This window comes from Vogesella mureinivorans, from assembly GCF_007644035.1.
GTDB classification, from domain to species: domain Bacteria; phylum Pseudomonadota; class Gammaproteobacteria; order Burkholderiales; family Chromobacteriaceae; genus Vogesella; species Vogesella mureinivorans.
Genome location: NZ_VMTV02000471.1, coordinates 1 through 57671, shown reverse-complemented (window position 1 = coordinate 57671; position 57671 = coordinate 1). Strand labels below are relative to the sequence as shown.

The following is a 57671-nucleotide window of genomic DNA, read 5'->3' as shown; positions in this document are numbered from 1 at the left end:
GACTTAGTGCTCGTGACCCATGGCCATATTGTCGTAGTCGAGCTGAAAAACTGGCACGGCGACCTTCTTGAGTCAGATGGACAGCAGTGGTACTTAGATGGTGAGTGCCGCGGGACATCTCCAGTAGCCAAGGCCAACCTGAATGCTAAAAAGCTGGCCAGCTTGATGCAGCAAAAGCTGGGTAGGGATAAAACCCCGTTCATCAGCTCGTACGTAGTCATGCACGGTGACGTCAAGAATATGAAATTGACGCCCGAGGAAGAGCGTTCTGTGCTCACCATGACCGAATTTCTGACGCTCAGGTTTCAGAGCGGCTACAAGAATTACCTTTGGGGGCGGGTCGCGTTCAATCCGCTGAGCTATCTCGCCAAGTACGATGAGTTCTTTCTGGGGCCCTCATTCAAGCCCAGAGACTATGTGGTCGATGGCTTCCGGCCAGAGGCAAATCCAATCTTTGAGCACCCCAGGGAGCTTTACAGCGAGTACCGTGCGGCAGCCAAGGACGACCCATCTACCCTTGCGTTGCTTCGTCAGTGGGATTTCACGGCACTAGGGCTGGATCTTATCGGGGAGAAAGACCGTTCATTTATTGGTCTGCGTGAGCAGCGGGTCTATGAATATGTCGCCGAGCGGAACGAGGAGTTGTCGCTCAATCTCCTCCGCCCAGTTGCCCGCAAGAGTCCAAATGACGTAACCCTGAACTTTTCGGAATTGTTCTTCCTGCCGAGCAAGGTGACTCGTCTTGCCGAGTTTACCCATAGCGTTCTTCCTAAGCTGACCCCAGAGGAGCGCCTGACTCTTTGCAAAGCACTACTTTCAAAATTCGCAGATCTTCACGATCTGCGTGTGGCGCATCGTGATGTTAGCGACCATAGCATTTGGTTCGATAGGCCCGCTAAGGTTGTGTTGTCCGGGTTCCCGGCCGCCTATTACCCGGAAATGAAGACGGTTGGCACCTTCCGTGAGAAGGTAAAGGTCGAACAGTCTACTCTGCCAGAGGATTTTGATAAGGAACCTACCGCAACCCCGTATCGTCGGGATGTATTCATGTTGGGCACGCTAGTACACCTCATCTTGTTTGGCGAAAAACCGCCAAAGGTAGGTGGAGTCTATGAGTGGTCTTCCCGAGCGGATGACCCATTCGATGGAGCGCTGACCGAGTTCATCACACGAGCACTCAGCAAGGGGCCTGGCGAGCGCTTCCAAAATGCCGGGGAGATGCTTGAGGCTTTCAATGCGGCAACCGCCCGAAAGCAGGAAAGCATCATCGACCTTGCCGCCTTCGATGCATACAAGGCAGCTACCCGTGACCGGGATTACGACGAAACAGAGACTTTGTCCGACACCGACGACGCATGGTTCTTCAAGTCTGAGGAGAATGGTGCAGCAAAGCTGGTAAAGGTTTGGTTCAGAGTCGCACCTGACGCCAAGAAGCCTGACCAATCCGTACGGTTACTGTCATTTCTTGAGCGTGCCCGGACCATTAAAGGGTGTGGCCTTCTTGGGCTTCCAAAGGTTTTCGACTTCGGTTTGTCTCGTGGTAGCCTCTTGCTTGTGCTGGAGTGGGTAGAAGGACAGACCTTGTCCGAATGGCAGGCTCGGGCCCCATCATATGAAGAACGACTAGCGGTTTGCAGGTCGATGTTGGATGCTCTTGAGCGAATCCACGCGCTGGAGTTTGCTCATGGTGACCTGCATCCACAGAACATCATCGTAAAGGAAGACGGGACCGTCACCCTCATTGATGTCCTGGACTTCCACCTAGATGCAGACGACCACTACACAACGGCGTACTTGCCGGACAACTACAAGGCTCTTACCCCTTTCGAGCGTGATAGATACAGTATTGCGGCAGTCCTGGCTGAGGTTCTGGGGACTACGAGGGAAAATCCTGGCACCGGTGAGTACCCCACTCCTCGCATTTACGAGGAGATTACGAACCTCCTCGAGCAGAAGACCCTGTCTACACTCGAGCCGCTATCAAGGGCTGTCACAAGCACATGTGATGCCAGCCATGAAGACGCTCCCGAAGTAACCGTAGTCGTCCAAAGGCTCGGCAATTCAGGTGTCGCGGCAGGCGCAATGCGCTCGGACAACGGGGTTTTTCACGTCGAAGCAAAGCAAGATAACAAGTACAAGGGATGTCTGCGTTTCTGGGTTACAGGCATTGGTAAACAGCTGTCATTTTCTTGGAGCCTTGTCAATGAGTCGGCGGAGTTTGTTCGCGCTAGCTCGATTCCCCAGAGCCACTTGCTCCGGTCCCAGACCTTGGGGGATGGACAGATTTCCGTTCGAATCAACTTGGTCGAAGGACCGGTTTCAGACGTCCGCGACCTTGTTCAACTCCTACTGCAAAACGAGAAAATCAAACGTAAGGTTCCGCAGCCAGCGCCAGCTACTGTATTGGCCCCTGAATTGGAGATCATGGCACAGTCAGTGCCTGCATCGCAGGAAGATGCAGGCGCCGTCGAGGAGGTCGCCTCTACCCAGATTAGCGTTCCGGTGCCTGAGCTCTGGAAGGCACTACTGGACGCTGAAGAGGACGCTTTCACGACAGTTACCGTTGCCGATGACAAGCGAGACAACCCTTCTCTATATGGCCAAATCCTGGTTCCATACCATGCAGATAAAGGAGTGATTGACTATGAGAAGTCAGACACAGTCATTATCGAAAGTCAGGGTACCGATGGTGTTTGGCGGCCATGCGGTCAGCTCAACCTCAAGGAGACGACCTTCGGGGAACTGGCTGAGTTGGCGATTGATAAGCCTCACCTGAAGGCCAATTTCAAGATTGGAAGCAAGCTCCGACTTATCAGCAACCTGGAGAAAGGGTCATTTACCCGTAGAAGGTTTGCCGTAGACCGGATTCTCGGGGACAAGGCCGTAGTTCCGGGCCTCATCAACTATTTCGAGCGGCAGGAAGTAGAACTTCTGGTGCCGAATGAGTATGCCCAGCCAAGCGATGACGACCTCGAGGTCTATTCGGAGGGAAATAAGAAGCTTAATCCGAGCCAGAAGGAGGCGTTCCGCAAGGTCCTGGGAAATGGGCCCATCAGCTTGCTCCAAGGGCCTCCGGGGACCGGCAAAACATGGTTCATCGCATCCCTACTCCATTACTTGATGACCAAGGAGAGCGCGCGTCGAATTCTCTTGGTCAGCCAGGCACATGAGGCTGTCAACAATGCACTGGAAAAGGGGCTAGAGCTATGTCGAAGCAAAGGCATCGAGTTCAATGCGGTCCGTCTGGGTAGTGAATCGGCCGTATCCGATTCCATCCGGCACCTGCATGCCACCTCAATTGAACAGGCCTATCGTGAACGGTTCAAGGCTGAACAAAAGGAGCGAATTGTTGGCCTCGCATCGGCGCTGGGCCTACCGCGCGACTTTGCAGTTGAATTTGTCGGCCTGTACCTACGGCTTGGGATGCTCAGTGAGCGTATTGCTAAGCTCGAAGAGCGAAAGCTTGCAGAAGGGGAAAATGCCGGGCGGGGGCTGGATGCACGGATTAGGGCGTTGGAAGAGACGTTCTACGACATAGCCACGGATTTGTACGACGTGGGTAACGACCACAAACCTGCACAGACGGTAGCCCTCATCCAACAGACGCTCGTCGAAAAGTATGAAGTTCGCTCGAAGGATGCCATTGAGCGCCTAACACGACTGATACATCTCTCAGATGAGTGGGTCAGTGCGCTGGGGTCGCCAGATGCGAACTTTGCAGAATTCCTGGCCAAGTCTCGAACCGTGGTAGCCGGGACCTTGGTTGGCATCGGCTATCGAGGCGCAGGCGTTGTCCAAAATATCTTCGATTGGGTCATCATCGACGAAGCGGGCCGGGCGGCACCCAGTGAACTTGCGGTTGCTATGCAGGCAGGACATCGGGTACTGCTCGTTGGTGACCATCATCAGTTGCCGCCGACCTTCTCCGAAGAGGTTAAGGATGCCATCTGCCAGCGCTTCTCTGTTGAAGATGACTCACCACTATTCAGTAGCGACTTCGAGCGTATTTTCGACTCCGAGTATGGCAGGAAAGTAGGTACTACTCTTTTGAGCCAGTACCGAATGGCACCGGACATTGGTGAAGTTGTTTCCAGCTGTTTCTACCATGGAAAGCTAGATACCGGCCGAGATAAGCCACCGGAGTATTACGAGCTTCTGCCTAAGCACCTTTCCAAGCAGGTCACGTGGATTGATACCGCACCTCTTGGTGAGCGAGGCCATCATCAAACTTCGGAGAACAGGGAGGATACATGGAATACCGCTGAGGCCCGTATTGTCATGAACCTCTTGCGTCAGATTGTAGAGTCCGATGAGTTCATGGCTGCTCTCAAGGATGACCTGCAACCCCAGGAGCCACCTATTGGCATCATTTGTATGTACAGCAAGCAGCGTCAGATTATCGACCAGATGAAAGCGGAGGCAACTTGGCTTGGGGATGCTCGCCGTCTGGTTAAGGTAGATACCGTTGATAGCTATCAAGGTAAGGAAAACCGAATCATTATCTTGTCGACAGTACGCAACAACTACAAGCAGGCGCCAGGATTCTTAACCAGCCCCAACCGAGTGAACGTAGCCATGTCTCGTGCCATGGAGCGGCTGTTTATCGTCGGTTCTACCAAGATGTGGTCTGGCAAGAACACCCAGCTACCGCTGGGGGAGGCATTGACCAAGATTAAGTCGCTCACAGATGCTGGGCGAGCGAGCATCCTGTCAGGCAAGCAGTTTCAGGGGAACTAGATGACCATTCCGTCAGAATTTAATCGCGTAACATTTGGTCTCCCCATCGAGACTTTCCGTGTCGAAGCATACATCGCATTAGATGAGCGCTTACCTGTTGTCACAGAGTTCGTTCTTCGCTTACTTCGAGTCTGCGACAGGGTTTCGATTCCGGCGCTCCGGGACTACTTCGGCTTTACCGACAGTGAAGCGTTATCCGTTGTGGAATCGTTGTCACGGCAAGGTCTCATCGACCTAGTCGACGAAGATGTACAACTCAGCCTGTTTGCCATCGAGCGGTTCGAGGAAGCTGGTGGCGATCACCCTCGATTTAACAAGGTCGAGCTTAAGAAGGATACAGTTACCTTTGACCTAATTTCCTTTACCCCACTTCGCTCTGTGATTGGTGAGCCAATCACCGACAACATCATTAAGTTGAATGCGGAGGACGAGGTTCTGGGTGAGAGCAAGGAGAGGGCAAGGCAAGCCTACAGGACTCGCTACCCTGAAATTGCTTCAATGCGAGATGACTTGCGAGACAAGTCCTTCGGTGTCCATTCCGTGGAGGATATTGAAAGCAAGAAGCGAAGTTATCTGCCTATCCCGGTTTCATTTGCGATTGACCAAGATGGACAGGTTGAAAGAAGAATAGATGAGACCTTTGAACGAATTGCACCGCCTGAATTGGTTCAATTCGTTAACGAACAGGTGACCGCTGCCATTCCCACGACCATTACGCTTGGAGCACCTGGGTTGGAGGAGTTCATCGAGACATTTGACTTGAAACTGATGGGCCAGTATTTGACGGGTAAGAGGTTTGACTTGGTTGGGTACCTAGCAGACGTACACATCACACGAAATGCGAAGTACCCCAAGGGGGTAGACCCTTTCTTCGGGAACGTCTATCTTCACGAAAATGTAGAGCGGATTGTTAACCGTGTACGAGATCGGCGTGAAGGCAAGCGCCGTCATGGGCGACTACTGACATCTTTGGCTTGGTTGGCACCTGATTATGAACTGTGGGGACGTGGTGAGTCATTTGCCAAAGCAGTGGCCCAGTTTACAAACGTCCTCAAGCTTTCCGGAAATACCGACTCGCTTTTTCTCTTTGCGAGGGCCGAACAAGGCCAAGAGAACGAGGTCATTTCCCAGTTTCGAGTTCCCTTGCTAAACGAACTTCATTTCTCCCGACCAGCAATGAAGGATGAACCTTTAATGGATGGCAGGGTGGAGTTGCTGTTGTATCCAACCGCATTTATGGTTGCGGTGTATCACCTATCTCTCCCAGGTAGTAATGGCTTATGGGTGCCTATAGGTGTTATTTCAACTCAGCCGAAGCATTTGGATATAGCGCATAAGCTCATTCAAAGCTCTATGGCCAGAAGACGTTACGGGGGGCGTGGGAAATTCTCACAGAGAGACGACCGAGCCAAACCGGCCACCTTCGAGGAAGGTTGCCCATTCTTACAGTACAGCGGGCTGAACAATCATAGCGACGTCGATAATGAATCCTGAATGATTAAGCACGCATTGTTTATGGGGTTTTTGAGGCTTTGTTGCACAAATCAGGGCTTGCGTTCGTCCGGTAGAATGACCGTATGAGCAAGCCCCTTCCTCCCAAGTACCAACCCTCGCTGGGCGGCGGCTGGTCGAGTCGCCCACGCGCGCAAATGTATGCAGTATTCATGGGCTTGGCATGAGCTACCGCCATTGGTTCCATGGCCTATTCCATCTCCACACTGGGCGTACCTGTTTCCATCATTACTCCGCTCACCAACGCCAACGCACTTGTCGCCTTGGCGGTCTCGGCACTGGTGTTTCGGGAATGGAGCGCTCTGGATGACCCACGTGTACTGGCAGGAGCTTTATTCATCGTGTTGGGCGCGGTAGTGGTGGCTACCGCGAAGAACTGGCTGAATCGCCCCCACTTTTCTAGATACCTCATCAGTCTCACTGGACTGAACCATCACCTTTGCAAGGTGATGGTCCGTCTCGTTTAGCGCAAGGTAATGATGCCGCGTAGCACCTTCTTGAAGGTGTCGATTTCCTGTTGTGTATAGCCTTCGAACACCTGCTGCTGCTGGCGGGCGGCAATGTCCCACAGCATGGCAGCCTGTTGGCTGCCATCGTCAGTGAGGTGATAGCCGTGTTCGCCGTTGCTCACCAGGCCCTTGCGCCGCAGGATTTCTTCGGCTTGCTCGATTTCCCGCACTGGCATAGCGACTTCGCGCAGCAGGTCCCCCATGGCCAGTTGCGCATCGCCTTCCAGTACCATCAGCATGCGGGCTTCGCTGGTGCGCAAGCCGGTTGCCAGTTGTTTGGGCTGGTAGTGCGCCTGGTAGCTGCGTACGGCTTGGGTCAGCAGGTAGTACAGGTTGTCGCTGAGCCGGCCCTGGAAGGTGCTGGATGGGGTGCTGCCTTCTTCGCGTTTCTGCATGCGGGCGTGCGGCAATACCATGGAGTACGTGCCTTGGTGGTACACCAGTGGCGAACGGCCCAGGTCATCGAAGGCCACGACTTTACCGATGAAAATCCAGTGGTCGCCGCCGTCGATTTGCTGGTATTTCTCGCACTGGAAGCGTGCCGCGCAGTCGGCAAATAGCGGGGCACCGCCGGCGCCGCAGTCGTGGGCAATGCCGGCAAACTTGTCTTCCTTGGGGCGGGCGAAATGGTTGGACAGTTCGATCTGGTCGGCGGCCAGGATGTTAACGGCAAAGTGGGTGGCTTCATCGAATACCGCGTAGCTGCCGGAACGTTTGTCGATGCTCCACAGCACCAGCGGCGGGTCCAGCGAGACGGAGTTGAAACTGTTGGCCGTGACACCGGCTTTGCTGCCAGACGAGGTGGCGGCGGTCATGATGGTGACGCCGGTGGCAAAGTTGCCTAGCGCACGCCGGAAAACGCGCGGGTCAAGTTCTGTGGTGGGGGTGGTCATGGGGTGGCTCCTGTGGATGGGGCGGGCCCGGTCAGCCGGGCCACTTTGTGCGGGATAGGCGGATCAGACCATGGTCGGGTCCGGTTCCAGCCCCATCAGCTCACGCCCCAGGATCTGGGAGCAGACGTCGTAGTCGGTATAGGCGTGGGCGCCGGTCATGTGCGAGTCGCGGAACAGACGCTGCAATTCGTTCCCTTCCATCCAGCTAGCGGCGCCTGATGCACCGAACAGGCGGTCAACAGCGGCAATGCACATCTTCACGGCGTAGGCCTGATTGGTACGCCAGTAGGTCAGGGTTTCACGCGTGGGGTATTGATGACGGCGGCCGTGCTCGGCGTGGTCTTGCCAGGTTTTTTCCAGGAATGCACGTGCCGCCGCTACTTGGTGGGTGGACTCTGCCAGGCGCATCAGGGCTGGGGTGGCGGTGCCGACGCTGGCACCGGTGTAGGCCCGTACACGGTTCTGGGTTTTTTCCTTGAACGCTTGCAGCATGCGTTCTGCGACGCCCAAGCTAATGGCGGCAAAGCCACTGGCAAAGTAGGGGCGGTACGGGGTGTAGAAAATGGCGCTGTCCGGGTAGAGGTCAAAGCCGCTGGAGCGACCTTCCATCATGTCTTTGGCCGCCTCGATACGGTGATTCGGGATAAAGGCGTTGCGGATCACCAGTGTCTTGGAACCACTCCCTTTCATGCCCATCGAGAACCAGTTGTCGCGAATCTCGTAGTCGCTGCGCGGCAGGACGCCAAAGCTGTAGACCAGCTCGCCTTCGCTGTTCTTGCGGCGCATGCCCACGATGGCCCACTCGGCGTGGTCACAGCCACTGCTCCAGCCCATCTCGCCACTCAGATACACGCCGCCGTCGGCCTCTTCGATCTGGCTGAACGGGGCAATGCTGCTGCTGGCGGTGGCATCCGGGTTATTACCCCAGACTTCTTGCTGCAGCTGCGGCGAGAACATGGCTAGTTGGTGGCTGTGGGTACACAGCAAGCTGAACGCCCACGCGGTGCCACCGCAGGCGCCGGCCAGGGCGGCCACGCAGTCGGCAAACTCGGGCAGGGAGATTTCCAGACCACCGTATTGCTTGGGCTGGAAGGCGCGATGCATACCAATGCTTTTCAGCAATCTGATGTTTTCGTCTGGTACTTTGCGCTCTTCTTCCGCGCGCTGGGCGTTGGCCGCAATCGCCGGCAGGATGGTACGCAGTTTTTCCAGCAAAGGATTGTGCTTGTTCATGATCATCTCTCTCCATGATGTGTCGTGGTCTCGCCAGCCTTGGCCCGTATCGGGCGTTGCCGGGTTGGGCCGGCTATCTGTGGCGTTGGCTGTGACTGCATTATGCGGAGCGTCAATCGCGGTTGAAATGTAACTTTCGGGTGTAAATTTGTACTTTTCATCGTTTTTTGATCGGGTGGTGCACCCAGGAGGCATCGTTCGATACACGGTGAAAAGCGGGCAAAAAAATACCGGCACGAGGCCGGTAAAAAGAGGAAGCACCTGCGAACAACGGCCTGCCGTTGTCAGTGACGCTGCCACGGGGAGGCAGCAGGCTAACCGGTGCAGGCACCGGCCTGCCGGGTTTAATACACGCTGCTGGCCTGGGGGGCCGGTGCGAGCGTGTCGCGGTAGCGGGCGGCCAGCGCTTCGGCACTGCGTGCCAGCAAGGTGGTGTCCACGCCGACCGCCACGAATTGCGCCCCCTGCGCAATGTAATGACGGGCCAGCTTCTCATCTGCCATCAGGATGCCGGGAGCCTTGCCATGGGCGCGGATGCGACGGATGGCATCTTCAATGGCGGCTTGGACTGCCGGGTGCGTCGGCTGACCCAGGTAACCCATGTCGGCAGAAAGGTCGGCCGGGCCGATGAACACGCCATCCACGCCTTCGGTGGCGGCGATGGCATCCAGCGCGGCTAGGCCGGCTCGGGTCTCGATCTGCACCAGTACGCAGATCTCCTGCTCGCAGGCGTGCAGGTAGTCGGGGATACGGTTCCAGCGCGAGGCCCGAGCCAATGCGCTACCCACACCGCGGATACCGTGCGGCGGGTAACGCGTGGCCGCCACGGCTTGCTCGGCTTCGGCGGCGCTTTGCACCATGGGCAGCAGCAGGGTTTGTGCGCCGATATCCAGGATCTGCTTGATGCGCACCGGGTCGTTCCAGACCGGGCGCACGATCGGGTGGCTAGGGTAGGGGGCAATGGCCTGCAGCTGTGCCAGCATGCCCTGTAGTTCGTTGGGGGCGTGCTCGCCGTCGATCAGTAGCCAGTCGAAGCCGGTGCCGGCCAGCAGTTCGGCACAGTAGGCATCGGCCAGGCCCAGCCACAGACCAATCTGGACCTCGCCGGCCTTTAGCGCGGCCTTGAAGTGGTTGCGCGGGTTTTGCATCGTGGTCTCCTGTTAGACAAAGCGGCAGCTGATGGCACCCAGCGGGCCGTAATCCACATGAAAGGTATCCCCTGGTCGTGCGGCCACCGGGCGGGTAAACGAGCCGCCCAGAATCACCTGTCCCGGTTTCAGGCTAACGTCGAACGGGGCCAGTTTGTTGGCCAGCCAGGCCACCCCGTTGGCGGGGTGGTTCAGTACGGCGGCGGCTACGCCGGATTCTTCAATCACGCCGTTGCGGTACATCAGGGCCGGGACCCAGCGCAGATCCAGCTCGGATGGCCGGATGGGGCGGCCGCCCATGACCACGCCGGCGTTGGCCGCATTGTCGGAAATGGTGTCGAACACCTTGCGCGGGCGGCCGCTGGCCGGGTCGATGGACTGGCTGCGGGCATCGATGATTTCCAGCGCCGGAATCACGTACTCGGTGGCGTTGTAGACGTCGAACAGGGTGATGTTCGGGCCTTTCAGTTCCTTGCCCAGAATGAAAGCCAGCTCCACCTCGACGCGCGGTACGATGAAGCGGCTGGTGGGGATATCGGCTCCGTCGTTGAAGAACATGTCGTCCAGTAAGGTGCCGTAATCCGGCTCGTCAATTTGCGACGACATCTGCATGGCGCGGGAAGTCAGCCCGATTTTGTGGCCTTTCACCACGCGGCCTTCGGCCAGTTTCATGTCCACCCAGCAGCGCTGGATGGCGTAGGCGTCCTCGATGGTGATGTCCGGGTACTCGAGCGAGATCTGGCGAATCTGCTGGCGCTCCTGCTCGGCCTGGTGCAAGCGGCGGGCAGTCTGTTCGATGATGTCTTGGCTAAGCATGTTGTCTCTCTGTCAGTTAGGTCTATAGCGTTGACGGCTTAGCGGTCCAGGCCGCCGAAGCACAGGTATTTGATTTCCATGAAGTCTTCCAGGCCATATTTGGAGCCTTCCCGGCCCAGCCCGGACTGCTTGATGCCACCGAATGGGGCCACCTCGGTAGAAATCAGCCCTTCGTTGATGCCCACCATGCCTGCTTCGATGGCCTCTGCCACACGCCAGATGCGGCCAACATCACGGCTATAAAAATAGGCCGCCAGACCGAACTCGGTGGCATTGGCCAGACGGATGGCATCCGCTTCGTCCTTGAAACGGAACAGTGGGGCCAACGGGCCGAAAGTCTCTTCGTGCGCTACCAGCATGTGCTCGGTGACCTCGGTCAGCACCGTCGGCTGATAGAAGTTGCCCCCCAGCGCGTGTGGTGCGCCGCCAGTCAGTACGCAGGCACCCTGGCTGACCGCATCGTTGACGTGCTCGGCTACCTTGGCTACCGCCTTGGCATTGATCAGCGGGCCTTGCTGCACATTGCCGCTGTGGGCAGGGCCTACCGCCATCTGGCTGACCGCCGCGGCCAACTTGGCGGCAAAGGCGTCGTAAACGCCATCTTGTACAAGGATGCGGTTGGCGCACACGCAGGTCTGGCCGGTATTGCGGAATTTGCTGGCCATGGCACCCTGCACGGCGGCGTCCAGATCAGCGTCGTCGAACACGATGAACGGGGCGTTGCCGCCCAGTTCCAGCCCCAGTTTTTTAACTGTGCCAGCGCACTGTTCCATCAGCAATTTGCCGATGCGGGTGGAACCGGTAAACGACAGCTTGCGTACCGCCGGGTGGCGAGTCAGCTCGGCACCGATCTCGCTGGCGCGGTCGCCGGTAACGATATTGAGCACGCCGCGCGGCACGCCGGCACGCTCTGCCAGCACGGCCATGGCCAGTGCCGACAAGGGGGTTTCGGCCGCCGGCTTCACCACCACGGTGCAACCGGCCGCCAGCGCCGGGCCCACCTTGCGGGTGATCATGGCATTAGGGAAGTTCCACGGGGTGATCGCGGCCACCACGCCGATGGGCTGTTTCAGCGTGACCAGCCGACGGTCTGCCGCCGGGCTGGGAATCACATCGCCGTAAGCGCGTTTGGCCTCTTCGGCAAACCATTCGATGAAGCTGGCCCCGTAGGCAATCTCGCCACGGCTTTCCGGTAGCGGTTTGCCTTGCTCCAGGCTGAGCAACTGCGCCAGGTCTTCCTGGTGCTGCATCATCAGCTCGAACCAGCGACGCAAGATCTGCGAGCGTTGCTTGGCTGGCAGGTTGCGCCAGGCGGGCAGGGCCGCTTCGGCCGCTTCGATGGCACGATGGGTCTCGGCACTGCCCAGCGAGGCTACCTCGGCCAGCACGTCGCCGGTGGCCGGGTTGTGCACGGCAAAACGGGTGCCGTGGTCACCGGCTACCCATTCGCCGTTGATGAAGGCCTGGTTACGCAGCAGGCCGGGGTCTTGCAACAAGTTGCTCTGTGTCATGGTGGGTGCTCACATGGGGGGAGACGTGGCTGACGACGCGGGCGTCGCCAGGCGTTGAAGTTGCAGGCTCAGCCAGGCACCGGCACCGCACAGGGCAATTACCAGACACATGGCGGCCGGGGTACCGTCGTGCAGCCGGGCTACGGCAGCGCTGGCCAGCATGCCCGCGGCAAACTGGCCGCTGGCGGCCAGCGCCATGGCGGCGCCTGCCCGGCTGGCGTGCTGTTGCAGCAGCCTGGCCATGCAATTGGCGCCCACCGAGCCGGTGAGGCCAACGCTAATCAGCAGCGGCAGGACTACTGCCATCAGCGAACCGGCACCCGCCAGCCACAAGGCCGCGCCTGCGATGGCGATGGCGCCGGTCTGCCATTGCAGCAAGGTGTCGGCGTTGCCGTGTACGGCCAGGCGCTTGTTCAGCCAGGTAAAGGCGATGACGGCGACGATGTTGAGCCCGAACAGCCAGCCGTAGTGTTGTGCCGGCACGCCGAAGTAATGGATGTACACAAACGGCGAGCCGGTGATGTACGCAAACATCGCGCCGAATGTCAGGCCCAGCGCCAGCAGATAGCCTTGCGAGTGGCGGCAAGCCAGTACCGAGCGGTAAGACAGAAACACGCTAGCCAGGCCGGTGCTATGGCGCTGTGCTGGCGGGTGGGTTTCCGGCAGGCGCAGGGCGACCCGCCACAGGATCAGTGCGGCAAAGATCGTCAGGGCCAGAAACAGGCTGCGCCAGCCAGCCCATTGCAATAGCAGGCCGCCGAGAAGCGGGGCCAGCAGGGGTGCGATCATGGTGACCAGATGCAAGGTAGACAGCACCTGGGCTGCGCGTGCCAGTGGAAACAGGTCGCGTACCATGGCGCGGCCCAGCACACTGCCGGCGCCGCCACCGATGCCCTGTATCACGCGTAGCGCAACCAGTTGCTCGCCGCTTGCGGCTAACATGCAAGCCAGGCTGGCCAGCAGGTAGAGCGAGATGCCAAGCAGCAGCACCGGCCGTCTGCCGTAGCGGTCGGACAGCGGGCCGTACAGCAGCATGCCCAGACAGAACCCGCCCAGAAAGCCGCCGATGGTCAGCTGGATCAGCCCGACCGGGGCGTGCAGGTTGGCCGCAATGGCCGGCAGAGCAGGCAGGTAGAGGTCGATCGATAGCGGGCCGAATGCGACCAGAGCGGCAAGTAGCCAGATCAGGCGCTCGGGTGCGGATGTGTGCGTGTTCATGCTGGTGGGGCTCAGACCTGGCGGAAGCGCTGATGGACGTTGTTGTGCTTGTAGCTCAATTGCTGTGGCAGCTCGCTCAGCTCGAAAGTCAGGGCCAGGTAGCGGGTGTCGAACAGCGGCTGGAAGTGCGCCTTGATCAGTTCGAACAGCCCCTGGGCCGTGTATTCACGCTCCTCTGCACTACGGCCGTAACCAATTTTCAGCGACATGTGCACAAAGGCGTAGTCGGCCTCGCCATCGGCCATGCGCCAGGTGTCCAGCCAGTGGACACGGCTACGGATACCGGCCACCGGGTACAGGCCGGTGCCGATCAGGAAGTCGTGAGCCTTGCGGAACAGTTCCGGCAGCTCGGCCTGTTCGCGGATGTTATCGGTACATTCAAGGATAAAGTGCGGCATGACGGTCTCCAGGGCCACCGCCAGGTACGACGGTGGCCTGCGGCATTACACGGGAAGGATGACGTTGATCTGGCCGGTGCCGGAACTGCCGAAATAGGGGGTTACCACCTCGGCCTGGCCGCGGTATTCGTCCCAGCCCAGCGCGCCCAGCAGCATGGCGGTGTCGTGCATGAAGCCTTCACCGTGGCCCTTGTCGGCGTACTCCGGCAGCATGGCGCAGAAGGTTTTCCAGTCGCCGCGTTGCCACATTTCCACCACTTCGTGGTCCAGGGTTTCCAGGAACGGGCTCCACACCTTGTGCAGGTACTGGTCGGCCACGCCGTTCTGGGCAAAGCGGTGCGAGAGCGAGCCGCTGGCAAAGAGGGCGACGGTGCCGTCGTACTGTTCTTCGATGGCACGGCGCATGGCGGCGCCCAGGGTGGCGCTGTCTTGCAGGTTGTGCACGGTACACAGCGCAGAAACGGATACCACTTTGAAATGCTGGTCTTCGTTCATGTAGCGCATCGGTACCAGCGTGCCGTACTCCAGTGCCAGCGTGGTGTTGTCGTGAGCGCGGGTGTGCACGCCGGCTGCAGTGGCCGCATCGGCCAGCAGGCGGCCCAGCGCCGGGTTGCCCTGGTATTCGTAGGGCATGTTCTTGATGAAGTGCGGCAGCTCGTTGCTGGTGTAGATACCCGCAAAGTGCGGGGCCGAATTGATGTGATAGCCGGAGTTCACCAGCCAGTGGGTGTCGAACACGACGATGGTGTCCACGCCCAGCTCACGGCAACGGCGGCCGATTTCCTTGTGACCATCGATGGCGGCCTGACGGCAGCCCTTGTGCGGCCCGTCCAGCTCGGACAGGTACATGGATGGTACGTGGGTGATCTTGGCGGCAAGCGCAAGTTTGCCCATGGTGGTCTCCTCGATTCTCTGTAAACGTTGGCGGTGGGGTGGTTGGGTCTTGTGGTGATGGCCAGGCGGTGGCCTGGCCATCACGGCTTATACGCCCCAGCGCGGGATGTGGTGGCTGCCCATCGAGACGCAGACGTTCTTGATTTCGGTAAACACTTCAAAGCTGTAGGCACCGCCTTCGCGGCCGGTACCCGACGCTTTGACGCCGCCAAACGGCTGACGCAGGTCGCGGACGTTCTGGCTGTTGATGAATACCATGCCGGCTTCGATGCCACGGGCCAGACGATGGGCTTTGCCGATGTCCTGGGTCCAGATGTACGACGCCAGGCCGTACTCCACGTCATTGGCCAGTCGCAGCGCTTCGGCTTCGTCCTTGAATTTCAGCAGGCAGACCACCGGGCCGAAGATTTCTTCCTGGGCAATGCGCATGCGGTTGTCCACGTCGGCAAACACAGTTGGCTGGATGAAGTGGCCGTTCTGCAGATGGGGTGCCAGGTTGGCCGGACGTTCGAGACCACCGGCCAGCAAGGTCGCCCCTTCTTCCATACCGATACGGATGTAGCCGGTGACCTTGTCGTAGTGTGCCTTGGTAATCATGGAGCCGACTTGGGTTTTCGGGTCTTGCGGGTCGCCTACGATCAGGTTGCGGGCACGACGGGCAAATTCGGCGACGAATTCGTCGTATACCGCTTCCTGGATGAAGATGCGGCTGCCGGCAGTGCAGCGTTCACCGTTGAGCGAGAAGATGGTGAACAGGGCCGCATCCAGCGCACGCTCCAGGTCTGCATCGTTGAAAATCAGCACCGGGCTCTTGCCGCCCAGTTCCATCGAGTATTTCTTGATGCCGGCACTCTGCATGATGCGGCGGCCGGTAGCGGTACCACCGGTAAACGACACGGCACGTACGTCCGGGTGGCGTACCAGCGCGTCGCCGGCATTGGCACCGTAGCCCTGCACTACGTTGAACACGCCTGGCGGAATGCCGGCTTCCATCGCCAGACGGCCCAGCTCGTTGGCGGTCAGCGGCGACAGTTCCGACATTTTCAGCACTGCGGTATTGCCCAGTGCCAGGCAGGGTGCGGTTTTCCAGGTAGCCGTCATGAACGGCACGTTCCACGGCGAGACCAAGCCGCAAACGCCTACCGGCTGGTACAGCGTGTAGTTCAGCATGCTGTCGTCCACCGGGTAGGTGTGGCCGTCCATGCGGGTGCACACCTCGGCGAAAAAGTCGAAGTTGTGCGAGGCCCGCGGAATCAGCACGTTCTTGGTCTGGTGGATGGGCAGACCGGTATCCTGGGTTTCCAGCTCGGCCAGACGCGGTACGTTCTGGTCGATCAGTTCGCCCAGACGGCGCATCAGGCGCGCCCGTTCTTTGGCCGGGGTGTTGGACCAGGCGGGGAAGGCAGCTTTGGCTGCCGCGACAGCCGCGTTGATCTCGTCGGCGCCGCCGCTGGCGACTTCGCCGATGGCCTCGCCTGTGGCCGGGTTGAAGTTGGTGAAGGTGTCCTTGCTTTCGACTTCGCGGCCGTTAATCCAGTGCTTGATCATGATGTCTTCCTTGGCTGTGCGGCGCTGCCGCACCGATGAATCGGGGTTGTTGCGGCTCAACGGCCTCGCAGGTTTTCGTATTCGGTCTCACTGACGATGCGGTTGACCAAGCGGCCAACGCCTTCCACTTCCACCACCACTTCGTCACCTGGCACGACATCTGCCAGCCCTTCCGGCGTGCCGGTGGCAATCATGTCGCCTGGCGACAGCGTCATGAAGCTGCTCAGGTATTCGATGAGGAAAGGAATGTCGAACACCATGTCGCGGGTGTTGCCCTGTTGGGTCAGCTTGCCGTTAACCCAGGTGCGCAACGTCAGATTGGCCGGGTCGGCCACGTCAGCCTTATCTACCCACCACGGCCCGATCGGTGTCAGCGTGTCGCGGTTTTTCACGCGCAGGTTGGGGCGGTAGTAGTTTTCGAGGAAATCGCGTACGGCGTAGTCATTGCAGACGCTGTAGCCAGCCACGTAGTCCATGGCGTGTTCGCGCGAGACGTGTCGCGCGGTCTTGCCGATGATGACGACCAGCTCGCACTCGTAATGCATGTAAGTCACGTTGTCCGGGCGAACCGACACTTGCTGGTGACCAGTGAGGGTGCTAGGCGATTTCAGGAAAACCAGCGGTTCGGTGGGTGCCTTGAAGGCGAGTTCGGCCGCATGGTCGGCATAGTTCAGGCCCAGGGCAAACACGGTGCCCTGCGCCGGGGGCAGCCAGGTGACGTCGTCTGCCGACAGGCGCTGGCCATTGACGGTAACGCTGTGATCCTCGTTGACCATGACGTTGTGTGTCTGGCCCTGGTAGCGGATGCGGGCGTGTTTCATCGTGCGGCCTCCTCTGCGATAACGGGGTTTTCCAGGCGGCCGATGCCGTCAATGGCAACGGTCACGGTGTCACCGGCTTGCAGGTCCACGCTGCGCAGCGGTGTGCCGGCAATCAGCAGGTCACCGGGTTCCAGGGTCATGAAGCCGGAAATGTCGGCAATCAGCTGCGGTACGCTGCGGACGAGATCGGCGCAGCGGTTGGTTTCGCGCAGGGTGCCGTTAACGTAGGTTTCTACTACCAGCGTGTTCGGGTCGACCCGGCGGGCATCAATCAGCCACGGCCCGATGGGGCAGAAACCATCACGGCATTTGGCCTTGACCGCAGGGCGGTAGAAGCTGTCTTCCGGTTGGCTGACCTCGTTCACCACGGTGTAGGCGGCCACGTAAGCCAGCGCTTGTTCGGCACTGACTTTGCGCGCGGTCTTGCCGATGACAATGCCCAGTGCACCGCCGGCCTGGATGCGGTCAACGCCGGCAGGAAACGGGATGGGGGCACCGTGGCCGATCTGGGTGTTGCTGGTCTTGATGAACAGCACCGGGGCCTGGGGCGCGGCTTTGTAGGGGGCATCCTCAAAGGCGCCGGCCAGCGACTCGACCAGCGAGCGATGATTGAGCGCTGCGCCGTAGACGGTACCGGTAACCGGTGCCAGCCATTGCGGGCTTTCCAGTAACGGGTTGCCGTTATCCAGCAACAGGTTGCCGTCTGCTTGCAGCGTTACGTCGCGAACCTGTCGATTAAGCAAAATGCGTCCACGCGCCATGCTTGCTCCTTCTGCTTGGGTGGCTTGCAGGCCGGCGGCCAACCTTTGGCGGCCTGCTGCTGCAAGTTAGTTAACATGTTAAATTTATACGGCGCGCTGATTGTTCTTGTCAACACCCCGGCTAAAGCATTTGCTGAATATGTTCACTATGCCGGCGGATCACGTGTACTTTGCACCGGGAAGCCGGTACTTTTCGCACGCAAGGCGCACCTTGCTTGTGCAGTCATCTGCCCCTTACCAGGAGAAACTCATGTCTACACCTTGCGATACATCCAGTCTGGCCTATGTTTGCCGGTCGCTCACTACGGTAGCTGCGCTGCAGGCTGTCGAAGCAGCCGTGGCGCATGGGCGCCTGTTGGGTGTGCGGGTCAATGCTGCGGTGGTGGACCGTAGTGGAGTGCTACTGGCCTTTCTGCGTTGCGAGGAGGGGCCGCTGCATTCCGTAGAAATCGCGATGGACAAAGCCTATACCGCAGCTAGCTTCAACATGGCGACTGAGCTGTGGGCCACCCGGTTGGCCGAGCGCAGTGACGCTGTCCGGGCTGGCCTCTACGGCCGGCCACGCTTTGCCGGTTTTGGTGGCGGCCTGCCTATTCTGCTGGGAGGCGAACGCATCGGAGCCATCGGGGTGTCCGGTGCCAGCGAGGCGCAGGACGTGGCCTGTGCCGCTGCCGGTCTGGCGGCCATTGGTGTGGAGATATGACCGTGGCGCGTGAACGCAGCCCTATCCCTAATATCGATATCGGCAAGGAATACGACAGCCCCTATGCCGCTGCAGAGGTGTCCTACGAGCGGTTTGGCAAGCTGGCGGCATTCTTTGGCCGCAATATGCCGGTGCATCGTCACGACCGGTTTTTTCAGGTGCATTACCTCGCCAGCGGGCAGATACGGCTGTATCTGGAGGAGGCGCAATACATCGCTCGGGCGCCGCTGTTCTTCATGACGCCACCGACCGTGCCGCACGCCTTCATTACCGAAGAAGATGCCGACGGGCACGTGCTGACGGTACGGCAAGAGCTGGTGTGGCAGCTGCTGGCCACCTTGCCCCGGCAGGAAACCGAGCTTCGGCTGATGACGCCATTCTGTGTCGAGCTGGGCAACGTGCCCGAGGCGCTGGCCACCGAGGGGGCACGCTTGCCGCAGCTGTTTGCCTTGCTGGCGGCGGAATTCACGGCGGCGGCGGCCGGGCGCGAACTGGCACTGCAAGGGCTGACACAGCTGTTGCTGATCAGCTTGCTCCGTCTGGCCAGCGAAGCCGGCGACAAGCAGCACTTTCGCCGCGAAGACTTGCATATTTACCACCGTTTCAACGCCCTGATCGAGCAGCACTACCGCGAACACTGGGCGCTGTGGCGTTACGCCGAGCAGATCGGCGTAACCGAAGCCCGGCTCAATGACATCTGCCGCCGTCTGGCCGACCTGCCATCCAAACGGCTGGTGCATGACCGGCTATTACAGGAAGCCAAACGCTTGCTGATTTTTTCCGGCAGTTCGATCAACGAAATTGCTTACCACCTTGGTTTTAAAGACCCAGCGTATTTTTCGCGTTTTTTCCTGCGCGACACCGGGCGCAGCCCCAGCGATTACCGTGCGGCCAACCTGCAGGCCGAATCGCTGCCGCCGCCGATTCGATTTGCCGATTCCGGATAGCCCCTGTTGCGTCGGCGCACAGATACTGCATCGCCCCACCTCAAGGAGTGATGCCATGCTGTCTGTTTTTCGCCGCGCTTGGCGACGGCCCGATACCGCGCGCCTGTTGCCGCTTGCCGACGTTGCACCGCCGTCTTCGACTGCCGGCGATGTGTTGCCCGCCGTGGATGACGCGCCGGTTGTCCGCTTGCTACACACGGTGACGGCCATGCAGCACGGCATGGTGCGTGGCCTGGATGCCCAGCGGCAGTTGGCCGCAGAAATAGAAGTCCGCAGCAGCCGCATGCAATCGGCCCTGACGCAGTCGGCCGCCCAGGTGCAGCAAAGTGCCAGCATCGCTGATGGCCTGCGCCAGGCACTGGCTGCGGAAGTGGCGCAGGTCGCCGGTGATATCCGGCGCGAGTTGGCCGCCGCCGTTGCGCTGATTGATCACAAGGCCGCGCAGGCGCTGGGGGTGATCGAGGAAACCAGCGACATCGCCAAGATGGTGAACCTGCTGGCGCTGAATGCAGCTATCGAGGCTGCCAGGGCGGGGGAACAGGGCCGTGGCTTTGCCGTGGTGGCGGATGAAGTCCGCCGTCTGGCACAGCGCACGCTGGAAAGCGCGGCGCTGGCCATGCAGCACATGGATCTGGGTGAGGTGCAACAGCAGGTTGCCGCGCTGGTCAGCGCCAGCGATGCCAAGCTGGCGGCGCTGATCGACCGGCTGGGCATACGGCTGGGCGACATGGCGCAATTATTTGATGCGCTGGGCAGCAATATGCAGGGGCTGAGTGATACCAACCGGCTGGTGACCGAAGCCGCGCCGCAGGTGGCTCAGCGTGCCGCGCTGCTACTAGGCCATGCCGAGCGGGCTGCCGGCATGGCCGATAGTCTGGCTGTGGCCATGCTCTTGCCCGTGGTCCAGCGCCAGCAGGCGGTGCAGCAGTTGTTGCGCCAGCAGCAGTTGCCGTTGCAGGCGGCCTATGATCGGCTGGCTGATATCCGTGCCCGTGGGGTACTGCGTGTGGCAGTGGAACCGGCCTTTACCGGACTGTCTTTTCGCTTGCGCGATGGCCAGGCGCTACAGGGGCTGGATATCGATTACGCCACGGCTTTTGCCGGTTGGCTTGGGGTGCGGGTGCAGTTTGTCGAGCACAGCTGGGATCAGTGCCCGGACTTGCTGCACTTTGGCCGGCAACCGGGCGAGCCGCTGGCCGATCTGGTCTGGAGTGCCATGCCTGCCGGCATTGCACTGCCAGGGCTGTGGCTATCGCAGCCGTACTGCACCACGCCCTTCGTGCTGGTACGCCGCGCAGGCGATAGCCGCATCCGCAGCCTGGACGACCTGGGCGGCAAGGTGCTGGGCGTGGGCAATGACCCGAGTGCCCTGGCGGCACTGCAGGCTGCCGGGGTGCGCTGGCAGGCAAACCGGGACGTGCCTGGCGGCCGCGTGCAGCTAGCCAACCTGTTGCTGTATTCCGATCAGCGGCGCATTCATGCCGCGGTGGCGGAGGGCAGTGTCGATGCCTTTGCTGTGGAGCGCACCATTTTCCACTGGGCGGCAGTGGATGCGGCCAGCCCGTGGCGGGGGCGCCTCGATATCTTGCCTACCCCGCTGACACCCACACCGTGGCATTACTGTGTTGCTGTGGCTGCGCTGGCGGAAAACACCGCCTTGCTGCAGGCCATCAATACCTTCCTGGCCGACTTTCTGCCTGGCGCGCGGCGCGCTGCCATCGAGCAGCGCTGGCAGGGCGGTGTAGTGTAATGGCTCTCCCGTGGCCTGGTGCTTGCCGGGCCATTTCTCCTTTGCGCGCCCGATGGGCGCTTTTTTTATCATTGCTTGTTCTTATCCCTCATCTGAAGGATGGTGGCGGTACCCGGCCTGCGTCACACTCGATTCAGCCCCTAAGAGGCAAGACAAAAAAAGCAGGCTATCGTACCCCCACACGCCGCATCGCAAGGAGACCCATCATGCAACACGCTGGTATGGCTTCAACCTGCAGTCTGGCCGCACTCAGTGCGGTTCTGCTGGAAATCTACCGACTGGCGCGCGAGGAGTCGCTGTCGCGCTTCCACCAGACGGTGCTGGAGTGCTTGCGACCGATGCTGCCTTTTGACAAAGCATGGTGGGGACGGGCAGCACAGGGTGAGGGCGGGCCACATGAGCACAGCTCGTTCCTGTTTGGCCTGCCGGAATCGTACGTAGACGACTGGAAGGCCATTCGCCATCAGGATGTCACCGTTGCCCGCGTACATGCCAAGCCGGGTATGGCCGTGGTGGTGAATATGCAGGCCCCGGATGCGACTGACGGGCTGCGCTGGCTGGGGCAGCGTCATGATATCGGCGAGCTGTTATGCGTAATCTGCACCGATGGCGTTACCCAGCTCAGTGACCATCTGGCGTTGTATCGCCGCCCCGGCGCGGCGGCGTTTACACCCGCGGAGTGCGAGCTGCTGGCGTGCCTGATGCCGCACCTGGCGGCGGCGGTATCGCTTAACCAGTTTCGTACCTTGCAAACGCTGCGGCTGTCGCTCGATAGCCAGGAGCAGCGCCTGGCATTGGCCGTATGTGACGGCATGGGCGTATTGCAAAGCGCCGAGCCGGCTTTTGTGGACCTGTTGCTCACAGAGTGGCCCGAGTGGTCCGGCCCGGCATTGCCGGCCAGCGTGCGGCCGCAGGGTTACCTCGGGCGCCGGCTGCAGATCGAGGCTCGGCAGATCAACGATCTGTATTTGCTGACAGCCCGCTTCCGCTGCGCGATGGCGCAGCTGTCTTCCCGTGAGAGCGACGTTGCCCGCCTGTTTGGCCAAGGGGGAACCTACAAGGAAATTGCCCGCCAGCTTGGCATGTCACCTCATACCGTCCGCCATCACATCCGTTCCATTTACACCAAGCTCGGCATCAGTGGCAAAGCGGGCATTGCCCACTTGCTGCACCAGACACCACCGATGTCCTAAGCCGTCTCTGTCTCGTCCGCCGATCGGGCGGCGAGGTTGACCCCATCCTGCCATAAGGCGCTGTTAGGCCTGAGGGCGGAGCTTTGCCCATAACAAACTCACTACACAGGAGTCACACATGTCTCGTTCTCGTCGTTTTCTCGGCTTTGCCGTCTGTCTGGCTGCCGGCAGTCCACTGCCCCTGATGGCTGCAGATACCAATGCACGCGACTTTTTTGCCGCCCCTAGCGGCACCCAGCTTGGCTTGCTTTATCTGCCGACAACCACCGCCAACCGCTTCAACGGGCAGGGGGGCGATGACCGGTCTGCCTCGCTGGACACACGGGCGCTGGTGTATCGCCACGTGCTGTTTACCGACGCCTGCGGCACTTTGTGCACGCCGCAGTTCATCGTGCCGCTGGCCGATATCGAGGCCAAGCTGCCCGGCCGGACGCAAGCGCAATCGCAACGCGGCCTGGCAGACCCGCAAGTGGGTGGCACGCTGTTTTACGTCAACAACCTATCCCAGCGTGAGTACGGCGGTTTGCTGACGCTGGTGACCTTGCCGGTGGGGCACTATGACCGCAAGCAGCCCGATGTTTCGCCGGGGGCCAACCGCTGGGGGGCTACCTTCCTTCTCAACTACACCCGCGGGGTTGGCCGCCAATGGGTGCTGGAGTCGTCGCTGGAGGCCCAGTTGTTTGGCCGCAACGACGATTACGACGGTGCCACCCTTAAGCAAAAGCCCTTGTACCGGCTGCAGGCGTTTGCTTCCTACGACTTTACCGCGGCGACCTACGGTGCCCTGCGTGTCTATCACGCCCGGGGTGGCGAGTTGTCCTATAACGGCAACCCGTTGGCCGGTACCCGCCAGCGTTACACCCAGCTGGGCCTGGAGCTGGGGCATGCGCTAGACCGCCAGAACCAACTGATGGTCAGCGTGGGCAAGAACGTCCAGTCCGAAAACACCTTCCACGGCAGCCAAGCCATGCTGCGTTTCGTCCACGCCTATTAAGGGCAGGCATATGCCGACTTTTTGATGAAGGAAATCCCGATGAGTGACTTTTCTCAGGCAGCGGTGTCACCCGTACCGGGCCAGCGTATAGCGGACTCAGAACGCGGTTTGTTACTGGCTATTGTGGCCTTTGCCGCGGTGGTGCCTGCGGTACTGCTGATGGCGCCGGCCGTGGCGGGGCAGTTAGCCCTGCAGTTTGGCTGGGGGCCAGTGGCTATTGGCAACTTGTTTGCTGCAGAGCTGGGGGCCATGAGTCTGGCCTCGCTGCCAGCCTGGTACTGGCTGCCGCGTAGCCATTGGCAGCGTGCCACGCTGGTGGCGGGGCTGGGGTTTATTGCGGCCAACCTGGCATCGTTGATGGTGGCGTCCTACACCGGCTTGTTGGTTTGCCGCTTCCTTAGTGCGCTGGCGGGGGGCTCGCTGATGGTGCTGTGTATGTCGGCGGCGGCGCAGACGCGCAATCCGGATCGCGTGTACAGCCTTTGGGTGATGGGGCAACTGGTGTTGGGTGCCCTCGGCCTGATTCTGCTGCCGGCGCTGTCCGCACGCTACGGTATTGCAGCCTGCTATGCCGGCTTGGCCGGCTTGATGGTGCTGTGCCTGCCGCTAGCCCGCTACCTGCCAACCGGTGCGTCACCGCAGCGTTCGTCACAGCCACAGGCTACCCCTGAGGTCGGTGGTGATCGCCGCTGGCAGGTGCTGGGTTGTGCCGCCGTACTGAGTTTTTACATCAGTCTGAGCGGCGTCTGGACCTTTGCCGGAGGCCTGGCTAGCCAGGCTGGTATCGATGCTCAGCAAAGCGGCAACATTCTCGCCATGGCGACCTTGCTGGGCGTCGTTGGCGCGGTGTGTGCGGCGCTACTCGGCCAGCGCATCCGCCGCGTGCATGTGCTGCTGGCCGGCTACCTGATGATGATGGCGGCCATCCTGTTGCTGCTGTGGCAGCCCGCCATGCCGCGCTTTACGGTGGCGACCTTCCTGTTCAAGTTTGCCTGGACCTTTGTGTTGCCATTCATTCTGGCCAGTCTTGCCCATCTGGATCGTGGGGGCCGGATGATGAGTGCCATCAATCTGGTGATCGGCGCAGGTCTGGCGATCGGGCCCGCGGTGGCCGGCCAGATCATTGCGGCCAACGGTGGCAGCTTTCAGTTGCTGTTGCAACTGGCGGTGGCCATGGCGGCTGTGTCGCTGGGCATGATGCTGTGGTTACAGCGTCGTACCCGTGTCTAACCCTATTCTGGAGTACATGTCATGTCTCGACGTACCGGTTTCTATTTTGACGAGCTTTGCTTCTGGCACAGCGCCGGCCAGCATGCCCTCACCCTGCCGGTTGGCGGCTGGGTACAACCGCCTTCCGGGGCAGGCCATGCCGAGTCGCCCGAGAGCAAGCGCCGCCTGAAGAACCTGATGGACATCTCCGGCTTGGGGCACAGCCTGGTGCAACGCTCGGCGCCGGCTGCCACGACCGAACAACTGTTACGCGTGCACCCTGCCGAGTATCTGGCGCGTTTCAAGGCGCTGAGCGATGCCGGCGGCGGGGAATTGGGTGACCACGCTCCGATTGGACCCGGCAGTTACGAAATTGCGTGTCTGTCTGCGGGGCTGGCGCTGGCCGCCGTGTCTGCCGTGATGAGCGGCGAGTTGGACAACGCCTATGCGTTGTCACGCCCACCCGGCCATCATTGTCTGCGGGATCAGGCGATGGGGTTTTGCTTCTTGTCCAATATCGCTATCGCGGTGGAAGCAGCGAGGCAACAGTACGGGGTGAAACGGGTCGCCATCCTGGATTGGGATGTGCACCACGGTAACGGCACGCAGAGCATCTTTTACGAGCGCGGCGATGTGCTCACGATCTCTCTGCATCAGGATGGCTGCTTCCCGCCGGGCTATGGCGGGGTTGAGGACCGGGGGGCTGGTGAAGGGCTGGGCGCTAACCTCAATGTGCCGCTGCTGCCGGGCGGTGGCCATGACGCCTACCAGTATGCGATGACGCGCATCGTGCTACCGGCGCTGGCGCGCTTCCAGCCGGAGCTGATTGTGGTGGCCTGCGGCTATGACGCCAACGGTGTGGACCCACTGGCACGCATGCTGGCACACAGCGATACCTTCCGCATGATGACAGAGCTGACGCGTGAGGCCGCCGAACAGTACGCTGATGGCAAGCTGGTACTGGTGCACGAGGGTGGGTATGCGGAAGCCTATGTCCCGTTTTGCGGTCTGGCCGTACTGGAGGCGTTGTCCGGGGTGCGGACGGCGGTGGCGGACCCACTGCTGGATTTTATCCGGCTGCAGCAGCCGGTGGCCGCGATGCAGGTGCTACAGCGTCAGCTGTTGGACGAGATGGCCGTTAGCTACGGTCTCTGACGTCAGGGGGTAGAGAAAACGCCGTTTCCTTGGGGGGAACGGCGTTTTTTGATGGTCTGTCAGGGCTCAGGCGAGGGCGCGGCTGCGGGTTTCCGATGGCAGTTCGTCAAATAGCTTGCGGTAGTCTCGCGAAAAATGGCCCAGATGGTAAAAGCCCCAGTGGCCAGCAGCTTCACGCACGCTGTTCTGCGCCGGTGCCGCTTGCAGCATGCGGCGTACGCCGTTCAGGCGGATGGAACGCAGGTAATCCACCGGCGTGGTGCCGGTAATCAGCTGAAAACTGTTTTGCAGGGTTCGGCGACTGACACGCAGCTGCTGGCACAGGTCCAGTACGGTCACCGGTTCGTCCGGGCTGCGCTGCACGATGGCCTGACTGCGGCGCACGATGTCGCTATGGGTGGCGTGGGTGAGATTGGGGCGTTCGTCTGGTGCCACGTCATGCAGCAGGTCCAGCAGCAGGCTGATGAACTGGTGCTGGATCAGTTTTTGGCTGCCGGCAAAATTGAGCAAGTCAGCATTGTGCAGTGCTTGTTCGAAGGCATTGAGCAGCAGCACGCGCGCGGTTTGCAGCTGCTGCGGGCTGGTTTGCAGTACCGGCAGACGCTGGCGGTGGCGGCTGAGCCGTTGCCAAAGCTCGGGCGCCAGGGTTTCCAGATCGCTGTTGCGGATGGAAATCTGCAATGAATCCACCTGCGGTGGTACGTGGAACACGAATTCTTCATTACTGCGCAAGGCCATTACCGCGTTGTCGCCGACCTGACACCCTTGCAGCGACAGCGGCACCGACAGGCTCAGCGGCACGGCAAAGTGCACCATGTCTGCCGGCGCCTGACCATGCTGCACCACGCGCTGGTTGATGGTCTCCCGGAAGATATCCAGCTGGTCGGTATTCAACCGTTGCAGCGAGCTGTGAAAGCGTCCGGCCGTAATCTGGTCGTAGACTTGGTTCCAGTCGGCCAGTGAGGCAGCATGCTGCTGGGCATCGCTGAAATAGTGGTGATGGGCCTGCATGGTGTGAGCATCCTGTGTGTCTGTTTCGGCAGCAGCGCTGTCGTTTTTCTGGTTTTGCCACCTAGGCACCGGTGGAGGGCGACTGTCTGCCGGACCGGTTTTACCCGGCATTGCCGTTTGCCGACAAGCCAGTATCCCGTAGCGACTGCGCCTCGTCACCGTGAAAGCCGGGGTGCAATGAAAAAAATAGTTAACATATTATCTATTTGCTTGTCGGACAGTGTGCAAGCCAATTGCGGTAAGGCTTGATGACGATGTCAGCAGTGTGACAGTGGCGCGACAGTTGGCCGCGCAGGAGGCCGGAAACCCTGATGTCACGGCCATTTTGGGCCGGGCGCAGGGTTTGCCGATTTGGGATAAGCCGCGGCAAATGCACCGAGTACATTGATATACGTCAAGGCCGCGCTGGATACCTGGCGTGGGTGCAGGATGCACCGCTGGGTGATGCGGCCAACCCGTGATGACGGGGTTGCGTCAATTTCAATGAGGAGAACGAGGATGGATCAGAACCTGGTACCCGTGCTGGACGAGGTGAATGCCTTCCTGCGCAAGGAACATGGGCTGTTGGTGGATGGGGCATCGGTTGCCGCCGCAGCGGGCGGCCGTATCGAGGTACGCAACCCGGCAACCGGGCAGGTGATTGCCAGCGTGGCCGATGCCGATGCTGCCGATGTGGATGCCGTGGTAGCCAGCGCCCATCGCGCCTTTACCTCCGGGGCCTGGTCGGGCCTGCGTCCTGCCGACCGCGAACGCATCCTGCTCAAACTGGCCGATGTGCTGGAAGCGCATGCCGAAGAGCTGGCGCAGCTGGAAACCCTGAACCAGGGCAAGTCCATCCATATCTCCCGCGCCATCGAGGTAGGGGCCGCCATTGAATACGTACGTTACATGGCCGGCTGGGCGACCAAGATCACCGGCGAAACCATGGACGTATCGATTCCGGTACCGCAGGGTGCCCGTTACACCGCCTACACCCGTCGTGAGCCGGTGGGCGTGGTGGCCGGCATCGTGCCGTGGAATTTCCCGCTGATGATTGCCATCTGGAAGCTGATTCCCGCCCTGGCTGCTGGCTGCACCATCGTATTGAAACCCTCCACCGAAACCCCGCTGACCGCCTTGCGTCTGGGGGAGCTGGCGCTGGAAGCCGGCATTCCGCCGGGCGTGGTCAACGTGCTGACTGGCCGGGGCAGCCGTGCAGGCCAGGCGCTGGCCAGCCATCCGCTGGTGAGCAAGGTGACCTTTACCGGCTCTACCGAAGTCGGCAAGACCGTCGGCCATGCCGCACTCGACAACATGGCGCGCTTCTCGCTGGAGCTGGGTGGCAAGAACCCGATGCTGGTGTTTGGCGATGTGGACGTAGACAAGGCCATCCAGGGCGCGATGATGGGCGGCTTCCTCAATCAGGGGCAGGTCTGTGCTGCTGCTTCGCGCATTTACATCCATCGCAGCAAGTTTGACCAGGTCGTAGAAGGGTTGGCCGCTGCAGCCAGCAGCATGACCATCGGTGCAGGTATGGACCTGAACGCCCAGATCAACCCGCTGGTCTCTGCGCGCCAGCAACAGTCAGTGTGCCGTTACATCGATATTGCCCGTGCTGAAGGGGCTCGGGTGCTGTCCGGTGGCCAGGCTGCCGACCTGCCGGGCTACTTCGTGCAGCCGACCGTGCTGAGCAACGTCGATCACCGCAGTACTGTGGTGCGCGAGGAAATCTTCGGGCCGGTACTGGTTGCCATGCCGTTCGACAGCATGGAAGAAGCCGTACATCTGGCCAACGACACGCCTTATGGCCTGGCCGCAAGCGTGTGGAGCAATGACCTGTCGCTGGTGATGAACGTGGTGCCGAAAATCCAGGCCGGCACGGTGTGGGTCAACAGCCACATTCCGCTGGACCCGAACATGCCGTTCGGTGGCCACAAACAGTCCGGGGTTGGCCGCGAATTCGGCCGTGCCGCGCTGGAGAGCTTTACCGAACTCAAGTCGGTGTGCATCGCCCACTAATCCCTGTCATTCGCCTGGCCGGCTGCCGGCCCGCCGGGCTGCATCCTACGTTTACGCCGCGACCGCCGGCCACTTTTTTTGAAGGAGTCTTGCCATGTCTTACGATCAAGCCCGCTTCTGGCACCCCATGCTGCACCCCAACGAGATGCAGCGCCGCGAACCCATCCGCATTGTGCGTGGTGACGGTTGCTACGTGTACGACGACAAGGGCCACCAACTGGTAGACGGTGTTGCCGGCCTGTGGAACGTAAACGTTGGCCACAACCGCCCGGAGATCAAGCAAGCCATCGTCAACCAGCTGGACGAGCTGGAGTACTTCCAGCTGTTCGACGGCATCAGCCACCCGCGCGCCGAAGAGCTGTCTGCCACCATCATCGACATGTTGAAGCCGGAAGGCATGGCCCGTGTGGCTTTCAGTAGCGGGGGCTCCGATGCCGTAGAAACCGCACTGAAGCTGGCTCGCCAGTACTGGCGCGTGAAAGGCCAACCGGACCGCACCAAGTTCATCTCGCTGAAGCAGGGCTACCACGGTACCCATTTCGGTGGTGCCTCCGTAAACGGCAACACTGTTTTCCGCCGCAATTACGAGCCGATGCTGCCGGGCTGCTTCCATGTGGAAACGCCGTGGACCTACCGCAACCCGTTTACCGAAGACCCGCAAGAGCTGGCTGAAATCTGTGCCCAGATGCTGGAGCGCGAAATCCTGTTCCAGAGCCCGGATACGGTTGCTGCTTTCATCGCCGAGCCGATCCAGGGCGCCGGTGGCGTGATTGTGCCGCCGGCCACCTACTGGCCGCTGATCCGCCAGGTGTGTGACAAATACGGCGTGTTGCTGATTGCGGATGAAATCGTTACCGGCTTTGGCCGCTCCGGCTCCATGTTCGGCAGCCGCCTGTGGGGCGTCGCACCGGACATCATGTGTCTGGCCAAGGGCATTTCCTCCGGCTACGTGCCGCTGGGTGCCACCGTGGTCAACCAGCGTGTGGCCGACGCCTTTGCTGCTAATGCCGATTTTGGCGGCGCCATCATGCACGGTTACACCTACTCCGGCCATCCGGTTGCCTGCGCGGCCGCCATCGCCAACCTGAAGATCGTGCGCGACGAGAACCTGCCGGGCAACTCCGCTGCACAAGGTGAGTACCTGCTGGCCAAGCTGAAACCGTTTGTCGACAAGTACGCAGCCGTGGGCGAAGTGCGTGGCAAAGGCCTGATGGTGGCGCTGGATCTGGTGGTGGACAAAGCCACCCGCGAGCCGGTAGACCCGATGGGTGGCTACGCCAACCGCGTGGCAGAAATCGCCCGCGAAAACGGAGTACTGGTGCGCCCGGTGGGCACCAAGATCATCCTGTCGCCTCCGCTGGTCATCCAGCAGCCCCAGCTGGACGCCATCGTCTCGGCACTGGATGCCGGTTTCGCCGGCGCTTGATCGCGCAACGCCGCACTGCCTGACGGAGCCGTGACCATGACCTCTACCGTTTCTGCCGTCGTGGCCCACTATGCCCGTTGTAGCATGAGCAGCCTCACCGGCCTGGTGCCGGTGAGTGCGTGCGCCTTTTACCAGGTGGACGCCTGCCAGCAGCCACGTCACTACCTGCTGCAGGGCATGCCGGGTGGCACCCATCAGCACTATCTCGCGCATTACCAGCAGCATGACCCGCTGTTGCCGGTACGCTTTGGCCCCGATACCACGGTGATGCCGGTCAGCGAAGCGTTGCCGGCTGGCCGTCTGCAGCAGTCGCATTACGGCCGCTTCATGGCGCGGCACGGTATGCACGATGTGGTGGAGCTGTTCATCCGGCGTGGCGGGCGCGTGGTGGCGGGGTTTTCCCTGATCCGCGACGAAGCGCTGGGCAGCTTTACCGGGCAGGAAGTGCTGACCTTGCAGCATCTGCACGGTTTGCTGGAGCTGGCCGCCGGCAGCCACCTGCCTCTGGCCGATCCGCTACTGGCCAGTGAGGTTGCCTTGACCTCCAGGGAGCAAGATGTGGCACTGCTGTTGCGTGATGGTGCCAGTAACAAAACCATTGCCCGCTTGCTGGACATGGGCGTGCCTACGGTGAAGACCCACCTGCAGCACCTCTACCGCAAGTTTGGCGTAAACAACCGTACTGCCCTGACACGCTGCCTGTTTGAGCGGCTGCCGGACAGTATGGCGCCCGGCCTGGTCATCTAGACTGGACCTAGTGACAACCGGCCCCGCGACAAAACCCAATACAGGGTGCCGGCTACAAAGCGAGAACATCAAAGGAGTCCCAACAATGAGCATTCAGCAGAAACTGAGTCGCTACCTCGATCAGGGGGTGGTGGGCTTTCCGGTAGCGCTGGCCAGTTCGGTCGGTGTCATCATGGCCAGCCCGGTGATCCTGACCGCTACCAGTGGCTTTGGTATCGGCGGTAGTACCTTCGCGCTAGCCATGGTGATAGCCTGGGTGATGATGCAGGCACAGGCCACCACATTTTCCGAGGCGGCTTCCATGTTGCCGACTTCGGGTGCGGTATACGACTATATCTCCTGTGGCATGGGTCGTTTTTTTGCCATTACCGGCACCATTTCGGCCTATTTACTGGTACATGTGTTTGCCGGTACGGCCGAGACCATTCTTTCCGGGGTCATGGCGCTGGTGAATTTCGAGCACCTGAACACCATGATGGAAAGCAGTGGCTATTCATGGCTGGTGGGGGTAGGGCTGGTGATCTTGTTTGGCGTGCTTAATTCACTAGGCATCACCATCTTCGGCAAGGCCGAAATCATCCTGACCTTCGTGATGTGGGCCACGCTGACCATCTTCGGTGTCATCGGCCTGATGAAAGCGCCGGCGGTGCATTTTGAAGGCTGGTTCGGCAGCCCGCTGGACCTGTCTGACCCCACTGGTGTGCTGAGTCTGATCGGCATGGCCATGTTCATGTTTGTCGGTTTCGAGCTGGTGACACCGCTGGCGCCAGAGCTGAAACGTGCCAGCCGCAATATTCCGCTGGCCGCCAAGCTGGGTCTGACCGGCGTGGCCAGCACCATGTTCTTGTATGGTGCTGCCATGGTGCATCAGGTGGCCAACGTGCCGATGGACCCGAATAACCCGCAAGGCCCTCACCTGCTGGATACCCCGATGGCCATTCCGGCGTTTGCCGAGCAAGTGATGGGCCCGTTCGGCAAGATCTGGCTGGGTATCGGCTTACTGTTTGCCGGTGCCGCCACCATCAACACGCTGATCGCCGCCTTGCCGCGCATCCTGTACGGCATGGCGCTAGATGGTGCGCTACCCCGTGCATTCACTTACTTGCATCCGCGTTTCAAGACCCCGCTGGTGGGCATCCTGGTGGCCGTCATCATCCCGTGTGCACACGCTTGGTACATCCAGGGCAATCTGGACCGCATCATGCCGCTGGTACTGGCCGCCGTGTGTGCCTGGGGCGTGGCTTACCTGCTGGTGAACATCTCGGTGGTGATGTTGCGTATCCGCCGCCCGGACTTTCCGCGCGCCTACCGTTCGCCGTGGTTTCCGCTGCCGCAGATCGTGTCCAGTGTCGGCATCATCATCGCTATCTGGTTCATCACCCCGCCGGGCATGAACAGCCGCGACATTTACGTACCGTTTGGTGTGATGCTGGGCCTGACTGCGGTGTACGCCCTGGTGTGGACCGTGTTTGTGCAGAAGGTTAACCCTTTCCGCCCGGTAGAAATCGAAGTCTTGCTGGAAGAAGAGTTCGGCAAGGCGGCCGGCCATGAGTCGCTGATCGATGAGGAAATGAAGCGTGTGGCCTCGCTGGGCTGAGCGCTGGCGCCGCCCGCGCCCGCCTCGTGCATACCGCGCCGGTGCCACGCTGGCCAGGCTGCAGCCGGAGCTGGCGTTGGCGGGGGCGGTGTGCACGACGCAGGACGACAGCTCGATGACGTGCACGGTGGGCGACGGCCTGCATTTCACGGTACAGGAGCGTGTCGAGTCGATGTTCCTGGCCCACACCGTGTGCTGCGAGTTCCGGCTGCTGGTGCCTGTGTCCTCCACGCTGGCAGCACTGCCCCCGGCACGGGTGGTGATTCGGCATACCGGAACGTTGCGGCGGCAGGGCATTGCCTGCACCGTCGAAGGCAGCCGGGATGAGGCGTTGCTTGCCATCGCTCGCCGCCTGGAGACCGACCCGCTGGTGATCCGTGCCTTGCTGCCGCTGGATTTTCGTCGCTGTGAGCTGTATCTGGCGGAAGGGTGCTGGCAGCTGTGTATCGAGCACTTTGGTGCCAGCGAGCTGGTGACTACGCTGCCACCGATGCGCCGTTACATCCGGCTGGTTAGTGAGCAGCGTACTGCCATGCTGAGCAGCCTGCAGGTGTGCCGCACCTTGTTGGCCGCATGAGTCCCGCGGATTTTTCCCGACAAAGCACAAGGGCGCCATAGGCGCCCTTGTGCTTTGTTACGTCTCGGCCCAGCTACGCGTCGGGTGTGTTGTAGTCTTCGTTCTCGCCGTCGCTGTCGGCAGTCTCGCTGACCTGGCCCGGTGCCGGCAGCTGCTCCAGCTCGGCCAGCAGTTGCAGCAGTTGGCTCAGTTTGGCCTCGCCAAAGTGCTGCTCGATCTGCTGGTAGCAGGCGGCGGATAGCGGCGAAATCTGGTGCGTCAGCGCGCGGCCGCTGTCGGATAGCGACACGATCAGGCGGCGGCTATCGGTTTTGTCTTTACGGCGATGAATCAACCCGGCCTTTTCCATGCGTACCAGAATGCCGGTGAGGCTGGGTGACAGGATGCAGGCCAGGTCTGCCACCATGCCGGCTTCCATTTCACCGCGGTCGTCCAGCAGACGCATGATGCGCCACTGTTGTTCGGTCAGGCCAAAACCGTTCAAGAGTGGCCGGAAGTACGCCATGACGGCCTCGCGGGCGCGCAACAGGTGCTGGGGGAGACGATGCTGATGCGGGAGATGCTGGTCCATGAGGCAAGTCTGAAGTCTGAATGATGAATATCTTAACATTTCACATGCTGGCTGGCAGCACCTCATCCCTCCGGTGGATGGGGCAGGGCCGCGGGGCAAGGCAGACTGAGTTTTTCCCACCAGGAGATTGCCATGTCGTTTCGCAACAAGATCATCGTGATTACCGGCGCCGGTACCGGTATTGGTCAGGCGTGTGCCCGCCGTTTGGCTGCCGAGGGGGCCCGGCTGGTATTGATTGGCCGCCGTGCCGCAATGCTGGAGGCCGTGGCTGCGGAGACTGGCGGCCTGACACTGGCTGGTGATGCCGCCAGCAGCGACGACTGGCAGCGCATGCTGGCCAGCATCCTGCAGCATTACGGTGCGATTGACGGTTTAGTGGCCTGCGCTGGCGGTATGGGGCAGGGTGACATCTTGCAGACGGATGACGCGCAATGGCAGCAAGCGATGGCGGCCAACCTTGGCACTGCCTTTGCCAGTGCCCGAGCCTGCCTGCCGGCCTTGAAGCAACGCCGTGGCAGCATCGTGCTACTGGCATCGATCGCCTCGCTGGCAGCAGGGCCGGGTGTGTGCGGTTACACCACCGCCAAGCATGGCCTGCTGGGACTGATGCGGTCACTGGCCCGTGATGTCGGCCCTGATGGTGTCCGGGTGAACGCCGTGTGCCCGGGCTGGGTACGTACACCGATGGCAGATGAAGAGATGCAGCCGTTGATGGCGCATTACGGCGATAGCCTCGATCAGGCTTACCAGCGTGTCACCGCTGACGTGCCGTTGCGGCGGCCGGCAGAAGCGCACGAGATTGCCAGTATTTGTCGCTTCCTGATGTCGGACGAGGCGGCCATCCTGACGGGTGCCAGCATTGTGGCCGATGGCGGCGCCAGCATCGTGGATGTTCCCACCCTGGCATTTACGCGCATCTAAGTCAGCCGGTAGGCCGGTAGCGAGGCTACCGGCCTGCTTCGCTTACAAGCTAACGACCGAGGACTCCGGCAGGGTGGCGCCGCCGTCCACCACGATGGTTTGCCCGGTGATGTAGTTGGCCGCACCGGATGCCAGAAACAGCATGGCTGCCGCAATATCCGCCGCCTCGCCCAGCCTGCCCAGCGGGATAGCGCGGGCGATATTGTCGTTGATCGCATCATCCCCCAGATTGGCCATGGCTGGCGTGCGGATCATGCCCGGCTCCACCCCGTTGACGGTAATGCCGCTAGGCGCCAGCTCCAGTGCGGCGGCACGGATGAAGCCATTGACGCCAGCTTTTGACGCCGCGTAATGCGCTAGCCCCGGGTAGGCCACCCGTGGGCCGGTGACCGATGAGGTAGCCAGAATGCGCCCGCCGGGTTTGGGTAGCCAGGGCAGGGCTGCCTGGGTTAGCCAGAACAGCGCTGACAGATTGACGGCCAAGGTGCGCGAAAGCACGGCTTCACTGATCTCGGCCAGCGGCGTCAGCGGAAAGTAGGCGGCATTGTGCAGCAGGATATCCAGCCGGCCATGCTGCTGGCCGATGGCCAGCATCATCTGCCGGATGGCGTCGGGGTCTGCCAGGTCGATGGGCCAGGCTTGTGCCCGCCCACCGTCTGCTTGCAGTTGCTGCGCGGCTGCTTCGGCCTGCTCCGCCTGGCGATCGGCAATGATGACGTGGGCACCGTGGGCGGCAAAGGCGCGGCACAGCGCCAGGCCAATACCCTGTGCGCCGCCGGTGACCAGCACAATATGCTGGTCAAAGTCGGGAACGTAAGAGGGGGTAAGCATGAGGTCTCCCGCACGGGCAGCCGCTAGCGGGCTGCCCGTATTGATCAGGCTAGCGGATGGCGGGTGGTGTTCAGCACCTGGGCCTGGGCGCCGACTGCAAAGTTGGACAGCGCGCTGAAGTCACCGCTCTGGTAGCCGACAATCTTGCCGTCGGTCTTGCCCTGAGCCAGGTCGATCAGCACCACGCCCAGTGTCGGCACAATCTTTTCGCACCACACGAACAGGTACAGCGCATCAGCCAGTTTCACGTAATAGCAGCGGTCAACATCGGCCAGCCCCTGCTCCACGCCCTGCAGGCATTGCCACGCATAGAAGTGGCTATTCAAGTAAATGTGTTCGTAGCACTCCGTCTGGCTGTAGCGGTACAGGTTGCGCATGCCGATCAGCTCATCGGTTGGGTGATGTAGGCGCTCGCCAGCCTGTACCGGGCGATCTATCGTGCCGTGGGTGATCACAGCCTCCACCGCCGTCAGCGGCAGCCCTTGCGCCACACGCCGGAACGGGTCGATACGGGTTGTTGCTTCGTCAGGCAATTGGCCGTCGATGCGGGTAAACAGGCCGTGGGCAAGGTCCAGCACCAGGCTGAGCGAGGACCGGCTGTTTTCTTGCGGTAAACCATCAATCAGATAGCACTGCGGCCGCAGCGAGGTGACACGGCAGCGGGCGTGCAGCGTAACGTCGCCTTGCGTCAGCTGCAGTGCGTCATGCTGGCTGAGAGTGAGTACTGCGACACGACCGGTGTCGTCATGCAACTGGAACTGCCGGCCGGCGAGCTCGTTGCAGGCAGGCAGTGTGTGGTTGGCGGGGGCAAAACCGTCGGCAAGCGCACCGACCTGAATGAATACGGGTTGATCCATGAGCGTCTCCATTACGAGGGGTCACCATCAGACAGGTGATGGTCGCAATGTAGTGAGACGCAGCTAGCGCGCGTATCAGCCAGAGGGATGAGGTCACGGGAACGTCACCTGATATCAGGTGCACCATATCTGCTATGCCATCTACAGCAGACCAAAGCTCAGGTCGCAAGCGACAGGCTGCTTACTCCTGCTGCCACCAGCTCGCGCAGATAGCGCAGTGGCGGGTGTTGCTGGTTGCGGCGGTGCCACACCAGTTCGATATCGATATACAAGTCGTCGGGCAGTGTAATGGCAGCCAGTTCGCCGTGCTGGCGTAGCAGCGGCAGGTAGAGGCTAGGCTGGATCGATAGCAGCGCAGTTTGTTGCAAGGTCTGGGCGATGGTGCCGAGGTTGGCCGCTTGTGCCACGATGCGACGCTGTAAGCCGTGCTGGCCAAACCAGTGGTCTACGGTACCGCTGGCGGTACCGCGGTAACTGCTAGCCAGTTGTGGTACGGCGGCCAGTGCCGACAGTTCAGGCTGTGCGGGGAGCATGACTTGTTGCGGCGAGTACACCGCGCTGAAGCCTGCCCGGCCTAGTGACTGACGATCGTGCCAGGTCTGCAGTTGCAGCGGGGCAGCGGTAAGCACCATGTCCACGTCGTGACGGTCCAGCGCTTGCAGTTGCTGGTCAATTTCCAGTAGCTGAGCCCGCAGCAGCAGACCAGGGGCTTCTTGTCGTAGCCTTGCCAGCAGTGCCGGGTAGAGCAGGGTTTCGAGTCCGTCTGGCATGGCAATGCGTAGTACGCCTTGCATCTGTGCTGGCGTCTGGACTTCGTCATGGGCTAGCAGGCTGCGCGCATCCTGTAACCAGTTCGCCACAGCCGGGGCCAGTGCCAGCGCGCGCGGGGTGGCTTGCATGCGGTTGCCTTGCCTGACAAACAGCGGGTCGTCCAGCAGGCGGCGCAGGCGGCCCAGGGCATGGCTCATGGCTGGCTGGCCGATGCTGAGGCGTGCAGCGGCGCGGCTGACGTGCCGCTCCTGCATCATGGCATCGAACACGACCAGCAGGTTGAGATCCAGCCGTAGCAGCTGGCTATGGTTATCGATATTGTGCATGGGTACTATATTATTAATCGATTTCATCGATTATAAGCCGGCATCGATAATGGTGTTTTGTCTGTTACCACCATCGCCATGTTTAACCTGCTTCCCCGTCACCTGACACGCCATCACGTGCTAATTGTGCTCCTGCCCATGCTGGACTACCTGCAGAACGTCATGCTGATGTTTGGCGCAGGCGCCATCCTGGCGGGTAGTGGCGGTACGTTGGCAGACTTTGGCCAGCTGGTGGCTGCCTGCGCCGTCGTGAGCTGCGTGATGATTGCCGCGCATCGCTGGTGCGTGCAGCGCTTGGGGTACCGGCGTTTCCTGCAGTGGTCTCTGGGGATGTTGTTTCTGGGCGCCGTATGCTGTGCCTTGGCCGACGGTTTTGACGGTTTACTGGCTGGGCGTCTGCTGCAGGTGCTGGGAGCGTCTGCATTGTTTACCGCTGCGCGGGTGCAGATTCAGCACTATCAGGGGCCGGCACGTGGGCAGGCCATCTTGTTGCTGCCGCTGGGCATCATGTTGGGGGCTGGCAGCGCGCCCTTGCTAGCGGCCGTCTGTCTGGAATGGCTGGGTTGGCGTGCGCTGTTTTGTCTGCCTGCGCCCTTGATCCTGCTGGCGTTATGGTTTACCCGGGCCATGCCTGCCCACGAGCCGGTTGCCGATAGTCAACCCAGTAGCGGGGCGGCTGCCGGCCTGCTGTGGCTGCTGCCAGGCGTTGCCCTGTGGCTGTTTGCTTTAGAGCAGGTACGACAGGTTCCTTTGGCGGCGGGTGGGCTGAGCTGGGGGCTGGGTATGCTCGGCTGTGTGCTATTGCTGGGCCATGTCTACCAGCAGTCGCCCCGGCAGCGCGGGTTGCTGCCGTATGCCCGCTTTGTCTCGGCCCATTACCTGTGGGGAATGGCGGCCTACAGTTGTGGTTATGTGCTGGCGGCAGGCATGGCCTACCTGCTGCCGTTGTATCTGCTGCATGGTCTGCAACTGAGTGTATTGACGACCGGCGTACTGCTGGGTGGTAGCACCTTGTTGGCGATCCCCTGTGTGGCGCTACATTTTGTGCTGATGCGACGCTGGCCGTATGCCGCTCGCTATGTGTTGCTGGCTATGCTGGCACTGGCGTCGGCTTGCAGTTTGCTGGCTGGTGCCGGGTCTCAGAATATCGTTGTCTTGCTGCTGGCATGCACGCTGTGTCACGCCGTATTCATGCCTTTCCTGCTGGGGACGGCTGCGGCGACGACCTTTGTCCGGGTGGAAGAGCAGGTATTCAGCCAAGCATATCAAGCCAAGAATATGTTGCGCGAGTTGGCGGGAGCGCTGGGGGTATCGTGGGCGGGTTTGTGTTTGCAGGCGCTAGCAGGCCTGCCCAACGAGCACTTGCCGATTATGCCGCAGGTGTTACAGCAGGTTATGCCTTTAGTATTTACGGGGGTGGCGGTGGTAGCTTTGCTCTGCGGGGGGCTATTGGCGTGGCAGCGTCACCGGCTAGATACCAAGGTTCGGGCTAATGCTTGAACGCTTATGAAGTTTGGTGGTGAAGACGGCCTCTTTTCTGCCTGCAAGTTGATCTGAATTGCCCCAGTTTTTTCTGATGCCTCTGGAGCCTCGCAAGATTTACTAGGTTGATCAGCTCAGCCCGGCGGCCAGCCTGTCTCGCTGCCGCCGTATGCCGTCAAAAATGACCTGTGCCAATTCCGCCGGAAAATCTACTGGCAGTGTTTGCGCAACGTCTTCTAGCACCTTGTCTGTGCAATCTATCAGCTCGTTCAGCAGTGTCTTGGCCCATGCTTCGGTCAGGCCGCTGCTGCGCGCTTGTGCCAGCCAGTGGCGTGGCCGGATGTGGTCGATCAGATAGTGGTGGCTTTGTCCGCGTACCGCCATGGCCAGCTTGGCTTTTTGTGGCGCCACCTTGCCGGCACCATGGCCGATGACAGGGTGGGCAGACAAGATGTCGTATAGCGGTGTGGCTCTATAACGGCCGCCCGGCAGATGAAACAGGCTGAAGTTTTTGGCGTGGCCGTCGGTGGCAGCCAGCAGCCAGAACACCACTTGGGCCTTGAAGAACTGCTGGCGGTCAGTTTCGCTGTTTTCGGAGCCGGCCAGAATATCGAGGATGCGCGCCATGCCCGGGCCGCCATCGCTCTGGTACTTGAGGTGGGGCGGGGTGCCAGTAGCCTGGCAGAAGTCTTCTTGCGGTAGGCGCATTAGCCAGCTGCCGTCTGCGGCTAGCCGGCGGTCAAAACGTTCCACTACCAGTACTTTCTGCGCGTCAAAGCGGGCAATGTCGCAGCGGGCTACCGGCAGGCCAAATGCGGCAACCAGCTGCGCGCAGAGCCATTCGTTTTCTACCGAGCTGCGCATATCGGCTTGCATACCGCCTACCAACCCCATGGGCAGTTTCAGGATATGGGTAGTGGGCGTACTGCCCAGCGGGCGCTGCCAGCGCCCTTCGTGGTATAGCAAGGCGGTTTTCTCCTGCGCGCCGGCAATGGATAAGCGCAGGTCGGTCTCATATTCCTGTTGGCCAGGTGCGCCAGCATGTACTGTTTGTTGCAGCAAGCTGGCGATATCAGCTTCTGTTAGCGCTTCTCCGTGGATGCTGTGCAAGTCTTGCGGTGTTTCGTCTGGGGGTAGCAGTTGCAATGCGCCGACGCAGTCGCGCCCTAGTGCGGCCAGCAGGGTAAACGCAGCGCTGTCGCTCAGCCGGTAGCGTTGCGCCAGGCGGCGGCGGATGCTGTCGCTATCGGGTAGCAGATTATCGAAATAGGCATTGACCACGGCACCGCGATACGCGGCATTGCCGGGTAAAAACGGCAGTGACAGCGACAGTGGCCGTGCTTGCGGGTGATGCAGCCAGCTATCGTGGTAAGTGAAGGTTTCGCCGCTACGGGTGAGCGCCCATTCGCCCACCAGTAAACCATTCATCCATACATTCAGCTGTTGCCGGTGACTCTTGCGGCCCATCTCACCACGCCTCGTCGCTGACGGTGGTCTGCTTGTCATCGCGGGTGTGGATTACCAGTTCCGCATCCAGCGCCCGCAGCAGTTTGCTTAGCCGCTCCACGCTGGCTGCGGCCGGGCGGGCTTCCAGCCGGGCATAGCTTTGCTGGCTGATGCCCAGTCGTTCGGCCAGCTGTGTCTGGGTGAGCCCGGCGCGCTGGCGCAGGCTGCGCAGCATGGCGGGCAATTGGTCCGGGGTGATGATGGGATAGTGCATGGTATCCGAGTCCGTATAGGGTACGCATTACATGCTATGTGTTGTAAATGCAAAATACAACTTTTAGGTTGTTAATCAATTTTACAACGTAAAGGGTGTGGAAAATCTGGTCGCGGCCGACAGGTAATCACGGTGGAGAAGGAAGGTTTTGTAGCTTGAAGCTTGCGGTGGCCGGCAGTCGTAACGGAGGGGGCTGGCTGTGCGAGCTCGCTGCGTGAGGTGCCGTGGCCGCCGGTATGTCGTGTCCGGTGCGCAGTAGCTGATGGATGAATGGGTGCCAGTGACATCTCGCAGCGAAACCGGCTACCCGACGGTCAAAAAACCTGCAAATTGCCGAAAAAAAGTGTGACACTTTTCCGGTGCCTGGTTTGCATCGCATTTCCTGGACAGGTTCGTGATGGCTTTAGGTAAGTGTCTGTCTTGAAAAGTGATTCTAGTGGCGGGTGATTCTGTGGTGATGCGGATGATGGCGAAAATTTGCCCTCATAACCCGAAGGTCGTAGGTTCAAATCCTGCTCCCGCAACCAAACACAAACCCCTGATTCAATTGAAAAATTGGATCAGGGGTTTTGCGTTTTCTCTCCTCCGTTTTGGGCACAGACAGGCTTCTGTGCCCATTTCTGTGCCTAAACCGTGCCCACGCATGCCGCTGAATCGGCATCGGGGGCGATAAGCACGCCGCGTTTCCCCCCGCTTCAAAGCAGAAACCCTCAGGAATGTCAGCCGCGCGGTTACTTCACGGCCGCATTACCGCCGTCGGCATATAGCGCCGACCCGGCGACGAAACTGGCCATCGGGCTGGCCAGGAATACGATGGCGGCCGCGATTTCCGCCGGCTGCGCCAGCCGCTTCATGGCGTGCAGGCCGGCAGCCCAGGCTTGTTGTGCCTCGTCCCCAGCCATGGCGGTGAGTGTGCCGCCGGGCAGTACCGCGTTGGCGCGTATGCCTTGCGCTGCGTAATCGGCCGTGATGCCTTTCACCAGCCCCATCAGCCCGGCCTTGGCTGCACCATAAGCCGCCATGCCGGGCAGGCCCACACTGTTGCCGACAAAGCTGGAGGTAAATACCAGTGCGCCACCGCCGCGTAGCAGCATGGCAGGAATTTGCGCTCGTGCCGCCAGAAAAGCTGCGCCGAGCTTGCTTTGCAGTGTGGCGTCCCACTCGTCGGTTTGCAGCTCGGCCAGTGGCCGCATGGCGCGGGTGCTGCCGGCGTTGTTGATAGCGATATCCAGGCCGCCAAAGTGTTGCAGTGCGGCGTCCACGCAGCGCTGATGGGTATCGGCGCGGGTAACGTCGCCGGCTACCACGTAGACGCGGCCGCCTTCGGCCATCAGCTGTGCTGCCAGCGTTTGCAGCGGGCCCTCCTGGCGGGCATTCAGTACCACGGCTGCGCCGTGTGCTGTCAATAAGCGGGCGGTGGCTGCGCCGATGCCGGCTGAGGCACCTGTCAGCATGGCAACCTTGTCTTGTAGCAGTGTCATGTGGGGCTCCTGTGGAGTGACAGGGGCACTGTAAAGCTGGCGCAGGCTTGCGGCAGCCCGATTCTTGCGCAGTTGCCTGCCAGCTGGCCATGCCGCGTGGTGCGAGCAGCGTGGTGGTGGTGAGCGCGCGCCTGGCTGTACTGATGAATGAGCCATGTCTTGCCGATGCGCCTTCCTATCATTAGTAGTTCCAGTGCATTGCGTACCCTTGCCGGGTTTTATTGCCGTGGCTATCGACAGGCCTGCTATTGAGCTTTACCGGCTGAGCCCCCATGCTGCATGGCTGCCGCACCCGGGTTTGCCGTGTGCGGCCAACCCTTGCCAACAGGAGCCTTGAATCATGCCTATCCGATGTCGCCACCTTGTACTGATGGCTAGCCTGGCCTTGTCGCTGACTGCCTGCAGCACCTTGCCGCCACCCGGCATCCTGCCGGTGACGGGTTTTGACCTGCAACGCTATAGCGGGCAGTGGTACGAGATAGCGCGGCTGGATCACCGCTTCGAGCGTGGCATGAGCGACGTGCGCGCCAGCTACACGCCGCAGGCCGATGGCAGCGTGGCGGTACTGAACCGTGGCTACGACACTGCCAGCGGCCGCTGGCAGCAGGCGCTGGGGCGGGCGTATTTCAATGCCGACCCGGCCACCGCCTCGTTGAAAGTGTCGTTTTTCGGCCCGTTCTACGGTGGCTACCACGTGGTGGCGCTGGACCCGGCCTACCGCTGGGCGATGGTGGCTGGTAACGACCGCAGCTACTTGTGGCTGCTAGCACGTGATCGCCAGCTGCCGGACGACGTGAAAACGCGCCTGTTGGCCCAGGCGCAGGCGCTGGGCTTTGATACCGGCAAGCTGATCTGGGTTAGCCAGCAGCGCCGTGACGACGCGCCAGCCGCGGCCAACTAAAACGGCCTGTCGCCCAGAATGGTGGCGCGGTGCATGATGCGGTGCGCCGGGCGGTAGTCGTCCACGGCGTAATGCTGGGTGACGCGGTTGCTCCAGAACGCTACGCCGCTTGGCTGCTAGCGCCAGCTGTATGCCGGAATGGGTGTAGCCGCGCCAGGGTGAGAGGTGGTGATGGCCCACCGTAGCTCGCGAAAGCAGGCGCTGGGTACAGCGTGCCAATCGCCAGGCTAGCTCCGCCGGTGCGGATAAAACAGGCTGTCGGGCAGTGGCTAGCGTAAGGGCGATAGGGTCATGTATAGCTTTGCCGCGGCGGGGTAGTGGCAGGGCTGATGCTTTATCAAGACTGATTGCAATTTATTGTTGATACTTATTGAATGGAGCTGCCTTGCCTGTCTGGCAGCAGGTCGGCAAGAAACGCGCGCAGCACCGCCGATTGCGGCACGCTCTTGCGGGTAATGGCGGTGAATGGCCAGTCGGAACGAAAGCGTTGTGGCGCTATCTGGCGCATGTCGCCGCTGACCACCCAGCGGCTGGCGTAGTGGCTGGGCAGAAAACCGATATAGGCGCCGGACAGGATCAGCATCGCCTGCGCTTCGATGTTGTCCACCGTGGCTGCCGCTTTGTGCGCCTGTAGCTGTTGCAGGTCGCGCTGCTGCAGGTAGCCGCGTGCCACGATATGGCTGGCGGCAATATGCTCGAACAGCTCCGGCTGTTCATCGTTGGCCGCAAACAGCTGGCTGTGGCGGCTGCAGAACAGGCCGTCCGGCTCCTGGTACAGCTGGCTGTAGTCCAGCCCGGCCACCGGTAGCGGAAAGTGACCGATGGCAATGTGCAGGCGGCCATCCAGCACCCGCTCTTCCAGCTCCGCCGGCATGCCGATGTAGACTTCCAGGTGCACATCGTGGCCGCGGCTCACAAAGCGGCGCAGCGCGCGCGTCAGCGGCGAATCGGCATCGCTGATGGTGTTATCGATGATACCCAGGTGCAACTTGCCGGAGATGCGCTGTTTCAAGGCACTGGTTTCGGTACAGAAATTGTCCACTGCCAGCAACAGCTGCCGGGTGGCCTCATAGGTGGCGCTGCCGTGCTCTGTGAGGCGAAAACCGCCGCGCCCGCGTTCGCACAAGGTCATGCCCAGCCGGGTTTCCAGATTGGTCATCTGTTCGCTGATGCTGGACTGGCTCATGTTCAGCGTGGCCTGCGCGGCAGAGAAACCGCCGCACTTCACGATAGCCATGAATACCCGCAGCAGCTTCAGGTCCACATCTTGCAGTTGCTTCATGCGCGCGCTCCCTTCTGTTGCTTTCGATAAACATCCTGCAGCGAATGGTAGTAAAACCCCGCCTTTACCAAGCTGGATGGCCGTTGGGCCTACTTCGGCAATCCCGATGCGTGTATCTGATTTTTATGATGTTTTCGACGCGAGTCTCTGTGCATAGTCATGGAAACACTGGGTGCCGTGCAAGCCCCAGCCGTACCAGTACATCACATGCGGGGATAGGCTCATGTCGAAAAACAGTTACGAAGAAGGTCGCCTGAACCTGCCGTTCGTCGGCCACTGCACCTTCGCCAAAGCCCCGGTCTGCCTGGACTGGGAGCACATCGATGCCGATGTGGCGATTCTGGGTGCCCCCAATGACATGGGTACCCAGTGGCGCTCTGGCGCCCGTTTCGGGCCGCGCGGTATTCGCGAGGCATCCACGCTGTTCTCTTTCGGCCATGCCGGCGCCTACGACTTCGAAGACGACGTGATGTACCTCACCCGCGAAGACGTACGCATGGTGGATGTGGGCGATGCCGACATCGTGCATACCGATATGGTCAGCAGTAACGCCAATATCGAGCTGGCGGTACAAAAGATCCTGGCTGCCGGCGCCATGCCGGTGGTGCTGGGCGGCGATCACTCCATTCACGCGCCGGTCATCAAGGCGTTCCAGGGCAAGGGCCCTATTCATATCCTGCACATCGATGCCCACCTCGATTTTGTCGACGAGCGCCATGGTGTGCGCTACGGCCATGGCAGCCCGTTGCGCCGCGCTTCAGAGATGGACCATATCGTCGGCATGACCCAGCTGGGTATCCGCAATGTGTCGTCCTCCAACCGCGACGACTATGCCGCAGCCCGTGCTGCCGGCTCCACCGTGCTATCGGTGCGCCAGGTGCGCATGCTGGGTGCCGCGGGCGTGCTGGCACAGATTCCGGAAGCGGCCAACTACTACATCACCATCGATATCGATGGCTTCGACCCGTCCATTGCCCCGGGTACCGGCACCCCTAGCCATGGTGGCTTCCAGTACTACGAAGTGCTGGAAATCATTCAGGGCCTGGCCAAGCGCAGCCAGGGTCGCATCGTCGGTATGGACCTGGTGGAAGTGGCCCCGGCCTACGACCCGACCGGGGTGACCTCCATCCTGGCCGCCCAGCTGCTGATGAACAGCATCGGCTTCATTTTCCACGCCCGCGCCGAAGCACGTCGCGGCTGAGCCGCACCTGTCATGCCAGCCATCCTCGCCTGGGCGAGGCGGTCAAAGAGAAGGGGAAATCAGCATGGATCAAGTCGTACAGCAGTATCTGGATAAATACGGGATTGCCGATGCTACCCGCCAGTTTCTTGCCAAGCCGCAGAAAATGTTCATTGGTGGCCAGTGGCTGGATGCCAGCGATGGCGCCCGTTTTAAGGTGATCGAGCCCTCCACCGAAGGTCAGGTCACCACCGTGCCATCCGCCACGGTAGCCGACCTGGACCGTGCCGTGGCTGCGGCGCGCGCGCAGTTCGATGGCGGCGAATGGCGTCAGCTCAAGCCGCTGGGGCGCGAACGCCTGCTGCACCGCCTGGCTGACCTGATGGAAGAACACGCCACCGAGCTGGCGGAGCTGGAGGCCATCGACATGGGCAAGTCGGTAGCCTTTGCCCGCGATATCGACGTGCAGGGTTCGGTGGATACCCTCCGCTACTTTGCCGGCTGGGCAAGCAAGCTACACGGACGTGTCGTGGCACCATCGTCGTTGCCGGGCAATTACCTGGCCTACACCCTCAAGGAGCCGGTGGGCGTGGTGGCCGCCATCGTGCCGTGGAACTTTCCCCTGCAGACTATGGTGTGGAAGCTGGCGGCCGCGCTGGCCGTGGGGTGCACCATGGTGATCAAGCCGGCGGAGCTCACCTCGCTGTCCACGCTGCGTTTTGCCGAGCTGGTGCAGCAGGCCGGTATTCCGGATGGCGTGGTGAACATTGTTACCGGTCGTGGCAGCGTGATCGGTGCCGCCATGACCAGCCACCCCGGCATCAATAAGCTCACCTTTACCGGCTCCACGGAGGTTGGCCGCAAGGTAGGCGCTGCCGCCGTGGATCAGCTCAAGCATGTGACGCTGGAGCTGGGCGGCAAGTCCCCGGTGATCGTGCTGGCCGATGCCGACCTGAAGGCTGCTGCCAACGCGGTGGTGAATGGCGTGTTCTTCAACGCCGGCCAGGTGTGCGATGCCGGCACGCGTGTCTACGTGGCGCGCAGTGTGTACCAGCCGTTTCTGGACGAACTGGTGGCGCTGACCCGCGACCTGAAGATCGCTCCCGGCCTGGATCCGGGCTGCTACCTCGGCCCGCTGGTGTCCGCGCAGCAGAAGGACAGCGTGCTGTCCTATATCGCCAGCGCTATCGAGGAGGGCGCGCAGCTGGTTTGTGGCGGCAAGGCGCTGCCTGGCCCCGGCTTTTTTGTGGAGCCGACCATCTTTGCCCACTGCCGCCAGACGATGCGCATCGTGCGCGAGGAAATTTTTGGCCCGGTGCTGGCCACCATGCCATTCGACGATGTGGATGAAGCGGTGGCACTGGCGAACGATACGGAATACGGGCTCGCGGCTGCAATCTACTCCAATGACCTGAGCCTGGTGCACAGCCTGATGCCGCGCATCGAGGCCGGCATGGTGTATGTGAACGCCCACGGCACCATCGACCCGGCACTGCCGTTTGGTGGCGTCAAGGGTTCCGGTTTCGGCAAGGACCTTGGCGCCGAACAGCTGGATCACCTGATGACCACCAAGGCGGTGTGGATCACGCTGCCCTGATTTGCCACTGTCGCCAGCACGGCGCGCGTAACGCGGCGGGCTGGCCACCACCTACCCAGTTTTCAGTATGCCTGGCAGACGCCAGACAAAGCATAGAGGTGACTCTGATGGATACCATGCAAGACAAGGAACGTGCAGCGGACCTGGAGCAGCGTATCCGCTGCTATGAGGAACTGGAGGCGCAAGCGCAGTGGCCTGGTGCCATGGGCGCGGCGGATTACCTGGCAGCATTGTTGCTGACCTTGGGGCTGGTCGTTGTCTGTTATGTGTGGGGGTGTGAGCCATGAGCCATCATCGTGATGTGGAATTTCGCGTGGCGGCAGAGCGTGGCGATACGCCACTGCTGCCCGGGGAGCGTATCTGGGGCTTCTGGGAATTCTCCTACGCCAACTCCGCGCTGGCGATTGCCACCTGGGCATTCCTGATTGGCGGTGCCACCGCGCTGTTCGTCGGGCCGAAGGAGGGCATTGCCGCCATCATTATCGGCAACATTCTCGGCGTGATGCTGGTGGCACTGCCAACCTGTCTGCCTGGCGGGCGATACGGGCTGGAGCAGTTCACGTTCCTGCGTAGCGTGTTCGGCGCCAATGGCAGCCGGCTGGTCTACGTATTGGCGGTGGTGTTTCTTACCATGGGCTGGCTGGCGGTACTGGGCATGATGTTTGGCCGCTCGGTAGATGGTCTGATTGCGCTGGTGGACGCCCACCAGGCGTCACCAACCGGCCCGCTGGCGTTGGTGCTGGCGGTTCTCTCCATCGTGCTGACTGGCTGGATGGTGGCCAAGGGGCCAACCTCGATCAAGTTCTTCAACATGATCGTGGCACCGGCGCTGGTGGCCCTGATGCTGGGCATGCTGTGGATGATCTTGCAGAAGCACGGTTTTGCGGAGCTGATGGCCATGCCTGCGCTGGCGCCACCGACAGAAAACAAGCACCTGAATTTCATGATCGCGGTGGAAGTGAACATGGCGGCAGGGTTTTCCTGGTGGCCGTACCTGGGCAATTTGGCACGTCTGAGCAAGAACGAGCGCACCGCCTTCTGGCCGAATGTGGTGGGGATCTTCGGGGCGGCTTCCCTGGGTGAGATTGTCGGTCTGCTTGGTGCGGCCTCGATGGGCAACAGCGATCCCACCATCTGGATGACCAATGTTGGCGGTGTGGTGGTTGGCGTGGTTGCCCTGGGATTCATTGCCTTTGCCAACGTCACCAGTATGGTCAACATCCTGTACACCTCCATCGTCGGTTTGCGCCAGATTGCCTGGGACAGCCTGCGGGCCATGAAGTGGGAACGGCTGGTGGCGCTGTTCTGCGTGATACCGGTAGCCATTGTGATCTTTACCCCAGGCATCTACGACGGCTTTTTCATCTTCCTGGTGTGGACTTCGGCCCTGAACAGCGCACTATCCGGTATCGGTATTGCCGACTACTTCCTGCTGCGGCGTCAGCGCGTGAGCCTGCGCAGTGTGTTTGCCGCCGAAGGCCGCTCACCGTTCCGCTTCTGGGGGGGCTTCAACCCGGTGGCGCTGCTGGCGTTGCTGGCTGGCTTCCTGATCTACGTACTCATCTTTAATCCACAGACACTTGCCGCTTCGCCGCTGTTTGCCGTGCTGTCTGCCTCGTTGCCGTCCTGTGTGCTGGCTGGGGTGGTGCATTATCTGCTGACCCGTCTGCTGGTCATACCAAAGGGGTATGGCGACTACCCTGCGGCAGCCTCTGCCCGTGTCAACGTTGGCCGCAGCCGTGCTGCTGATCGTTAGTCAGGAGCAAGCATCATGGCGCAGTCTTTCGACTACATTATCGTGGGGGCCGGCTCTGCCGGTTGTGTGCTCGCCCACCGGCTGACCGAGGACCCGAAGGTCAGCGTGCTGGTGCTGGAATACGGCGGCAGCGACAAGAGCGTGATCATCCAGATGCCCAGCGCGTTCTCCATCCCGATGAACACCAAGCGTTACAACTGGCACTTCGAGACCGAGCCCGAGCCCTATCTGAACAATCGCCGGCTGCATTGCCCCCGCGGCAAGGTACTGGGAGGCTCTTCGTCGATCAACGGGCTGGTGTACATCCGTGGCCATGCCTACGACTTTGACGAGTGGGAATCGCTGGGGGCGAAGCACTGGGGCTACCGTCACTGCCTGCCGTACTTCAAGCGTGCCGAAAGCTTCACGTTTGGTGCAGACCACTACCGCGGTGGCGACGGCCCGCTGGCCACCAACAACGGCAACAATATGGCCAACCCGCTCTATGGTGCCTGGATAGAAGCCGGTGCCGAGGCCGGTTACATTAAGACCGATGACTGCAACGGCTATATGCAGGAAGGCTTTGGCGCCATGCACATGACGGTGAAGAACGGCGTGCGCTGCTCCACGGCGAATGCCTACCTGCACCCGGTGATGCAGCGCCCGAACCTGACCGTGCTGACCCATGCCATGACCCGGCGCATTTTGCTGGAAGGCAAGCGCGCGGTGGGCATCGAATACGACCAGCGCGGCCAGACCCACACGGTGCGTTGCCAGGGCGAGGTGCTGGTGTCGTCCGGGCCGATCGGCTCGCCGCACCTGTTGCAGCGCTCCGGCATCGGCCCGGCGGCGGTGCTGCGCCAGGCTGGCATTGAACTCAAGCACGATCTGCCGGGCGTGGGGGAAAACCTGCAGGATCACAGCGAGATCTACATCCAGTACACCTGCAAGCAGCCGATTACCCTCCACAGCAAGATGAGCCTGTGGGGTAAGGCGATGATCGGCCTGCGCTGGTTGCTATTCAAAGATGGCCTGGGCGCCAGCAACCACTTCGAGGCGGGTGGTTTCATCCGCTCCGGCAAGGGGCTGCGCTGGCCGGACATCCAGTTCCACTTTCTGCCGGCGGCGATGCGCTACGATGGCGACAAGCCGTTCAAGGGGCATGGTTTCATGGTGCTGACCGGCCCCAACAAGCCCAAGAGCCGTGGCTATGTGCGCGCCCGCAGTGCCGACCCGTACCAGCATCCCGAGATCCGTTTCAACTATCTGGAAAGTGAAGCGGATCGCGAAGGCTTCCGCCGCTGCGTGCGGCTGACGCGCGAGATTCTGGCGCAGCCAGCGATGGACTACTATCGCGGTGAGGAGCTGGCGCCGGGGCCGCAGGTGCAGACCGATGCCGAGATCGATGCCTTCGTGCGTGCCAATATGGAAAGCACCATGCACCCGTGCGGCTCCTGCCGCATGGGCGAGGACGACATGGCGGTGGTGGATTCCGAGCTGCGGGTGCGTGGTATCACAGGCCTGCGGGTAATTGATTCCTCGGTGTTCCCCACCGAGCCGAACGGCAATCTGAACGCACCCACCATCATGTTGGCGGAGCGTGCCGCCGACCTGGTTCGCGGCCTGGTACCGCTGGCGCCGGAGGATATGCCGGTGGGCGAGGTGGGCGGCTGGGAAAGCGCCCAGCGCAGCGGCCAGCCCAAGCGGCAATACAGCGTCTGATGGTTGTTGTGTCGTTGCCTGCCTCTGCGGCCAACCTTTCATCAGTGGGCCTTGCCTTGCACTGGGCTACCCGACTACAGCGCCACCGGCACCCAGCCCGGTTGGCCGGTGGTCACTGTCGTCATGCGCTGCGGCCAAGCTGGTCAGTGGCTACTGTCGTCTGTCTCTTGCAGGTCATCTCGAACACATGACATGAGTAGGGGATGATTTGCGCCGAAAGAAACGATGTTTTCCTCCTTGGTAGTAGAAGGCATGCTGGCTGAGGCGACAGGTTAAGCTGTGTTGTGCGGGTGTGAAAAAAACAATGCGCCACTTGTCCGGGTTCGCATGGCGCTTAGCGGTGCCATCTCATCCTGATCTATGGGGACGATTGCAGCCTGTGCGCTATGTGTGGTCAGCCTGCGGGTAATCGCATCGTACGGTCTGCATATTTGGCGCATTGCCCTACCATGTACGTTTTGCCAGAGGTCGGGGGGCTGGGTATGGATGTGCTATGTGGGACAGTGTTTTATTGGTGTTATGTAAACATAACTATAGTATTTAAATGTAATTCTTTATATTTAAATATATAAACTGGGAAAACTTTCCGGCTAAGCTTGTCATGAGGAAAAACTCTGATAATTTACCCGCCACCAGTCTAGTCTGGCGTGGCTTGCAGGCTTGGCGTCACTTAAATGGTGGCGCTTTATTTTTGTGCTGCGCTTTCGTCACTAGCCGACCCGCGCCGGGTCGATATTTGATTTATTTGACATGGCAGCCATGCTGCGGTCAGCGTTTTTGATACAGGTTGACATGCCTCACTCACGACAAGACATCGCCCTTATCGCCTCGACAGGTGGCTGGCGGCCAACCTTGCAGCACGATCAGCACCTGCACGTCTTCACCAGCCTGACACAGCTGCCGGCAGACATGAACCCGGCTGCTTTTTTGCTGGCAGACAGCCACGATGCCAGTTTGCTGGATACCCTGCGCAGCCTGCGTGGCCACGCACGTTTTGCCAGCCACCTTGTGTTTCTGTGTCCGCGCGACGAGCAGCAGGCCATGCTGGCGCTACTGACAGATGGTGTGTGGCAGGCAGCGGATGAGATGGCACGCCAGATCAGCCTTTGGCAGCAGCGGCAAGCCTTGTTGACCCTGCAGCATGCCGACCCGTATCTGCAGCGGCTGCTGTCCTACTTGTGGACGCGCGAGCAGGGGAGTTTGCAGCCGCTACGCGACTGGCGCCGCGCCGGTGTGTATGGTTACCCGCTGGCCGAGTGCCTGACCGGTCATGAAGACACTGCGCAGCTATTGATACAGCAAGCCTTGCAGCAGGGCCTGCTTGTCCCCGATACGCTGCATGACCGCCTGCGTGCTTGCCCGTCTTGTGCCAGCGCCCACCTGAACTACATCGACTTGTGTCCGTCTTGCCATCACCACGATATCCGTCAAGAAAGTGCCATTCACTGCTTTAACTGCGGCCATGTGGCGCCGCAGGGGCATTTTCGCCAGCAAGGCACGCTCACCTGTCCCAATTGCAGTAGCCGCTTGCGCCATATCGGTAGCGATTACGATCGGCCGATGGAAAACTATCAGTGCCTTGCATGTAGCGAGCTGTTTATCGAGCCCGCCATCCGCGCGCGTTGTACCGCCTGTGAACACGCGTGCGAGCCGGCACAGCTAAATACGGTAAAAGTGCACGATTACGTGCTGAGCGAACGCGGCAAGTTGCTGTGCCGACATGGCGACCAGCTTCGTGAGCTACAGGTATTTCGCCTGTTGGGTGGCTTGGTGTCGCCTGAGCTGTTCCGCTTTAACCTGTCCTGGGTCGACCAGCTGTGCGTGCGTTATCCACAGCAGCCTTATTCGCTGGTGGCGCTGCGTCTGGGCAATGTGCCGCAGCTGGTGGCACAGCACGGCTACCAGGCCACCATGCAGCAGCTGGAGCGTTTGCAGCAGCTGCTGCAGGAGCATATTCGTAGCACCGATCTGGCCACCTTGCTGACCGACGACCTGTACCTGATCTTGTTGCCCAATACGCCGGTGGCAGGTGTAGCCTCGCTGCAGCAAAAAATCCAGCACGTTCTGGCGCAGGGTATGAGCGATGGCCTGGCAGTAGAGCTGTTGATGCACAGCTACAGCACCCAGCCTGTACAGCATCAGGCACAAGATACCGGCTTGCTGCTTGATGCCCTTTGCAATGCCGTGTTGCCATGAGCAGCCTGAGCCTGGCTGCCGTTGCCCTGGCTTTGCAGCACTGGTTGCAGCAGCTGCAGACCGACCCGTTACGCCTGAGCGTACTGCTGTTTCCCATGTTGCTATTTATGGAGTTGCCCTACTATCTGGCGGTACTGGCCGGCCTGATGCGCCATGTGCTGCGTAGTCGGCTGCAATGGTACCCTCGCTGGCCTTATTACCCGTCGGTCAGCTGCCTGATTACCTGCTACAGCGAGGGTGAGGCGGTAGCGCCCACACTGCACACACTGTGCGAGCAGGATTACCCGGGTAGCCTGGAAATCATTGCCATGGTAGATGGTGCCATCCAGAACCACGTCACGATGCAGGCCGTACAGCGCTTTATCCGGCAGCATGGCAAACGCTACCCTCACCGACGCATCATCATGTTGCCCAAATGGCAGCGTGGCGGGCGGGTCTCCTCGCTTAATGCCGGCTTTGCCATGAGCCGTGGTGAAATCGTCATGGCGCTAGATGGCGATACCTCGTTTGATAACGATATGGTTAGCAAAGCTGTACGGCACTTTGCCGATCCGAAGGTGGCTGCCGTGTCTGGCACGCTCACTGCGCGTAACGCCAACGTATCATTGGTTGCATACCTGCAGGCTATGGAATACCGGCTATCGTTGCTGATGGCCAAGACAGGCCTGAGCGAGCTGGGTGTACTCAATAATGTTTCCGGTGCGTTTGGTGTTTTCCGCGCCAGTGTGCTGCGCCAGATTGGCGGTTGGAACACCGGAACGGCAGAAGACCTGGATCTGACGCTGCGCCTGAAACAGTATGTGCGGCGTAATGATCTGCGTATTGTGTTCGAGCCGCGTGCTGTGGGGCATACCGATGTGCCCGAAACCTGGCGGCTGTTTTTCCTGCAGCGTCTGCGCTGGGACGGTGACCTGGCCTACCTGTATCTGCGCAAGCACCGCCATGCCTTTTCACCGCGCCTTACCGGCTGGCCGCATTTCATCGCACTAGTATGGAGTGGGCTGTTGTTCCAGATTGTCGCCCCCTTCACCATCTTCCTGTATTTCATCTGGCTGGCCTTCATTCTGCCGCTGCCCGCCTATCTGGCGCTTCAGTTACTGGTTTATTTCTACTATCTGCTTATCTCGGTATTCAACTACCTGTGTTACCTGGTGGTTAGCAGCAGTCGACCGGGTGTCGAGTCAGTGGACCTGCTTTGGCTGCCGGTGTTCTGTCTGTATATGCTGCTGCTGCGCTTGTGGAGCAGCGTGGCAATCCTGAACGAACTGCTGCGCCGCGGGCACGAGGAATCCTCTATGGCGCCGTGGTGGGTACTGAAAAGGACGACAAGACATTGAGCAAACGGGGTTTCTTCTACGGCATGCTGCTGCTATGCGGGCTAGCCGCGACACTACACGCGGGCGAGCTGGCCACGCTGGAACAGGCCTATCTGCAACATGGTGCCGACACCCGGCAGGCTGCTTACGCCGGGCAGGCGGCCCAGGGCCAGTTGCAGCAGTTACAGGCCATGGTTGGCTGGCAGCTTTACGCCACGGTAAGCCCGCGCTTGGGGCGCGAAGGCGAGGGTGCTAACAGCAGCGGCGTGGAAAGCACGCTGGGTATAAGTCACGCTTTGCTGGGTAGCCGCGAGCGTTTGCAGCGCGATGTGGCTATGGCACAGCTACAGCTGACACAGGCAGAGCTGCGCGCTCGCCAAAGCCAACTCGTCGGGTTGCAGCAGTTGCGCCTGGCGTATCTGGACTACACGCACGCCACATTGCAGCTCGCCCTGGTACAAGCTTTTCTGTCCCAGCAGGAAAAGGCCACGCCGCATTTACTTGCCCGGCGGCAGCAGGGCTTGATGCTGCCTTCCGACGAACAAACCTACCTGGCAGGCATCAGCGAAGCACGGCTGCGCCAGGAGCAGGCCCAGGCGCAGCGCAGCCAGGCATTACAGCAACTACGCCAGCTCACTAGCCTGCCGCTGGAAGAGCCGTTGCAACTGGCTGCCTTCCGTGGCCAGCCAGCCAGTGATGAGCAGCAGGCCATTCTGGCCCTGCCGGCCCTGCAAGAGCCCTATCAGCGTTGGCAGCAATGGCAGCAGCAAGCGCAGTCACGCTGGGATGGCATCAATGCCAATGTGGCAGTAGGTCTGGGCCAGAAGCAGGACAGCCGTGGCCGCCTCTACGGCAATAACAACCTGCAAGCCAACCTCAGCCTTAACATGCCCCTGTCGCTGGACGACTACCGCAGCGGCAGCAGACAGCAGCGGCAGGCCGAAGCGGATGCCGCATTGCTGGCGTACGAACAGGCTCGCCAGCAGTGGCAAACCAGTCGCGAGCAGCAGCAATCGGCACTGCGCTTGGCGCGGCTTGAACAGCAGAATCAGGGCGACTACCTGCGAGCCCTGCAGCAGGCGCTATTCGAACGCCAGCTGCGCGCCCAGCGTCTGCCTGGCGATACGCTGGAGCAATGGTTGGCCGCACGATATCGCTACTACCGTCAGGCGCTGGCCATGCTGGCTGGCTGGCAGCAAGAGCAGGCGGCACTGGTTCGTTTGGCTGCTCAGGGTGATGGCATTGCTGCCGATGCCCCGCTGCCGCAGCCATTGCAGCAGCCATTGCAGCAGCCAGTCAACCTGCCCGAATCGGCTCAGCGTGCAGCCAGTGAAGGGCAAAGAACGGCGGTAAGCTGGGGTAGCTACGTATGGGATAGCCGCCAGGCTTTGAAAGACCCATGGAAGGTGGTGGCCGCATGGCAGCGTTATGGTGTACAGCGGGTGCTGCTGGGCCTTACGGCGGCCCAGATTGCCTCCCCCCATCTGACTGCCGACATGGCCCGCCTGCTGGACTCCGCACACCAGCACGGTATCGCGGTAGAGCTACTGTTGGGCGACAGTAGCTGGATAGCCCCGGACGGGCGTGCGGCGTTGCAAGTGCTGCTACAGCAGTTGGCCACGTTGCGTATGGATGGCCTGAGCCTGGACCTGGAAATTGAGCAGCTACCAAACTGGCAAAGTCGGCAGGCTGCACTGCAGCAACAATGGTTGCAGACATTGGCCATGGCCGCACGTACAGCAGCCTGGCCACTGGCGGCTACCTTTCATCACCGTCACTTGGCCATGCCCGGCCTGGGCCGGCAGCTGCGCGAAGCCGGGGTGCAGCGTGCAGACATCATGCTGTTCAGCACGAGTACCCATACCGTCAGCCTGGGCGTGGCGCGTGCTACAGCCGCCCTGGACGGATTGCCCTTCAGCATGGTGCAAAGCGTGGAAAAAATACTGCCGGCCCAGGAAAGCCAATACCAAAGCGGTACTGCCGGCTTGCGCCGTATGGCGCAAGCACTGCAGGCTGCGCATTGTCGCATGATGTTTATCCAGGACTGGGCCACACTCCAGACGTTGTTACCATGAATATCCGCTTTACTCCGCCACGTCAGCAGCCATCAGTAGACCATGGCCTGAATGTGCATTACGCCCCGGCCAAGCGCCAAGCCTACCGCTTGCGCTGGTACCTGATCCTGCTGCTGGTGGCTAGTCCATTGCTATACTTTTTGTGGCACACAGCCCAGCTGTTTTGGCAGCATGAAGCACCGGGTTATGTGGATATACCCAGTTACACGCTGGCCAGCCCGCAAAGTGGCGTGGTCGCCAGTGTGACAGCGCGACCCGGTAGCCTGGTGCGGGCTGGCAGTGTTTTGCTGACCCTAAGTAACCCTGCACGCGAAGCCCAGATTCGTCTGTTGCAGTCGCAGATCACCGCAGTGAAATCGGCTCCCCAGCCTGCCACGCCTGCGGTCAGCCCAGCTTATGTGCGTTATCTGCAAGACTCGCTGGCCAACTATCAGACATTGTTTCGTGCCGGTGCCGCCACCCGTGCCGAGCTGGACGAAGCGGTAGCCAAGCTGGCTGCCGTGCAGCCTGCGCGCCCAGCGGGCCTGGGCGTGCCCGATACCCGTGTGCTGCAACGCGACCTGGATAGCTTGTTGGCACAGCAGGCTGGCATGCAGCTGCGGGCGCCGTTTGACGGCCTGGTCAGCCAGTTTTCGCTGCTACCCGGTATGCCGGTGCGCGAAGGCGAGCCCTTGCTGCAGCTGCAGCAATCCAATCAGCTGCAAATCATTGCACTGCTGCCAGAACGCTTTGCCCACCAGGCACTGCCGGGGCAGGCAGTCGAGGTGCGCTGGCCCGACGGCAACCGCAGCCCAGCCTTGATTCGCCATAATGTGCAACGCAGCGATGCCGTTCCGCCAACACTCAGTGAATTTGGCGAAGCACAGCAGGGTATCGTGGTCGGTTTGCAGCCTAGCCTGCCAGTGCCTACGCATTATCGTGTACGCCAGCTGCGTGTGAAGATTGTGCTACCTCATCAATGGCCCTGGCAGTCGAACTAGATGCCTGTTCGCGGTTTAGTGCCTTTGCGGTTGATACGGTAGATCATGCCGTAGACGTCCCGCACATCCATGATCTGGTCCACCACAGGTATCAGGGAGACCAGGCCACCAATAATTATGGCGGCATTACCGGGTTGTTGTTCAAAGTTGCCCAATATCAGGTCTTTGCAGAACTTAACGATGTCATCTACCAGTCGCATCATGCTTCCCCTGATTCGGGATGGATACTTTGCAGGCGTTCCCTGGCAAGGATTTGCTCTGCTTCTTGTTTTTTTGGATTGATAGCTGGTGTCTTTTTCTAGTGGCGGTGGTTGCCAGTCACGGCCGTCTTCTCCGTTACCCCCGCCACAAACAGGCTGATGTGCTGGCCTACGTTGTGCAGCCAGCGCCGGCCGCTGGTCTGGTTGGTGTCGCGCTGGGC

Annotated in this window: 48 protein-coding genes (1 of these 48 running past the window's edge); 27 read left to right on the top strand and 21 right to left on the bottom strand. The window is 60.8% G+C overall.

Going from position 1 to position 57671, the window contains the following annotated elements; translation table 11 throughout:
- From FLQ44_RS12620 to FLQ44_RS12610, 3 genes are all read left to right on the top strand, one after another.
- Positions 1–4737: the 3' portion of an AAA domain-containing protein gene (locus FLQ44_RS12620; RefSeq protein ID WP_147694668.1), read on the top strand. The gene continues 165 nt to the left of window position 1, outside the view; the window shows 4737 of its 4902 coding nt (coding positions 166–4902); its start codon lies off the left edge, out of view; its stop codon occupies positions 4735–4737.
- Complete coding sequence (locus FLQ44_RS12615) at positions 4738–6231, top strand: hypothetical protein (RefSeq protein WP_147694667.1); 1494 nt, start codon at positions 4738–4740, stop codon at positions 6229–6231.
- A 203-nt stretch (positions 6232–6434) separates the two neighbouring features.
- Positions 6435–6716, top strand: a complete 282-nt coding sequence (locus tag FLQ44_RS12610) for a hypothetical protein (protein ID WP_147694666.1) — start codon at positions 6435–6437, stop codon at positions 6714–6716.
- Here FLQ44_RS12610 and FLQ44_RS12605 read toward each other — a convergent pair.
- From FLQ44_RS12605 to FLQ44_RS12555, 11 genes are all read right to left on the bottom strand, one after another.
- Complete coding sequence (locus tag FLQ44_RS12605; protein WP_147694665.1) at positions 6713–7651, bottom strand: p-hydroxyphenylacetate 3-hydroxylase reductase component; 939 nt, start codon at positions 7649–7651, stop codon at positions 6713–6715. The genes FLQ44_RS12610 and FLQ44_RS12605 overlap by 4 nt on opposite strands.
- 63 nt (positions 7652–7714) lie before the next feature.
- Positions 7715–8884, bottom strand: coding sequence for a p-hydroxyphenylacetate 3-hydroxylase oxygenase component (locus tag FLQ44_RS12600; RefSeq protein ID WP_147694664.1), 1170 nt, complete (start codon positions 8882–8884; stop codon positions 7715–7717).
- A 344-nt stretch (positions 8885–9228) separates the two neighbouring features.
- Positions 9229–10032 carry a 4-hydroxy-2-oxoheptanedioate aldolase gene (hpaI, locus tag FLQ44_RS12595; protein ID WP_147694663.1) on the bottom strand — a complete coding sequence of 268 codons (804 nt, stop codon included), beginning with the start codon at positions 10030–10032 and terminating at the stop codon, positions 9229–9231.
- A 12-nt stretch (positions 10033–10044) separates the two neighbouring features.
- Positions 10045–10848, bottom strand: a complete 804-nt coding sequence (hpaH, locus tag FLQ44_RS12590) for a 2-oxo-hept-4-ene-1,7-dioate hydratase (protein ID WP_147694662.1) — start codon at positions 10846–10848, stop codon at positions 10045–10047.
- Positions 10849–10886: 38 nt separating this feature from the next.
- Entirely contained in the window at positions 10887–12359 is a 1473-nt protein-coding gene (locus FLQ44_RS12585; RefSeq protein WP_147694661.1) for an NAD-dependent succinate-semialdehyde dehydrogenase, read from the bottom strand.
- 9 nt (positions 12360–12368) lie between these two features.
- Positions 12369–13577 carry a multidrug effflux MFS transporter gene (locus FLQ44_RS12580; protein ID WP_147694660.1) on the bottom strand — a complete coding sequence of 403 codons (1209 nt, stop codon included), beginning with the start codon at positions 13575–13577 and terminating at the stop codon, positions 12369–12371.
- A gap of 11 nt (positions 13578–13588) precedes the next feature.
- On the bottom strand, positions 13589–13975 hold the full coding sequence (locus FLQ44_RS12575) for a 5-carboxymethyl-2-hydroxymuconate Delta-isomerase (protein WP_147694659.1): 387 nt from the start codon (positions 13973–13975) through the stop codon (positions 13589–13591).
- A gap of 45 nt (positions 13976–14020) precedes the next feature.
- Positions 14021–14869 (bottom strand): 3,4-dihydroxyphenylacetate 2,3-dioxygenase, encoded by an 849-nt coding sequence (gene hpaD / locus FLQ44_RS12570; protein ID WP_147694658.1) that lies wholly within the window; start codon positions 14867–14869, stop codon positions 14021–14023.
- Positions 14870–14956: 87 nt separating this feature from the next.
- Positions 14957–16417 carry a 5-carboxymethyl-2-hydroxymuconate semialdehyde dehydrogenase gene (gene hpaE, locus FLQ44_RS12565; RefSeq protein WP_147694657.1) on the bottom strand — a complete coding sequence of 487 codons (1461 nt, stop codon included), beginning with the start codon at positions 16415–16417 and terminating at the stop codon, positions 14957–14959.
- A gap of 56 nt (positions 16418–16473) precedes the next feature.
- Positions 16474–17238 carry a fumarylacetoacetate hydrolase family protein gene (locus FLQ44_RS12560; RefSeq protein ID WP_147694656.1) on the bottom strand — a complete coding sequence of 255 codons (765 nt, stop codon included), beginning with the start codon at positions 17236–17238 and terminating at the stop codon, positions 16474–16476.
- Positions 17235–17999 (bottom strand): fumarylacetoacetate hydrolase family protein, encoded by a 765-nt coding sequence (locus tag FLQ44_RS12555; RefSeq protein ID WP_147694655.1) that lies wholly within the window; start codon positions 17997–17999, stop codon positions 17235–17237. The genes FLQ44_RS12560 and FLQ44_RS12555 overlap by 4 nt, the downstream gene beginning before the upstream one ends.
- A gap of 250 nt (positions 18000–18249) precedes the next feature.
- Between FLQ44_RS12555 and FLQ44_RS12550 the strand changes: the two genes are divergently transcribed.
- The 7 genes from FLQ44_RS12550 (at position 18250) to FLQ44_RS12520 (ending at position 25950) form a co-directional block, all read left to right on the top strand.
- Positions 18250–18702, top strand: a complete 453-nt coding sequence (locus tag FLQ44_RS12550) for a GlcG/HbpS family heme-binding protein (RefSeq protein ID WP_147694654.1) — start codon at positions 18250–18252, stop codon at positions 18700–18702.
- Positions 18699–19649 (top strand): 4-hydroxyphenylacetate catabolism regulatory protein HpaA, encoded by a 951-nt coding sequence (gene hpaA / locus FLQ44_RS12545; protein WP_147694653.1) that lies wholly within the window; start codon positions 18699–18701, stop codon positions 19647–19649. Before FLQ44_RS12550 ends, hpaA begins: the two co-directional genes overlap by 4 nt.
- Before the next feature lie 55 nt (positions 19650–19704).
- The gene (locus tag FLQ44_RS24590; protein ID WP_147694652.1) at positions 19705–21399 is read left to right on the top strand and encodes a methyl-accepting chemotaxis protein; all 1695 of its coding nucleotides are present in this window, start codon (positions 19705–19707) and stop codon (positions 21397–21399) included.
- 206 nt (positions 21400–21605) lie between these two features.
- On the top strand, positions 21606–22592 hold the full coding sequence (locus FLQ44_RS12535; protein WP_147694651.1) for a helix-turn-helix transcriptional regulator: 987 nt from the start codon (positions 21606–21608) through the stop codon (positions 22590–22592).
- A gap of 118 nt (positions 22593–22710) precedes the next feature.
- Entirely contained in the window at positions 22711–23586 is an 876-nt protein-coding gene (locus FLQ44_RS12530; RefSeq protein ID WP_147694650.1) for a transporter, read from the top strand.
- A gap of 39 nt (positions 23587–23625) precedes the next feature.
- A complete protein-coding gene (locus FLQ44_RS12525) occupies positions 23626–24816 on the top strand; it encodes an MFS transporter (RefSeq protein WP_206208863.1) in 1191 nt (396 codons plus the stop codon).
- 21 nt (positions 24817–24837) lie between these two features.
- Positions 24838–25950, top strand: a complete 1113-nt coding sequence (locus FLQ44_RS12520) for a class II histone deacetylase (protein ID WP_147694649.1) — start codon at positions 24838–24840, stop codon at positions 25948–25950.
- Positions 25951–26016: 66 nt separating this feature from the next.
- Here FLQ44_RS12520 and FLQ44_RS12515 read toward each other — a convergent pair whose 3' ends face one another.
- Positions 26017–26961: a helix-turn-helix domain-containing protein gene (locus FLQ44_RS12515; protein WP_147694648.1), complete on the bottom strand. Its 945-nt coding sequence runs from the start codon at positions 26959–26961 to the stop codon at positions 26017–26019.
- A gap of 498 nt (positions 26962–27459) precedes the next feature.
- Here FLQ44_RS12515 and FLQ44_RS12510 point away from each other — a divergent pair, with 498 nt between their 5' ends.
- From FLQ44_RS12510 to FLQ44_RS12490, 5 genes are all read left to right on the top strand, one after another.
- Complete coding sequence (locus tag FLQ44_RS12510; protein WP_147694647.1) at positions 27460–28959, top strand: aldehyde dehydrogenase family protein; 1500 nt, start codon at positions 27460–27462, stop codon at positions 28957–28959.
- A gap of 94 nt (positions 28960–29053) precedes the next feature.
- On the top strand, positions 29054–30385 hold the full coding sequence (locus tag FLQ44_RS12505) for an aspartate aminotransferase family protein (RefSeq protein ID WP_147694646.1): 1332 nt from the start codon (positions 29054–29056) through the stop codon (positions 30383–30385).
- 36 nt (positions 30386–30421) lie between these two features.
- Positions 30422–31132: a helix-turn-helix transcriptional regulator gene (locus FLQ44_RS12500; protein ID WP_147694645.1), complete on the top strand. Its 711-nt coding sequence runs from the start codon at positions 30422–30424 to the stop codon at positions 31130–31132.
- Between the two features lie 85 nt (positions 31133–31217).
- A complete protein-coding gene (locus tag FLQ44_RS12495) occupies positions 31218–32729 on the top strand; it encodes an APC family permease (protein WP_147694644.1) in 1512 nt (503 codons plus the stop codon).
- The gene (locus FLQ44_RS12490; RefSeq protein ID WP_147694643.1) at positions 32710–33306 is read left to right on the top strand and encodes a DUF3156 family protein; all 597 of its coding nucleotides are present in this window, start codon (positions 32710–32712) and stop codon (positions 33304–33306) included. Before FLQ44_RS12495 ends, FLQ44_RS12490 begins: the two co-directional genes overlap by 20 nt.
- Positions 33307–33379: 73 nt before the next feature.
- Here the strand turns inward: FLQ44_RS12490 and hpaR are convergent, their stop codons facing one another.
- Positions 33380–33877, bottom strand: coding sequence for a homoprotocatechuate degradation operon regulator HpaR (gene hpaR / locus FLQ44_RS12485; RefSeq protein ID WP_147694642.1), 498 nt, complete (start codon positions 33875–33877; stop codon positions 33380–33382).
- 132 nt (positions 33878–34009) lie between these two features.
- On the opposite strand from hpaR, the gene FLQ44_RS12480 reads away from it, so the two are divergent.
- The gene (locus FLQ44_RS12480) at positions 34010–34798 is read left to right on the top strand and encodes an SDR family NAD(P)-dependent oxidoreductase (protein WP_147694641.1); all 789 of its coding nucleotides are present in this window, start codon (positions 34010–34012) and stop codon (positions 34796–34798) included.
- A gap of 42 nt (positions 34799–34840) precedes the next feature.
- Here the strand turns inward: FLQ44_RS12480 and FLQ44_RS12475 are convergent, their stop codons facing one another.
- The 3 genes from FLQ44_RS12475 to FLQ44_RS12465 all read right to left on the bottom strand — a co-directional run bounded on the left by FLQ44_RS12475 (position 34841) and on the right by FLQ44_RS12465 (position 37583).
- Positions 34841–35629, bottom strand: coding sequence for an SDR family oxidoreductase (locus FLQ44_RS12475; protein WP_147694640.1), 789 nt, complete (start codon positions 35627–35629; stop codon positions 34841–34843).
- Positions 35630–35673: 44 nt separating this feature from the next.
- Positions 35674–36486, bottom strand: coding sequence for a MoaF C-terminal domain-containing protein (locus FLQ44_RS12470; RefSeq protein WP_147694639.1), 813 nt, complete (start codon positions 36484–36486; stop codon positions 35674–35676).
- 158 nt (positions 36487–36644) lie between these two features.
- Entirely contained in the window at positions 36645–37583 is a 939-nt protein-coding gene (locus FLQ44_RS12465) for a LysR family transcriptional regulator (RefSeq protein WP_170252966.1), read from the bottom strand.
- A 117-nt stretch (positions 37584–37700) separates the two neighbouring features.
- Between FLQ44_RS12465 and FLQ44_RS12460 the strand changes: the two genes are divergently transcribed.
- Positions 37701–39083 (top strand): MFS transporter, encoded by a 1383-nt coding sequence (locus FLQ44_RS12460; RefSeq protein WP_170252965.1) that lies wholly within the window; start codon positions 37701–37703, stop codon positions 39081–39083.
- A gap of 111 nt (positions 39084–39194) precedes the next feature.
- Here the strand turns inward: FLQ44_RS12460 and FLQ44_RS12455 are convergent, their stop codons facing one another.
- The 3 genes from FLQ44_RS12455 to FLQ44_RS12445 all read right to left on the bottom strand — a co-directional run bounded on the left by FLQ44_RS12455 (position 39195) and on the right by FLQ44_RS12445 (position 42266).
- Positions 39195–40532: a type II toxin-antitoxin system HipA family toxin gene (locus FLQ44_RS12455; RefSeq protein WP_147694636.1), complete on the bottom strand. Its 1338-nt coding sequence runs from the start codon at positions 40530–40532 to the stop codon at positions 39195–39197.
- A 1-nt stretch (position 40533) separates the two neighbouring features.
- Positions 40534–40785 carry a helix-turn-helix domain-containing protein gene (locus FLQ44_RS12450; protein WP_147694635.1) on the bottom strand — a complete coding sequence of 84 codons (252 nt, stop codon included), beginning with the start codon at positions 40783–40785 and terminating at the stop codon, positions 40534–40536.
- A gap of 731 nt (positions 40786–41516) precedes the next feature.
- Complete coding sequence (locus FLQ44_RS12445; RefSeq protein ID WP_147694634.1) at positions 41517–42266, bottom strand: SDR family oxidoreductase; 750 nt, start codon at positions 42264–42266, stop codon at positions 41517–41519.
- 340 nt (positions 42267–42606) lie between these two features.
- Between FLQ44_RS12445 and FLQ44_RS12440 the strand changes: the two genes are divergently transcribed.
- The gene (locus tag FLQ44_RS12440) at positions 42607–43167 is read left to right on the top strand and encodes a lipocalin family protein (protein WP_240801268.1); all 561 of its coding nucleotides are present in this window, start codon (positions 42607–42609) and stop codon (positions 43165–43167) included.
- 367 nt (positions 43168–43534) lie between these two features.
- On the opposite strand, the gene FLQ44_RS12430 is transcribed toward FLQ44_RS12440, so the two are convergent.
- On the bottom strand, positions 43535–44449 hold the full coding sequence (locus tag FLQ44_RS12430) for a LysR family transcriptional regulator (RefSeq protein WP_147694632.1): 915 nt from the start codon (positions 44447–44449) through the stop codon (positions 43535–43537).
- Between the two features lie 223 nt (positions 44450–44672).
- Here FLQ44_RS12430 and speB point away from each other — a divergent pair, with 223 nt between their 5' ends.
- The 9 genes from speB to FLQ44_RS12390 all read left to right on the top strand — a co-directional run bounded on the left by speB (position 44673) and on the right by FLQ44_RS12390 (position 57250).
- Positions 44673–45650 (top strand): agmatinase, encoded by a 978-nt coding sequence (speB, locus tag FLQ44_RS12425; protein WP_147694631.1) that lies wholly within the window; start codon positions 44673–44675, stop codon positions 45648–45650.
- 64 nt (positions 45651–45714) lie between these two features.
- On the top strand, positions 45715–47226 hold the full coding sequence (locus tag FLQ44_RS12420; protein WP_147694630.1) for an aldehyde dehydrogenase family protein: 1512 nt from the start codon (positions 45715–45717) through the stop codon (positions 47224–47226).
- Positions 47227–47333: 107 nt separating this feature from the next.
- Complete coding sequence (locus tag FLQ44_RS12415) at positions 47334–47513, top strand: hypothetical protein (protein ID WP_147694629.1); 180 nt, start codon at positions 47334–47336, stop codon at positions 47511–47513.
- Complete coding sequence (locus FLQ44_RS12410) at positions 47510–48982, top strand: cytosine permease (protein WP_147694628.1); 1473 nt, start codon at positions 47510–47512, stop codon at positions 48980–48982. Before FLQ44_RS12415 ends, FLQ44_RS12410 begins: the two co-directional genes overlap by 4 nt.
- Positions 48983–48997: 15 nt before the next feature.
- Complete coding sequence (gene betA / locus FLQ44_RS12405; protein WP_147694627.1) at positions 48998–50683, top strand: choline dehydrogenase; 1686 nt, start codon at positions 48998–49000, stop codon at positions 50681–50683.
- Between the two features lie 792 nt (positions 50684–51475).
- Positions 51476–52879 (top strand): TackOD1 domain-containing metal-binding protein, encoded by a 1404-nt coding sequence (locus FLQ44_RS12400; protein WP_170252964.1) that lies wholly within the window; start codon positions 51476–51478, stop codon positions 52877–52879.
- Entirely contained in the window at positions 52876–54216 is a 1341-nt protein-coding gene (locus FLQ44_RS12395; RefSeq protein WP_147694625.1) for a glycosyltransferase family 2 protein, read from the top strand. Before FLQ44_RS12400 ends, FLQ44_RS12395 begins: the two co-directional genes overlap by 4 nt.
- A complete protein-coding gene (locus FLQ44_RS23680) occupies positions 54186–56270 on the top strand; it encodes a TolC family protein (RefSeq protein ID WP_170252963.1) in 2085 nt (694 codons plus the stop codon). The genes FLQ44_RS12395 and FLQ44_RS23680 overlap by 31 nt, the downstream gene beginning before the upstream one ends.
- Positions 56267–57250, top strand: coding sequence for an HlyD family secretion protein (locus tag FLQ44_RS12390; RefSeq protein ID WP_170252962.1), 984 nt, complete (start codon positions 56267–56269; stop codon positions 57248–57250). The genes FLQ44_RS23680 and FLQ44_RS12390 overlap by 4 nt, the downstream gene beginning before the upstream one ends.
- Here the strand turns inward: FLQ44_RS12390 and FLQ44_RS12385 are convergent.
- On the bottom strand, positions 57247–57453 hold the full coding sequence (locus FLQ44_RS12385) for a hypothetical protein (protein ID WP_147694623.1): 207 nt from the start codon (positions 57451–57453) through the stop codon (positions 57247–57249). The two genes, FLQ44_RS12390 and FLQ44_RS12385, sit on opposite strands and share 4 nt — an antisense overlap.
- Positions 57454–57671 lie beyond the last annotated feature (218 nt).

Bases quoted from the DNA above. Each gene is read 5' to 3' on its own strand.
- FLQ44_RS12555 (WP_147694655.1), bottom strand. From the start codon at position 17,999: ATGGCGCGTGGACGCATTTTGCTTAATCGACAGGTTCGCGACGTAACG.
- FLQ44_RS12560 (WP_147694656.1), bottom strand. From the start codon at position 17,238: ATGAAACACGCCCGCATCCGCTACCAGGGCCAGACACACAACGTCATG.
- FLQ44_RS12385 (WP_147694623.1), bottom strand. From the start codon at position 57,453: ATGATGCGACTGGTAGATGACATCGTTAAGTTCTGCAAAGACCTGATA.
- FLQ44_RS12580 (WP_147694660.1), bottom strand. From the start codon at position 13,577: ATGAACACGCACACATCCGCACCCGAGCGCCTGATCTGGCTACTTGCC.
- FLQ44_RS12420 (WP_147694630.1), top strand. From the start codon at position 45,715: ATGGATCAAGTCGTACAGCAGTATCTGGATAAATACGGGATTGCCGAT.
- FLQ44_RS12480 (WP_147694641.1), top strand. From the start codon at position 34,010: ATGTCGTTTCGCAACAAGATCATCGTGATTACCGGCGCCGGTACCGGT.
- FLQ44_RS12450 (WP_147694635.1), bottom strand. From the start codon at position 40,785: ATGCACTATCCCATCATCACCCCGGACCAATTGCCCGCCATGCTGCGC.
- FLQ44_RS12610 (WP_147694666.1), top strand. From the start codon at position 6,435: ATGGCCTATTCCATCTCCACACTGGGCGTACCTGTTTCCATCATTACT.
- FLQ44_RS12525 (WP_206208863.1), top strand. From the start codon at position 23,626: ATGAGTGACTTTTCTCAGGCAGCGGTGTCACCCGTACCGGGCCAGCGT.
- hpaE (WP_147694657.1), bottom strand. From the start codon at position 16,417: ATGATCAAGCACTGGATTAACGGCCGCGAAGTCGAAAGCAAGGACACC.
- speB (WP_147694631.1), top strand. From the start codon at position 44,673: ATGTCGAAAAACAGTTACGAAGAAGGTCGCCTGAACCTGCCGTTCGTC.
- FLQ44_RS12410 (WP_147694628.1), top strand. From the start codon at position 47,510: ATGAGCCATCATCGTGATGTGGAATTTCGCGTGGCGGCAGAGCGTGGC.
- FLQ44_RS12530 (WP_147694650.1), top strand. From the start codon at position 22,711: ATGTCTCGTTCTCGTCGTTTTCTCGGCTTTGCCGTCTGTCTGGCTGCC.
- FLQ44_RS12600 (WP_147694664.1), bottom strand. From the start codon at position 8,884: ATGAACAAGCACAATCCTTTGCTGGAAAAACTGCGTACCATCCTGCCG.
- FLQ44_RS12415 (WP_147694629.1), top strand. From the start codon at position 47,334: ATGGATACCATGCAAGACAAGGAACGTGCAGCGGACCTGGAGCAGCGT.
- FLQ44_RS12455 (WP_147694636.1), bottom strand. From the start codon at position 40,532: ATGGGCCGCAAGAGTCACCGGCAACAGCTGAATGTATGGATGAATGGT.
- FLQ44_RS12520 (WP_147694649.1), top strand. From the start codon at position 24,838: ATGTCTCGACGTACCGGTTTCTATTTTGACGAGCTTTGCTTCTGGCAC.
- betA (WP_147694627.1), top strand. From the start codon at position 48,998: ATGGCGCAGTCTTTCGACTACATTATCGTGGGGGCCGGCTCTGCCGGT.
- hpaI (WP_147694663.1), bottom strand. From the start codon at position 10,032: ATGCAAAACCCGCGCAACCACTTCAAGGCCGCGCTAAAGGCCGGCGAG.
- FLQ44_RS12505 (WP_147694646.1), top strand. From the start codon at position 29,054: ATGTCTTACGATCAAGCCCGCTTCTGGCACCCCATGCTGCACCCCAAC.
- hpaD (WP_147694658.1), bottom strand. From the start codon at position 14,869: ATGGGCAAACTTGCGCTTGCCGCCAAGATCACCCACGTACCATCCATG.
- FLQ44_RS12605 (WP_147694665.1), bottom strand. From the start codon at position 7,651: ATGACCACCCCCACCACAGAACTTGACCCGCGCGTTTTCCGGCGTGCG.
- FLQ44_RS12510 (WP_147694647.1), top strand. From the start codon at position 27,460: ATGGATCAGAACCTGGTACCCGTGCTGGACGAGGTGAATGCCTTCCTG.
- FLQ44_RS12585 (WP_147694661.1), bottom strand. From the start codon at position 12,359: ATGACACAGAGCAACTTGTTGCAAGACCCCGGCCTGCTGCGTAACCAG.
- hpaR (WP_147694642.1), bottom strand. From the start codon at position 33,877: ATGGACCAGCATCTCCCGCATCAGCATCGTCTCCCCCAGCACCTGTTG.
- FLQ44_RS12390 (WP_170252962.1), top strand. From the start codon at position 56,267: ATGAATATCCGCTTTACTCCGCCACGTCAGCAGCCATCAGTAGACCAT.
- hpaA (WP_147694653.1), top strand. From the start codon at position 18,699: ATGACCGTGGCGCGTGAACGCAGCCCTATCCCTAATATCGATATCGGC.
- FLQ44_RS12475 (WP_147694640.1), bottom strand. From the start codon at position 35,629: ATGCTTACCCCCTCTTACGTTCCCGACTTTGACCAGCATATTGTGCTG.
- FLQ44_RS12395 (WP_147694625.1), top strand. From the start codon at position 52,876: ATGAGCAGCCTGAGCCTGGCTGCCGTTGCCCTGGCTTTGCAGCACTGG.
- FLQ44_RS12430 (WP_147694632.1), bottom strand. From the start codon at position 44,449: ATGAAGCAACTGCAAGATGTGGACCTGAAGCTGCTGCGGGTATTCATG.
- hpaH (WP_147694662.1), bottom strand. From the start codon at position 10,848: ATGCTTAGCCAAGACATCATCGAACAGACTGCCCGCCGCTTGCACCAG.
- FLQ44_RS12500 (WP_147694645.1), top strand. From the start codon at position 30,422: ATGACCTCTACCGTTTCTGCCGTCGTGGCCCACTATGCCCGTTGTAGC.
- FLQ44_RS12550 (WP_147694654.1), top strand. From the start codon at position 18,250: ATGTCTACACCTTGCGATACATCCAGTCTGGCCTATGTTTGCCGGTCG.
- FLQ44_RS12465 (WP_170252966.1), bottom strand. From the start codon at position 37,583: ATGCACAATATCGATAACCATAGCCAGCTGCTACGGCTGGATCTCAAC.
- FLQ44_RS12400 (WP_170252964.1), top strand. From the start codon at position 51,476: ATGCCTCACTCACGACAAGACATCGCCCTTATCGCCTCGACAGGTGGC.
- FLQ44_RS12495 (WP_147694644.1), top strand. From the start codon at position 31,218: ATGAGCATTCAGCAGAAACTGAGTCGCTACCTCGATCAGGGGGTGGTG.
- FLQ44_RS12575 (WP_147694659.1), bottom strand. From the start codon at position 13,975: ATGCCGCACTTTATCCTTGAATGTACCGATAACATCCGCGAACAGGCC.
- FLQ44_RS12470 (WP_147694639.1), bottom strand. From the start codon at position 36,486: ATGGATCAACCCGTATTCATTCAGGTCGGTGCGCTTGCCGACGGTTTT.
- FLQ44_RS12445 (WP_147694634.1), bottom strand. From the start codon at position 42,266: ATGACACTGCTACAAGACAAGGTTGCCATGCTGACAGGTGCCTCAGCC.
- FLQ44_RS24590 (WP_147694652.1), top strand. From the start codon at position 19,705: ATGCTGTCTGTTTTTCGCCGCGCTTGGCGACGGCCCGATACCGCGCGC.
- FLQ44_RS12440 (WP_240801268.1), top strand. From the start codon at position 42,607: ATGCCTATCCGATGTCGCCACCTTGTACTGATGGCTAGCCTGGCCTTG.
- FLQ44_RS12615 (WP_147694667.1), top strand. From the start codon at position 4,738: ATGACCATTCCGTCAGAATTTAATCGCGTAACATTTGGTCTCCCCATC.
- FLQ44_RS12535 (WP_147694651.1), top strand. From the start codon at position 21,606: ATGCAACACGCTGGTATGGCTTCAACCTGCAGTCTGGCCGCACTCAGT.
- FLQ44_RS12515 (WP_147694648.1), bottom strand. From the start codon at position 26,961: ATGCAGGCCCATCACCACTATTTCAGCGATGCCCAGCAGCATGCTGCC.